We start from the raw sequence: 47686 nt of genomic DNA on the forward strand, positions 1-47686 counted from the left end.
TGGCCGACGACTACCCCGGCGGGCAGCTCTACCTCGACCTCCGCGGATTCACCCCCGGGGAGGAACCACTGGCCGCAGAGGCGGCGTTGGGGGCACTGCTGCGGGCCCTGGGGGTGAACGGCGAGTCCGTGGGCGACGACCCGTTCAGCCGCGTCGCGCTGTGGCGGGACACGACCGCCCGCCGACGACTCCTTCTGATCCTTGACAACGTTGCCGACTCCGCGCAGGTACGACAGCTGCTCCCGACCTTCGCGGGCAGTCTGGTGATCATCACGAGCAGGGCCCGGCTGCCCGAACTCGAGGGATCCGCAGGGCTGTCGCTCGGCTTGCTGTCCGACGCGGACAGCACCGAGCTGATGAGCAGGATCCTCGGCGGCGACCGCGTCGCCACCGAGCCGCAGGCAGCCGCCGACCTCGTGCGGCTGTGCGGTCATCTGCCCCTGGCCCTGCGCATTTCGGGCGCGCGGTTGCGCAAGCGACCGCACTGGACGCTGGGCTATCTGGTCGAGCGGCTGCGCGACAGCTCACGCATCCTGGGAGAACTGGAGTCCGGCGACCGCAGCGTCGCGAGCGTCCTGCGCGTCTCCTACGAAGCCATGCAGCCGGACCGCCGAGACGATTTCCGGCTGCTCAGCCTGTACACCGGAGCCGATTTCGACGTCGCGGCCGCGGCCGCGCTCCTGGGCACCGAGCCGCACCGGGCGGAGGAAACGCTGGAGCACCTGCTGGACGTACACCTGGTCCAGCAGTGCGAACTCGGCCGGTACTCCTTCCACGACCTGGTCCGCTGGTTCGCCCGGGCCCTGCCGGTCGTTGACCCCGCAACTGAGACCGCCGCGGTGCTGCGCCTGGCCACGCACACCCGGGTCGCCGTGGAGCGGGCCTGCGACGCGTTGTTCCCGGGGCGGGTACGGTACTCGTCGCTGCCGTCGGCATGCGACGATTCCACGCCCCAGGTGCCGATGGACCCGGAGCGGGCACTGCAATGGTTCGACCGCGAGCACGGCAATGTGCTGGCGGTCATCCAGCTGGCCCATCAGCACGGTCTGAGCAGGCATGTGGCCTGGCTCGGCATCGGCATCGGCTTCTACCTGCACGCGCTGAATCATTTCGCCGACTTCGAGGCCGTCGCGCGGCTGGCGGTGGACGGCGCGCGCATGGACGGCGACGCGGAACTGCTCTGCGTCTCACTGGTCAACCTGGCGGTCGCCCAGTGGCGGTGCGAGCTCTACTAGGAGGGGATCGCCTCCGCCGAGGAGGCCCTGACGATGGCGACCAGCCTCGAGGATCGCAGGGCGGAAGCGGCCTGGTTCAGCCGTCTTTGTGTGCTGCACGCCCGTGCCGGGCGGCTGGAGGACGCGGGTCGGGATCTGGCTGTGCGGCGTCCGTGCACCGCGTGCTGGGTTTCACCCGCGATGAGACGCAGGCCCTCGCCGGCCTCTGCTTCGTGAGGGAGCGTCCGGGACAGTTTGCGGAGGCCGTGGACGCGGGGGGATCGGAGACGTACCTGCCTCCGGCCGCGGCGTCCGGCTGCCGGGCCTCGGCCGCCATGCCGAGCGAGGCACCGCGAGCCCTACGGCCTCGGGCCACCCAGTGCCTCGGCCGCCATGCCGAGCGAGGCACCGCGATTCCTCCTGCCTCGGGCCGCCCAGGACCGCTGTCACCACCGCGATCGCCGCCGGACGTACGATCCGCCGCATCTGTCAGTGCATTCCTGCCGCTTGCGTCGACGAGAAGCGGAGTGACCGGCATCGATGCCTGCCGTCCCGTTGCTTTCCCGCACCCCTGACCAGCGACGAGGATCGACCCCGTCAGATCGATTCCGAGGCGGTGGGTCCATGCGGCACGGACGCGTTGGCGTGCGGGCGGCAGTCGCCGTAGCGGCCTTGGAAGAAGACCAGAGGCGGGTCGGATCGCTGGACTCCCAGATCGCGCACGGCGGCGGTGACGAACCAATGGTCGCCTGCGCCCACTTCGCCCGCCATCTCGCAGTCGAACCAGGCGATGGCGTCCAGCAGTACGGGGGAGCCGGTGGCGGTCTGCCGGTGGGGGACCCTCCAGCGGCCGGGGTCGGCGGAAGCGAAGCTGCGGCAGGTCTCCTCCTGGTCCGCTGCGAGCACGTTGACGCAGAACCGGCCGGCCGCCCGGATGCGCGGCCAGGTGGTCGAGGACTTCGCGGCAAGAAAACCCACCAGGGTCGGGTGCAGCGACACGGACGTGAAGGTGCCCATGACCATGGCGGGCGGGGGCTGGTGCGGGGCCGGGCGCGGAGCGGTGAGCAGCACCACTCCGGTGGGATAGTGACCAGCCACCCGCCGGAACTGCTCGGAGGTCACCGGTGGTCGACTGCCGTGCGCCGGGTGGTTGTTCTCCACTGAGTGGGACATCTGGGGAGCTTCCTCCGGTCTTGCCGATCGGGGACGTGCCGCGGATGCAACGCGGCGCGTCCCCGCGGGGACTCAACCGACCGCCACGGAGGCGGGCTCCCCGGCGTAGGCCACGCCGGGGAACTCCCGGGCCAGATCGGCGACGTCCGCGGCGACCTTGCGGGAGTCATCGCCGCGCAGCAGGAGACGGGCGAGCAGCTCGGCGACCGCGGCCATGTCGTCCTCCTTCATGCCCCAGCGGGTCAGCTCCTGGGTACCAAGTCGCAGGCCGGAACGGGCGTTGCTGGGCAGTACCACCGTCGTGGTGCGGATGTCGGTCCGGGTGAGCAGCCGCCCCCACTCGTGCGGAGTGCCGCCTTCGGGGAGATGCACCCACACCTGGTGCGTGTCGGTGTAGCCGAACTCCTCGCCAGGCAGATCGAAGCCACGCCGGGCCAGCTCCTCGCCCAGCCTGCGGGCGTTGGCGATGGTCTGGCGCGCGTAGTCCACCCGGTGGGGCAGGAGCTCCTCGAGCGTGATCGCCAGGCTGGCCACCGTCGCCGAGTGGGAGCTGGACGCGGTGAAGGGGATCCGCGCAGCCACCTTCTCCGCAATGGCGTCGCTGTTGGTGATCAGCAGGCCCTTCTGCGGGCCGGGCAGCGTCTTGTGCGTGCTGCCGGAGATGCTGTCGAAGCCGCCGTCGAGGACCAGGGTCCGTGACGCGACGGGCAGAAGGCCGAGCAGGTGCGAGGCGTCCAGGCAGATGGTCGCGTCGGGGGCGGCGGCCCGCAGCGCCTGGGCGTCGGGGAAGCGCAGGGCCGTGGAGGCGTCCAGGTAGATGACGTCGACCGGGTGCTCGGCGATGTGCGCGGCGAGCGCGTCGTGGTCGATCTGCAGGCTCTTGCGGTCGAAGGGCAGGAAACCGACCTGGTAGCCGAAGCCCTCGCAGATGGTCACGGTGGCGTAGTGGCCGCCGTCTTCGGGCGCCAGCACCATGACCCGGCCGCCGCGGGGCGTGACGGCGGTGAGCACGGTGTGCATGGTGTGCAGTCCGGAGAGGAACTGCACGAAGGCGTGTCGGGCGCCGTAGAACTGCTTGGTGAGGTCGACGCAGTAGTCGTAGACGTCGTTGAGGCCCGTGACGTCGCCGTAGACGGCCACCGGCGTCTCGGAGTACGGGTAGCGGTTGACCGCGTCGGTGGCGAGAGCGGCGGCGGCCCTCGGCGAGAGCCGGTTCTCGATCGGGAAGAGGTTGAGGCTGGGCCTGCGCTGCAGAGCGGCCAGGACGTCCATCAGTGCTCCTTTGCTGGGGGGTTGGCGTGGTGGTCGGGATCCGGACGCGGCGTCACAGCCACGGGTAGCGGGCGACGTCCTTGCCCGCGTAGTCGGGGTCCAGGTAGATGAAGGCCCGCTGGATGAGGAAGTCACGTACCTCGAAGACCCCGCACCAGCGTCCGGCACCCCACTCGGGCACGCCCACGCGCCAGGAGCCGTCCCGGTGTTCGCCGTGCGTGGTGCCCTCGACCGCGAGCAGATCGGTTCCGGTGAGGATCCAGTTGAACGACGCGAAATGGTGCTCGACCGACTTGACGGTGTCGCCGAGATTTCCGAACATCCGGCCGATCTCGGCTTTCCCGTGCGCCAGTCCCCACTTGGGGAAGAAGAAGTCGGCGTCCTCGGCGAAGAAGTCGAGGAGGGGGGTCCCGTCGTGGCCGGCCCCGCCGTTGTCGAAGGCCTTGAGGTACGCGATGACGACTGCTTTTCGTTGCTCGTCCGTCATAGGGGCTACTGCCGCGGGCATGAACGACCTCCAAAACTGGCAGGATTCCTCGGAAGGCACACCGCTCAGGAACCGGTGGCGTTTTCGCGGCCGTCCGGCGGCCGTCAGCCACGATCGCAGCAAGGGCTTGGCGTGGCCTTGACGCCGTTCTGCTGCCCGGCTTGCAATGCGCTCAGTTGCCGGTCATGGCGAGCATCGCGGGCGCATAGCGTTCTCCGTGGACCGGGACGGTCGCCGCCTGCGTCACCGCGGCCAGATCGTCCTCGTGCAAGCGGACCGTGACGGCGGCCAGGTTCTCCGCCAGATGGTCCGGATCGCTGGTTCCCGGGATGGGGACGACGTCGGATCCCTGATGGTGGAGCCAGGCCAGGCAGAGTTGGGCCAGGGTCAGGCCGAGCCGGTCGGCGACGGGGCGCAGCCGGTGCACCAGCACCTGGTTGTGCGCCAGGGCGGTGGGGCCGAACCGGGGCTGGCCGCGACGGAAGTCCTCGGCGGCGAGGTCGTCGGTGGTGCGGATCCGGCCCGTCAGGAAGCCGCGGCCCAGCGGGGCGTATGCGACGACGCCGATCCCCAGGGCCCGGCACGCGGGTACCACCTCGTCCTCGATGTCCCGCGTCCACAGGCTCCACTCGCTCTGCACCGCGGTCACCGGGTGCTCTGCGTCCGCCCTGCGCAACGTGCCCGCGGAGGGCTCGCAGAGCCCGAAGTGGCGGACCTTGCCCTCCTTGACCAGTTCGGCCACCGCGCCGGCGGTTTCCGCCACGGGAACGGCCGGGTCGATCCAGTGCTGGTAGTACAGGTCGATGTGGTCCACGCCCAGGCGCCGCAGCGAGCGCTCGCAGGCCGTGCGCACATAGGCGGGTTCGCCGCACAGCCCCTGGAAGCTGCCGTCGGGGGCGCGCACCATGCCGAACTTGCTGGCGATCACCACCTCGTCCCGGCGTCCGGCGACCGCCCTGCCGAGCAGTTCCTCGCCCTCGCCCTGGCCCTGGACGTCGGCGGTGTCCAGCAGGGTGACGCCGGCGTCCAGAGCGGCGCGAATGGTGGAGACCGAACGAGCCGGGTCCGGCCGGCCGTAGAAGGCCGTGGTCGGCAGGCAGCCCAATCCCTGGGCGCCGACCCGTAGACCGCGCAGCTCGCGCACCGGCGGATCGTTGGACGGGAGCATGAGGGAACCTCCGATACCGGCGTATGCCGGGAGTAAGGGGAAAGTGAATCGGCCGGCCTTGAATGCGGCAACCCCACAGCGGAATTGGCCGCGACGTCCGGACCGCAGCACGGTAACCGCCCGCACCCAAGCCCACAACGCCGAGCAGGTGTGCGCGTTTGACGAGACGCTGGAACACCGCAAGGGAATTACCGCGGCCTTGGGGGATTTTCTGCAAGTGAAACGTCCACATGCGTGCAAGGCACGCTCAGCACAGTGGGTCTGCGCGCCGGGCGGGCCGGTTCCGACGGCACGCCGCGGCCGAGGGCGACAGGTCCGCCCGACACCGACACAGCCACATTCGTACGCCTGAGGAGTTTCCATGTCGCGCGTGTCCAGCACCCCGAGCAGCAATCCGACGACCGCCCACACCCTGCTTCAGCGCCTGCGGGACCACGGAGTCGAGACGGTCTTCGGCGTGGTCGGCCGCGAGGCCGCCTCCATCCTCTTCGACGAGGTGGAGGGCATCGACTTCGTACTGACCCGGCACGAGTTCACGGCCGGCGTCGCAGCCGACGTGCTGGCCCGGATCAGCGGCCGACCGCAGGCCTGCTGGGCCACGCTGGGCCCCGGCATGACGAACCTGTCCACCGGTGTCGCCACCTCGGTCCTGGACCGCTCGCCGGTCATCGCGCTGGCCGCACAGTCCGAATCGCACGACATCTTTCCCAACGACACCCATCAGTGCGTGGACGCCGTCGGAGTGATGCGCCCGCTGACCAAGTACGCCGTGGAGCTTCAGCGTCCCGACGACATCACCGACCTCGTGGACTCCGCGGTCGCGGCGGCCATGACCGAGCCGGTCGGCCCCAGCTTCATCTCGCTCCCGGTCGACCTGCTCGGCAGCGAGACCGACACCACAAGGGTTCACCCGCGCGCCGTCACGCCCCGAAAGCCCATCGGCGCGGTCCAGGACGGCTGGCAGGCCGGGGCCGAAGAGGCCGCCGAACTGCTCACCGGGGCCCAGCATCCGGTGCTGGTGGTCGGCGCCGCGGCGATCCGATCCGGTGCGGTACCCGCCATCCGCGCTCTGGCCGAGCGGCTGAACATCCCGGTCATCACCACCTACATCGCCAAGGGCGTGCTGCCGCACGGCCACCCGCTCAACTACGGCGCCGTCACCGGCTACATGGACGGCATCCTCTCCTTCCCTGCGCTGGAGACCCTCTTCGGGCCCGCGGACGTCATCCTCACTCTCGGCTACGACTACGCCGAGGACCTGCGGCCGTCGATGTGGCAGCGCGGCGGTGCGAAGCGGACGGTGCGTGTGTCCCCCACGGTCAACCCGATTCCGCGGGTGTACCAGCCCGACGTGGACGTGGTCACCGACGTGCGCGCCTTCGTCGAGTACCTGGACGGCCAGACGGCCCGGCTCGCGCCGAAGACCCCGCACGACATCACCCCGCTGCGCGAGCGGGTCGCCGAGTTCCTCGCCGACCCCGAGCACTACGCGGACGGTATGCGGGTCCACCAGGTGATCGACTGCATGAACACCGTGATGACCGAGACCGCCGAGTCGGGGGAGGGCACCATCGTGTCCGACATCGGCTTCTTCCGGCACTACGGAGTGCTCTTCGCCCGCGCCGACCAGCCGTTCGGCTTCCTGACCTCGGCCGGCTGCTCCAGCTTCGGCTACGGCATACCCGCCGCAATGGGCGCGCAGATGGCCCGGCCGGGACAGCCCACCTTCCTCATCGCGGGCGACGGCGGCTTCCACTCCAACAGCGCCGATCTGGAGACCATCGCACGGCTCAACCTGCCCATCGTCACCGTGGTGGTCAACAACGACACCAACGGGCTGATCGAGCTGTACCAGAACCTCGGTCACCGACGCTCCTACGACCCGGCGGTGAAGTTCACCGGCGTCGACTTCACCAAACTGGCCCAGGCCAACGGCGTGGAGGCGGTGCGGGCCGCCACCCGCGAGGAACTGCTCGCCGCACTGCGCAAGGGCGCCGCTCTCGGCCGGCCGTTCCTCGTCGAGGTGCCGGTGAACTACGACTTCCAGGCCGGTGGTTTCGGCGCGCTGAGCATCTGAGATGGCGCTGCCCGCCGCCACCGGCTTCCTGACCGCCGTCCAGCAGGGTGAGGGCCCGATCCCGCAGGGGGCCTTCGCATCGTCCGGACTCCGCGCCGAGGCGCGAGAGGAACCGGGCGGTCACACCCTGTACACCAGTCTGCTCCACTCCGGGGCTCCGGAAGACGCCCAGGCGCGGGGACCGGGCTCGGTGCTGGTGTTCGCCGGTGAGCTCTACAACCAGAGTGAGCTACGGACGCTGCTGCCCCGCGGCACCGATCCGGCCGGCGACGCCGGGCTCGTCCTCGCGCTCTTCGACCACTACGACCTGCACACGTTCCGGCTGCTCAACGGGCGCTTCGCGGTCCTGGTGCACACCGCGGGCCGGGTGGTGCTCGCCACCGACCACGCGGGCTCGGTGCCGCTCTATCTGACCGCCGCGCCGGGCCGGGTGCTGGCCGCCACCGAGGCCAAGGCGTTGCGCACCGTCCCCATGGGACGGCCGCTGCCCGCTGCCCGCCCGGTCCGCCGGCTCCCCGGGGTGCACCAGGTCCCGGCCGGGACCGTGCTGGAGGTCGCAACGGGCAGCGGTACCTGCACGGCCCACCGCACCTGGGCACCGCCGCTCTCCCGCCGGATCCTGGCGGAGGGAGAGGCGGTGGAAGCCGTGCGCCGGAGCCTGGAGCGCGCGGTCCGCGCCCGCACGGGCTCGGAGACACCGCTGGTGGTCCTGTCGGGCGGTATCGACTCCTCCAGCGTGGCCGCCCTGGCCGCCCACGGAGCGGGTGACCCGATCGAGACCGTCTCGATGGGCACCGACGACGCCGACGAGTTCCCGCAGGCCCGTATCGTCGCCGACCACCTGGGCACCGCGCACAGCGAGATCACCATCACCACCGCCGACCTGCTGCGCCGCCTGCCGCACGCGGTCTGGGCGGCGGAATCCCTCGACCCGGACATCATCGAGTACCTGCTCCCGCTCACCGCCCTCTATCTGCGGCTGGAAGGTGCCGGCCGGCGCATCCTGACCGGCTACGGCGCCGACATCCCGCTGGGCGGCATGCACCGCGAGGACCGGCTACCGGCCCTGGACACCGCTCTCGCCCACGACATGGCGACCTTCGACGGCCTCAACGAGATGTCGCCCGTGCTCTCCGGCATCGGCGGCCACTGGTCCACCCACCCCTACTGGGACCGCGAGGTTCTCGACCTCCTGGTCTCCCTGGAGTCGGGGCTCAAGCGCCGCTACGGGCAGGACAAGTGGGTGCTGCGAGCCGCCATGGGTGACCTGCTGCCGTCCCAGACCGTCATCCGCCCCAAGCTCGGCGTGCACGAGGGCTCCGGCACCACCTCGTCGTTCAGCCGGCTGCTCACCGATGCGGGCGTTGCCCCGGCCCAAGTCCACCACGCCAAGCGTCTGGTCGTACAGGAACTGTTCGACGACGTGGTGGTGGCCGGACGGCACCCGGAGGAGGTGGAGACCGCGCAGACCGTGCAGCTGGTCGCCGACCGACTGGGGCGCGTCGCACGGACCGCCTCGTGACGGGCCCGTCACGAGGCCGACCCCCAAGGAGCCACGACGGCGTGGAACGCATCGACATCAACGTCTCCCCCCGCTACGCACAGATCCCCACCTTCATGCGCCTGCCCCACGACCCGGCCCCCAGCGGCCTGGACGTCGTGGTGATCGGCGCCCCGTACGACGGCGGCACCAGCTACCGGCCAGGCGCACGCTTCGGCCCCCGCGCGATCCGCAACGAGTCCGGGCTCATCCACGGCGTGGGCATCGACCGCGGACCCGGCACCTTCGACCTGATCCGCTGCGCCGACGCCGGCGACATCGATCTGACCCCGTTCAACATGCACATCGCGATGGACACCGCCCAGCGACGGCTGACCGAACTGCTCACCGACAACGCGGCGTTCCTCATGCTCGGCGGAGACCATTCGCTGACGCTCGCCGCGTTGCGGGCCGTCTCAGCCAAGCACGGGCCGCTGGCCGTGCTCCACCTCGACGCGCACAGCGACACCAATCCCGCCTTCTACGGCGGCGAGTACCACCATGGCACCCCGTTCCGCCACGCCATCGACGAGAAGCTCGTGGATCCGCAGCGGATGGTGCAGATCGGCATACGCGGACACAACCCACGGCCCGACTCACTCAACTACGCCCGCGAGCACGGTGTACGCATCGTCACCGCCGACGAGTTCTCCACGCTCGACAGCGACGCCGGTGCGCGACTGGTGCGCGGGATCGTCGGCGACGCACCGGTCTACGTCTCGGTGGACGTCGACGTCGTGGACCCGGCCTTCGCCCCGGGTACCGGCACACCGGCCCCCGGCGGCCCCACCTCCCGCGAGGTGCTGGCCCTGCTGCGTGGTGTGGGGGACCTGCGTCCGGTCGGGTTCGACGTCATGGAGGTCTCGCCGCTCTACGACCACGGCGGCATCACTTCCATCCTCGCCACCGAAATCGGCGCGGAGCTCCTTCACCAGTACGCCCGCGCCCACGCCCACGAAAGGAATTCCCTGTGACAGTCGTGGACTGCACCGCATACGCCGGGGAACTGCGCGCCCTCACCGAGCGGCTGCCCCGGATCCCCCGCGCCGACCTGTACGCCTTCCTCGACTCCGCGCAGGCGGCCGCCACCGACCTGCCCGCCGCTCTGGCGAGCACGCTGGACTCCTTCAACGCCCAGGGGAACGAGGACGGCTACCTGCTGCTGCGCGGTCTGCCCGTGGAGGAGGACGACGCCCTGCCGCCCACCCCGAGCACCACCCCGGCCCCGGTGGACCGTCCGCTGCTGGGCATGGAGGCCATGCTCGGCATCATCGGCCGCCGCCTGGGCGTGCACACCGGCTACCAGGAGCTGCGCTCGGGCACCGTCTACCACGACGTGTATCCCTCCCCGAACGCACATCACCTGTCCTCGGAGACTTCCGAGACACTGCTGGAGTTCCACACGGAGATGGCCTACCACGTCCTGCAGCCCAACTACGTGATGCTGGCCTGTTCCCGGGCCGACCACGAGCGCAGGGCGGCCACCCTCGTCGCCTCGGTCCGCAAGGCACTGCCGCGGCTTTCCTCCGAGGTCCGTGAATGGCTGTACGACCGGAAGATGCCGTGTTGCGTGGACGTCGCCTTCCGCGGCGGCGTACCGGACCCGGGGGCGATCGCGCGGGTGAAGCCGCTGTACGGGGATCCGGAGGACCCCTTCCTCGGCTACGACCGTGAACTGCTCAACCCGACCGAACTCGAGGACGCGAAGGCGGTCGACGCGCTGTCGAAGGCGCTCGACGAGGTCACCGAGGCGGTCCACCTCACCCCCGGTGACGTACTGATCGTCGACAACTTCCGTACCACGCATGCCCGTACGCCCTTCACCCCGCGTTGGGACGGCCGGGACCGCTGGCTGCACCGGGTCTACATCCGTACCGACCGCAACGGGCAGCTGTCCGGCGCGGAGCGCGCGGGCGACGTGGTGGCCTTCACCCCGCGCGGCTGACCGCGGCACCACCTCGGGGGCCGGGCGGCACAGGAGCGAGAACTCCCCTGCCGCCCGGCTCCCCGCGCGTACGCCCGCACCGAAGCGTGACTGGGATCGCATTGGTATGCATCGCATGGTATGGATCATTAGTACGCAGCCCGTGCGCCTGCTCCGGGAGAGGAATGAGCATGACAGACAACGACGGCTACGCACCGAGGGGTTTCGCGGTGCACACCGCCCCGGTCGGTCTGCTGGACGATGGACGCGACGACTTCACCGTCCTGATGTCCACCGTGCAGTCCACGGTGAGCGCGGTCTTCACCCGATCCCGTTTCGCGGGCCCCAGCGTGGTGATCAGCCGTGCCGCCTGCGCGGACCGAAGCGCCCGCGGGGTGGTGGTGCTGGCCCGCAACGCAAACGTCGCCACTGGGGCGGAGGGGGAGCGCAACGCCCGCGAGGTGCGCTCCTTGACGGCCCGGGCGGCCGGGGTCCCCGAGGACGAACTGCTGATCGCCTCCACGGGTGTGATCGGCCGTCAGTATCCGATGCCCGCCATCCGCGACCACCTGAAGAGGCTGGCCGCGCCGCTGCCCGAGGGCGGTTTCGACCGGGCCGCCCGAGCCATCATGACCACCGACACCCGGCCCAAGCTGGTCCGCCGGCGTATCGGTGACGCGGTCCTGGTCGGCATCGCCAAAGGGGTCGGGATGATGGAACCCGACATGGCCACCCTGCTCACCTTCTTCGCCACCGACGCCCGGCTGGACCCCGAGGAGCAGGACCGCATCTTCCGCCGGGTGATGGACCGGACCTTCAACGCCGTCAGCATCGACACCGACACCTCCACCAGCGATACGGCTGCCCTCTTCGCCAACGGCCTGGCGGGCGACGTGAGCTCGGCCGCCTTCGAAGAAGCGCTGTACGAAGTGGCGTTGACGCTGGTGAAGGACATCGCCCGGGACGGCGAGGGAGCGGGCAAGCTGATCGAGGTGCGGGTGGGCGGGGCCCGGGACGACTCCCAGGCCAAGCGCGTGGCCAAGGCGGTGGTCAACTCCCCGCTGGTCAAGACCGCGGTGCACGGCGGCGATCCCAACTGGGGCCGGGTCGCCATGGCGATCGGCAAGTGCTCCGACGACACCGACATCGAACAGGACCGGGTGGTCATCCGCTTCGGTGACGTGGCGGTCTATCCGCCCGGACCGTCCGACGCGTGCGACGAGGACGAGGTACGGGCCGCCGTCGCCGCCGAACTGGCGGGCAGCGAGGTCGTCATCGGCATCGAACTCGGCATCGGACACGGGGCGTTCACCGTGTACGGCTGCGACCTGACCGAGGGCTACGTGCGGTTGAACGCCGACTATTCGACGTGACGGCTCGCCCTCGAAAAGGAAGCGGACGGTGCCCTGGGCACCGTCCGCTTCTCCGTGTGGCGCAGACCGTCACGTGCCGGGCACAGCGGCGGTCGTCGTCCGGTGGGCCAGCAGCCGGCGCAGCACACCGCCGACGAAGTCCCGGTCGGCGGGATTCGCTCCGGCTCCGGCCAGGTGTCCCCACACCCCGGGGATCACCTCGACGGTCGCGTGCGGCAGCAGCCCCGCGGCCCACTCCTCGTCCGCGACCGCGAAGCACTGGTCCAGGGCGCCGGGCAGCAGCACGGCCTCCGCCGTGACCGAGGACAGCGCCGCCTCGGCACTGCCGTCGAAGCCGGGGGTCGCGCCCACATCTGCGTGTTCCCAGGTGCGCACCATGGCCAGGAGGTCCGCGGGGGCCGGTCCGGCCACGAAGAACGGCTCCCAGAACCCGGTGAGGTAGTCCTCCCTGCCGGCGAAGCCCAGTTCCCGGTAGGCATGCCGGGCCCAGAAGGGGTGTGAGGCCGCCCATCCGGCGAAGACCCGGCCCGCGGCCCGTTGTCCCCGCTCCGCGCCGCCGTCGGCGGCCAGTGCGGCGGCCAGACCGGACAGGAAGACCTGGTTGTGCTCGCTGGTCACCGCGGAACCGCAGACCGGCGCGATCCGGCGTACCATCTCCGGGTGGGAGACCGCCCACTGGTAGGTGTGCGCCGCGCCCATCGACCATCCGGTGACCAGGGCCAGTTCCCGGACGCCCAGATGCTCGGTCAGGAGCCGGTGCTGTGCGGTGACGTTGTCCTGCGGGGTGATCAGCGGGAAGCCCGCCCCCGACGCGTGGTTGCTGGGAGAGCTGGAGACCCCGTTGCCGAACAGGCCCGTGGTGATGACACAGTACCGGCGGGTGTCCAGCGGCCGGCCCGCTCCGATCAGCCAGTCGTAGCCGGTGTGGTCGCCGCCGAAGAAGGACGGGCACAGCACGGCGTTGGTGCCGTCCGGGCGCAGACTCCCGTGCACGGCATAGCCGATCCGCGCGTCGCTCAGGGTCCGGCCGCTGAGCAGTGGCAGATCGCCGAGTTCGAAGATGTCGTTGTCGGCCACCGTACTCCTGCTCACAGCCAGTTCGGCGCGATCTCGGTGGCCCACAGCTCCAGGCTGCGCATCTGCACGTCGTGCGGGACCAGGCCCGAGTACTGGCACTGGAGCAGGTACTCCGGGTTGTGCTTCTCCACCAGCTTTTCGATCTTGCGATTGATGTCGTCCGGGGTGCCGACCCACTCCAGGCCCCGCTCGACCAGCGTCCCGTAGTCCGCGCCGATCGGCCCCGTCTCACCGACGTTGCGCAGTGCCTCGGTGAAGCCCATGGGGCCGAACCAGTTCTCGAAGATGAAGCCACCCCCGCGCGCCGCCCAGTGGTGGGCCTCGTCGGCGTCCCGGGACACCAGGACGTCCTTCATCACGCCCACCCTCTCACCGCGCCGCAAGCTGCCGTGCCCTGCCGCCTCGGCCTCCTCCTGGTACAGGTCCATCAGGCGCCGCACGACCTGGTCGTCGGTGTTCATGAGGATGGGCACCACGCCCTCACGGGCGCAGAACCGGAAGGTGTCCTCGCTGAAGCTGAACGGCTGGAACACCGGGGGATGGGGCCGCTGGTACGGCTTGGGAGCGATGCCGACCTCCTGGACGATCCCGTTCTCGTCGACTCCGCTGCCGTACCGGCGCACCGCGTCGTAGGGGAATTCCAGGTCCTTGACCGGGATCGTCCACTGGGCGCCGGAGTGCGAGAAGGTCTCTGTGGTCCACGCCTTCTTGAGGATCTCCCAGTGCTCTTCGAAGAGTGCGCGGTTGCGCAGGTCGTTCTCGCCGGCGTCCGAGAGTGTTCCGCCGACCCCGTACACCTGGCCCATGATCTCGGCCCAGCGCTTCTGGAAGCCCCGGGCGATACCGACGAAGGTGCGGCCGCGCGTCATGTGGTCCAGCATCGCCAGATCCTCGGCGAGCCGCAGAGGGTTGTGGAAGGGCAGGATGTTGGCCATCTGGCCGACCCGGATGTGCTTGGTCTGCATGCCCAGGTACAGGCCCAGCATGATCGGGTTGTTGGATACCTCGAAACCCTCGATGTGGAAGTGGTGCTCGGTGAAGGACAGCCCCCAGTAGCCGAGTTCGTCGGCGGCCTGTGCCTGGCGGGTGAGCTGCCACAGCATGTTCTGGTAGTTCCGCGGGTTGACGCCCGACATGCCGCGCAGGATCTGATCGTGGCTGCCGACTGTGGGCAGGTAGAAGAGTATGGACTTCACCGTGGTCCTTTCGGGTCGCAGCGCCGACGCGTGAAGGTGCGAGAAGGCGGCTCCACCGTTCCACCGAACTCTTGGTATCCGTTTGACGCGGCGCCTGCCGGCCGGCACGAACGCGGCTTGTCCCCGGCTGGAGGTGGCCCGCAAGTGCGCAGCGGGACGTCCAGCGTCCGGCAAGCGGCCGCGGTGAGGGTGGGAACGAGCCCCAGCCGTTCCGAAGGAGCCCCTCGTGACCTCTGCAACCTCCGCCGTGCCCGGTGCGCTCGATGCCGGGCTCGCCGCCACGGACCGTGCCACGCTCATCCACCCCACGCTGCCCGCGCACCGCGCCGACCGGACCGTGTTGGTCTCCGGCTCCGGCAGCCGGGTCCGTGACGCCGCCGGGCGGGAGTACCTGGACGCCTCGGCCGTGCTCGGGGTGTGCCAGGTGGGCCACGGTCGCCCGGAACTCGCGCGGGCCGCGGCCGAGCAGATGATCCGGCTCGAGTACTTCCACACCTGGGGAACCGTCAGCAACGACCGCGCCGTCGAACTGGCCGCGCGGCTGACCGAGCTGAGCCCGCGAGAGCTGAGCCGGGTGTACTTCACCAGCGGCGGAGCCGAGGGCAACGAGATCGCGCTGCGGATGGCGCGTCTCTACCACCACCGGCGCGGCGAGACACAACGGACCTGGGTCCTGTCCCGGCGGATGGCCTACCACGGCATTGGCTACGGCAGCGGCGGAGTCTCCGGATTCCCGGTCTACCACGACGGATTCGGCCCCTCACTGCCGGACGTCCACTTCCTGACGCCGCCGCACCCCTACCGCCGGGAACTGTTCGACGGCGCCGACGTGACCGACTTCTGCGTCGCCGAACTGCGCGCGGCCATCGAGCGGATCGGCCCGGAGCGGATCGCCGCGATGATCGGCGAGCCGGTCATGGGCGGCGGCGGCGCAATTGTCCCGCCCGCCGACTACTGGCCGCGGATCGCCGAACTCCTGCGCTCGTACGGCATCCTGCTGATCTCCGACGAAGTGGTCACGGGATACGGGCGCACCGGGCACTGGTTCGCCGCGGAGCACTTCGGCGTGACGCCCGACATCATGGTCACGGCCAAGGGGATCACCTCCGGATACCTGCCGCACGGCGCCGTCCTGACGACCGAGGAGGTCGCGGCCGAGGTGACCGGCGACCACGGCTTCCCCGTCGGCTACACCTACACCGGCCACCCGACGGCCTGCGCGGTGGCGCTGGCCAACATCGACATCATCGAACGCGAGGGGCTGCCGGCCAATGCCACGGCGATCGGCGACCACCTGGGCCGGCGGCTCGCGGAGCTCACCGGGTTGCCGGTCGTGGCCGAGGTCCGCAGGCTGGGCCTGATGCTTGCGGTGGAACTGACGTCCGACCAGGAACAGCGCCGGCCGCTGCCGCACGGCACTCTCGAGGTGGCGGACGCACTGCGCGAGCAGGCCGGCATCATCCTGCGCACCAACCCCTACGCCCTGGTGATCAACCCTCCGCTGGTCTTCACCCGCGAGGACGCGGACGAACTGGCCGAAGGGCTGCGGTCGGTGCTCAGCCGGACCGATCCGGACGGCCGCGTCCACTGACCGCTCCACCGGAACCCCCACGTCAAACGGTCTGCAAGCCGACGCCAAGACCGCCGGAACAACCTGGGCCCGGGCCGTACGGGCAGGCGCGCCGTGCCCCAGGCCCCGCCCACGCAGCCGAACCCTCGGAGAACCGTCATGCCACAGCGTCCCAAACTCGTCCTCGTCGGTCAGTTGTCCACCCTCCCGTGGGTCTTCGATGCCGCCGAGCGCGCCGGGATCGACCTGATCCTCGTTCCACGGGGGGACGACTCGGCGGAGTCGGCCGGGCGGGCCAACGCGGTGGTCGAAGTGCTGCCGCTGGACATCGACGCAGACCCGGAAGGGGCACTGTCCGCACTCGCCGGCCGCTGCCGGCAGCAACCCTTCGAGGGAATCATGGCGGGCAACGAGAAGGTCGTGCCGTTCGTGGCGCGAGCCGCACGAGTACTGGGTCTCACCGGCCTGTCCGAGGAGGCGGCCGCGGTGGTCCGTGACAAACGCAGCATGCGGCAGCGGCTGCGGGGTGCCGGCCTCGGGGCGCCCGGCTTCACGGTCATAGACGACCCGGACGGCTGGACCGACGCGCTGACCCTGCGGTTTCCCGTCGTGGTCAAACCGGCGAACGGCTATTCCAGCCTCGGCGTGATCCGCGTCGACGACAAGGACAGCCTGAAGCAGGCCGTCGCCCGCACCTGGGAACTCGTCGAGACCCACCTGGGCCGGGCCGGCGGACCGGCCGAGGAGGCCGGTGTGCTGGTCGAGGAATACCTGGACGGGCCGGAGATCTCCGCCGAATCGCTCGTTCACCACGGTCAGGTGCGGGTCTGCGCCATCAGCTGGAAGGGAGAACTGACCGGCCCCTACTTTGAGGAGACCACGCTGCGGGCTCCCGCCCAGCTGCCTGCCGAGGTGCTGGCCGCGATCGAGACGGAGGTGGTCGACGCGCACCACGCCTTCGGCGTCACGGAGGGCACCACGCACACCGAACTGCGGCTGGTCGGAGGGGTGCGGCCGGTGTTGCTGGAGATGGGCGCGCGCATCGGAGGCGGCGGCTTCATGCACCACCTCGTCCACGTCAGCAGCGGGATCGACCTGGCGGCCGAGGCGCTGCGCATCCACCTCGGCCGGGAACCCGTCTGCTGGCGCGAGGAGCCGGTGCCGGCCGGCCACGTCGCGGCCTACCTGGTACCGGTCGGCAGCGGCGGGCGGATCAAGCGGGTGCGCGGCCTGGATGCCGTGCGTACCGACCCGCAGGTGGACCATGTGGTGCAGACCGTCGGCCCCGGCGCGGTGCTCCGGCCCTACCCGGACTGGTCCGGGTATCCGGCGATCGTGCTCTCCCGGCACGAGTCGGACGCGGCGGCGGTGAAGTTCCGTGACCACCTCGCCCGGACGCTGCACGTCGAGTACGAGGAGCAGAGTTGAGCACACGCCACGGCGCGGCGCACCGTGGCGCGGCACGGCTCGTGAACTTGCTCCGGACCATGGCGGGCGGACTGCCGCGCACCTACTGGTGGCTCTGGGGCGGCATGCTCATCACCTCCGCCGGCGGATTCGTGGTGCCGTTCCTGGCGATCTACCTGACCGGCGCGCGCGGCTACTCAGCCTCCTTCACCGGCCTCACCCTCGCCGTGTTCGGCGTCGGCAGCGGAATCGCCTCACTGCTGGGCGGAGTCCTCGCGGACCGTCTCGGCCGCCGGGCGGTGCTGCTGGCGAGCGAGGCGATGGCCGTCGCCGGCATGGTGGTGCTCGGCACGGCGCGCTCCGAGGCCCTGGTGCTGACGGGCACCCTGGTGGTGGGCGTGGGACTCAACGCCACCCGTCCCGCCCGGGCCGCTGCCGTGGCCGACCTGGTGGACCAGGCCGATCGGCCGCGCGCCTATGCGTTGCTCTACTGGGCCACCAACCTGGGGTTCTCCGTCGCCGCCGTGGCCGCGGGAACGGCCGCCGAGCACGGCTTCGTGACGCTGTTCGTGGTCAACGCGCTGGCCAACGTGGCTGCCGGGGCCATGGTCTACCGATGGGTGCCGGAGACCCGTCCCGAGACGGCCGTGCCGAGTGGTGAGACCACCACTCGGGCGGCCCGGGGCGTCCACCGCGACCGGCCGTTCCTGGTGCTGCTGGGCTCGGTTCTGCTGCTTGGTCTTCTCTTCCAGCAGCCGCTGGTGGCGCTGCCGCTGACCATGACGGCAGACCGGCTCTCCCCGGCGGACTACGGCCTGGCCATGATGATGAACGGCCTGGTCATCGCGGTGTTGCAGCTGCCCTTGACCCGGTTGGCGGGGCGGGTGCGCCCCGAGGCGGCGCTGGCCGCGGCCACCGTCACCACCGGGATCGGCCTGGGGCTGACCGCCGTCGTCCACTCCGTGCCGGGATACGCGGCAACCGTCGCGCTGTGGAGCCTGGGGGAGATCGTGGTCTGGCCGACCTGTATGGCGCTGGTCGCCGCCCTGGCACCGCCGGACGGTCAAGGCACCTACCAGGGCTGGTTCCTGTCCGTGTGGAGCGTCTCCGTGGCCCTGGCGCCACTGCTCAGCGGGCAGCTGATCCAGGCGGTCGGTACGGGCGCCGTCTGGGCGTCCTGCCTGGTCCTGGCGCTGCTGGCCGCCACGGCACACCTGCTGCTGGCCCGGCTGCGCCGGCCCGTGCAGAGCCCGGCGGCATCCGCGAGCACGGACGTGTCAGCGTCCTGACCGGGCAGCGGGACCGCACGTCGAGGGAGCCCGTATCCACCGCTCGTGGAGCCGTGGATACGGGCCCCGCATCGGGCCGTCTACCGGAGCGTCAGTGTCGCGTGGGCGGACGGTACTCCGGCGGGGTTTTCCCTCAGGAGGGAAGCGAACGGCCACTGGGGCCGTAAGTAGACGTGCTCGCCCCGCTCCTCGATCTCCCGCGCGGCGCGAGCGATGACCTGCCGTGCCGCGTCGTCGGCGCCCGTGTGCCGCAGCGCGTCGGCGAGCAGCCCGAGATGCAGCGTACGGCGCAGCAGGGTCCGGTGCCCGGCAGCATCGCGCACCGCGCTCCGTATCCGCGCCAGGCCCCTCTCGGTCCTGCCCTCGTACACCTCGGCCCAGCCCAGCGGAACGGCGAGCATGCGGTGCCAGTAGGTGAGCTGGCACCGGGCGGTGAGGTCCACCCCGGCCCTGCCGGCCCGCCAGGCGCCCTGTACGTCTCCCTCCGCGACGGCGAGCAGTGCGTCCACGTACCGGGCGAAGGCGCGGTCCCACGGCCGGTCGTAGCGGTCGGACTGGGTCAGCTGAAGGAGTTCCGAACGGTAGTGCTGGGCCCTTGTCCGGTCACCGCTGAGCCAGTGGGTGAGTGCCAGGTAGGCCCGGTAGTCGATTCGCTGATCGTTCAGGAGAGCGCTCAGGCCTACCTGCCCGCCGGACTCGTTCAGGAGACGGTCGATGATGTCGACCCCCTGGCCGAGCGCGGCGAGTGCCTCGTCCAGGCGGCCGCTCACATGCAGCGTGACCCCATCCGCGTAGCAGGCCGCCGACCTGGCCTCCTCGCCACCGCCGTGTTCGGCCAGCTCGTGTAGCAGACCGGCGGTCTCCGCGGCCGCGCTGTACCGGCCCTCGGCGATCGCAGCGATCGCCTGGGTGTGCAGCAGTTCCGTGGGCTGCGTGATGTCGAAGGTCTGCTCCAGCTGCCGGGCCTGCCCGAAGGCCTGCGTCACCCGTGGGGAGCCGTAGCCCTCCAGCAAGGCGTGCAGCCACATCATCTGCTTGCGCAGACGCAGTTCGACGGCGGAGGTCGGCTCGTCCCTGGGCAACGCCGCGATGACGGATGCCACGTCCACCAGGTAGCGCAGAGACTCGGCATGGAAGAAGCGCTGCTGGGCCTGATCCGCCAGGTTCAGCAGGGGACGCAGGCCCTCGTCGGCACCGAGGACCCGGGAGGCCTGCAGACAGTGGTGGCGGATCTCGGCGGTGGCGTTCCCGGGCTGGAACCGCGCGGCCAGGACGGCGGCGACATCGTGGTGCCACCGGGCACGGATGAGGGGCTGAGCGTCCTGCACCAGGAGGTCGCGCACCAGTCCGTGGGTGAAGGTGAGCTGGCCCTCGTCGGCGGGATCGGGGCGCAGCAGACCGGTCTGCAGCACGTCGTCGACGAGGTTCTGCGGCAGCCCGCGCAAGGACAGCACGCCGGCGAGGAGCGGACGCCGGACGCGGGTACCGATCACGGCGCACAGGGTGAGTACGTCGAACGCGTCGGCGGAGCAATTGCTCAGCCGCTCGTACAGCACCTCACGCGCCTCGAAGGGAACCGGATGTCCCTCCGGCCCCTCGCCCGTCGTCGGCGTGGCGAGCAGGCTGTGGAGCAGGAACGGGTTGCCGCCGGAGGCGCGATGCAGGCGGCGCACCTCGTCCTGCGGGGGCATCGTCCCCCGGACCGCGGCGATCAGCTCGCGGCTCTGCCCCTCGGTGAGCCCCCTCAACCGGACCGTGCCGCTGTTGCCCTCCTGGAGAATCCGCCCCACGGCGCGGCGCAGGGCCCGGTCCTTGGCGAGTTCGTGGTCGCGCATGGTGGCCAGCACCATCACCGGGGCGTGGCTGATATGCCTGACCAGCAGATGGAGCAGCTCCAGCACGCGCACGTCGGCGAAATGCAGGTCCTCCAGAAGCAGGATCAGCGGACCGCGTTCCGCGGCCAAGAGCACGGCCTGACAGGTCTGCATCTGGTAGGCGAAGTGCTGCTCGGGTGTCCGCTGGGCCTGGAGCGGCGGCTGGTCCGCTCCGCGGTCGGTGTCCTCCCGTCCCAGTTGCAGAACGGCCTGTTCCCAGACCCAGTAGACCGGGGACGACGGGACCGCGCTGCAGGACGAGCGCACCACGCACACCCCGGCCCCGGCGAGTTGCGCCATCTCGTGCACCAGCCGCGTCTTTCCCATGCCCTGTTCACCGAGGACCAGCAGGAGGCGGCCTCTTCCGCGACGGACGCCTTCCAGCAGGACCTGCAGTCGTTCCACCTCGCCCTGGCGGCCCACGAGTCGGTCGCCCGAGGGCGGAGGAGACACAGCCGCCCTGGGCGCCGTCGGCTCAGGAGCCTGGGCGGTGCGTGGCGGGAGAACGGTCCGGGAGGGCGGGCCGGCCACCGCCGAGTCCGTGAGTTCCTGACGGAGGATCTCTCCGTGCAGGTCCTGCAACTCCCGGCTGAGATCGACGCCCAGCTCCTCCGCCACGGCAGTGCGTATCCGTTCGTAGGTCAGCAGCGCTTCCGCGGGCTGACCGGAGTGGTACTGGGCCGTCATCAACTGGCCGCCCAGCCGCTCCAGTGAGGGATTGCGGCGCAGTTCCTCACCGAGCTGGACGGCCACCTCCTCGTAAGCGCCCATGCGGAGGCATGCCTGCGCCCACACATCCAGGGCTCGCAGCCGGACCTGTTCGAGGCGGTCCGCCTCCAGCACCGCGAACTCGTAGTCGCACAGTTCCCCAAGAGGCTTGCCCTTCCACAGCTCCAGGGCTGACCAGGCCGCCGAGCTCGCACCCTCCAGATCGCCCGCCTTGAGCAGCCTCCGGCAGTCCTTCACCTTCGCCTCGAAGACCACGGCATCGACCAGCCGGGCGTCGGCGTCCAGCAGATAACCATGAAGGTGGTGGGTGAGCTGCACGGATCGGTCATGGTGCCTGAGCACCTTCCTCAACCGTGAGACATACGCCTGGAGTGTCCCTGTGACCTGACGCGGTGGGTTGTGCCCCCAAATCGCCTTGATGATCGAGGTGAGGGGGACCACACGGCCGACGTGGGTCAAGAGGACGGCGAGCAGTGCGCGCTGCCGGGGTGGGCCGAGGTCGATGCGCTTCCCGCCGGAAAGCATGCCCAACGGGCCGAGGATTTCGAATCGAAGGTTGGAAGCAAGGACGTCATCGGTCATCGTGTCACCCCGGTTCAAACGAATTGGCTTGCTCTGCTCTCGGCCATGGCACTGCCGGCCTCGGAGCCAGGCCCCGAGGTCTGCCTCCCGACACGGATGAATGTGCGGCACAAGAGTTCCGGCGCGGTACCTGTTTGCTACCGGGCGCAGGTCAAAAGGTGCTTCGGACATACCCGGGGTTCCGACGGAGCCGCCACACCACGGCGATGCCCTTGCGCGCTCCGCGTTCGCCGGCGCCGGACTTGTCGCCGACCGGCCTTGCCCTCTGCCCTGTGTCTGGGCCTGCACGTGTACGTGTACGTGCTCTGGGCGGGCCCCTACCTCACCGGCCACCGGGGGGCCTACCGCAATCCGGTCTCGGATACGTGAGACGGCGCCGCAGTACCCGTCTGTGAAGTGGACCGAAAGCGATGTACGCAGGGGTTTGAGACATGCGATTGCGTGAAGGGGCACTGTATGGCCCCATCGATCCGAGAAACGGAACGCAAGTACGCGGCGCCCGCGGCCGAGGACATCTCATGGCTTCCCGACCTGACGGGTGTGGACCCGGTGGCCTCGATCGCAAGGCGGAAGGTGCAGGAGCTGGACGCCGTCTACTACGACACCGATGACCTGCGGCTTACCCGTACCGGTGCGTCCCTGCGGTGCAGGACGGGCGGCACGGACGACGGCTGGCACCTGAAACTGCCCTTGCCGGGTGACAATCGCGAGGAGATCCGGGGCCCGCTGCCGTCGCACGACGTCCCCGAGGAACTGCGCGAGCTCGTCCTCTCCCGCACCCGCGGGGCAGGTCTTCGCCCAGTGATGCGGATCCGAACCACCCGCTCCTTGCGTCACCTCCGCAACATCGAGGGAAACGTCCTGGCCAAGCTGAGCATGGACATGGTGGATGCCAGCTCGCTGCTCGAGGACGGTGGGCACGCGACGTGGACGGCGATGGAGATCGAACTTGCCGACGCCGGCGGCCCCGTGCTCTTGGACGCGATCGAGAAGGCGCTGCGCAAGAACGGTGTCGACCGCGCGCAGAGCCCCTCCAAGGTGGTGCGCGCCCTGGCGGGAACCACGCCCCTGCTGGAGCAGACGCCAGAGGCGGTCTCCGCGGTCACTGCGGGGTCGGCTGCCGACCACGTGCTCGCCTACGTGAACCGGCTGGTCGACGCCCTCGTAGACCTTGACCCGGCCGTCCGTCGCGACCTGCCCGACGCCGTGCACCGGATGCGCACCACAGCCCGCCGTCTGCGCGGCTGCCTTCGCTCCTACCGCTCCGTCCTCGACCGTGACGTCACCGACCCGATTCGGCGGGATCTGAGGTGGCTCGCCAGTGAGCTCGGCACCGAACGCGACCACGAGGTTCTCCGGGAGCGGCTGACCTCCGGTGTGCGGGAACTTCCCGGGGAGCTGGTCCTCGGCCCCGTCACCGCACGGCTGCAGACCTGGGACGCCGCGCAGCTGGCCGAAGGCCGTCGACGCACCCTCGATGCACTCGCCGAACCCCGCTACCTGGACCTGCTGGAGAGGCTGAGCGCCCTCACCGATCAGCCGCCGCTGCGCCCCAAGGCGGCCGGCAAACCCGAGAAAGTCCTGACCAAGGCGCTCCTGAAGGAGTACGGCCGGCTCGCCCAGCGCATGGACCGTGCGCTCGACATCCCCACAGGAGCCGAGCGGGACGCCGCGATCCACCATGCCCGCAAGGCTGCCAAGAGGCTCCGCTACGCCGCGGAAGCGGCCCGCCCAGCGCTCGGCAAGCCCGCGCGACGTCTCGGGAAGCGCGTCAAGGCGGTGCAGCAGGCAAGCGGTGCCCAGCACGACGGCGTCGTGGCTCGCGACGCCCTGCGCCGTCTGGCGCTCTCCGCACACGCGGCGGGCGAGCCCGGCTTCACCTGGGGCGTGCTGCACGGTCAGGAAGGGGCGGCGGCCGAAGCCCGTGAGCGGCAGCTTCCCGAGGCATGGGCCCGCACCCGCGCGGCAGCACAGCGCAAGGCCTTCCGACGCTGACGGATCGCCCGCTTGCAGCAGTCAACCGGGGCCCTCTGCATCGATCTGCCGCTCGGCCTGGCCGCCCTGGTGTGGTCGTGGCCGACGCTGCACATGCCCGCCCGGCGCATCGAACCAAGGATCGACCGGGCCGGGACAATCCTGCTCACCATCTCCACCAGCGCCATCGTGACGGCCGCCACCTGGCCGGGCACCCCCTACGCCGTGTGGGGGGCGTCTTCGCGAGTGCCAGCGGACGCGGCCAGCCGCGCCCTGGCCTGTACGAGCAGTGGGACGGTCCCGGCGCAGTTGCTGGGGGCGCACGCAGCTGCTGCCGCCCAGGGCGCTACCAGATCAGGCACCAGTAGTTGCCGGCCTGTCCGGTACCCACCGACGTGAGGCCCCTCGGGAGCAGCGCCGGATCCGGCCTGCCGACGGCTGCCAGCGAGCAGGCAGGGTCGCCGGCCACCCCGGCGGCGGCCATTCGCTGAGCGGCAGCCGTTGCCACCGTGCTCGTGTACCACCGGGTCGACGCAGGTGACGGCCGCGACGGGGGTGACGCCGATGACGTGGGCGACGATGCCGGCGCGCGTGGCTGAGGTGACGCAGGGGACAGGGACGACCCCGGTGGGGACTCCGGTGCCGTCCTCGTCGACGGCGTAGGTGCCGGGGGTGGGGTCGATGTCAGCTTCGGCTTCGGTGCGGGCGGCGGGGCCGCCGGCGTCCGGCGGGGAGCCGATCGGGGCGGGCTGCTTGACGGCGCTGGTTGCAGGGGGCGGGCCGTCGCCGTCGGCTTGGGCTGCGGTGTGCGTGTTGATGTGGGCTGTGCCGTGCCCGACGTCGTCTGCGGCTGGGGCGCCAAGGACGGCAGCGGGCTCACCGTCGGCAAGGACAGGCCGCCCGAGGCCGACGGCCTCGGGTGGGGCGTGCCGTGGTCCGGCGCCACCAACGTCCACAGGCCGATGCCGCCGAGGACGAGCACGGCGGCCCCGCCCGCGATCCACGCGGCTCGCCGGGGTGGGCGTCGGTGACGGTTCACGCTTCTTACTCTCCGGAAGTGCCGGCGGTACCGCCACTCGGGTGACTGGCTGCGTGTGGTGCTGTGACCGCACGGGTTCGCCGGGGTGATGGCCGTGGCGGTCGGATGTGTGCTGACGGGCGATCCGACCGCTGGAGGCGCGGCGGCGGACCTCGGCATCACCGCCGAGTCGCTGCGGACGTCGGTCCGCAAGGAAGACGAGCCCCAGGCACCGCCCGAGCGCCGCAAGGCCGACGGAGACGGAGACTTGCGTCCCACCTGGAGATCCCGCCTCCCTGGAAGATCAAGATCCATTGTCGGGGTGTCCACTCCGAAGGATCAGCCTCAGGCCCGCAAGTGCCCGTTCGGGCACGTCAACTGAGCATCGTTCTGGGCGTGTTACAGGTCTGTGACATGGGCCGGACAATTCGGAGATCACGGGCGGACAGGCTTTCCCCATCGGACAGAGCAGCAGGCAGCCGAGTGGCCTGGAGTGGCCCGGGGGACGGCGAGCGGCTCTGGCGTTGATGCACTGACCACCTGTCGACGTCCCTGGGGGATCCATCCATGTCCGCTCGCACACGTAACACCGCCGCTGCCATCGCCCTGGCCGCTGCCGTAACCGGCACCGCGCTGCTCGGTGCCTCCGGCTCCGCCAGTGCCACCGCAACGGCCAAGAGCGGTTCGCACGGTGTTCTGACGATCAGTAACGGGACCAAGTACGTTCTGATCAACGGCCGCTGGGTGAACTTCGGCGTGCCCGTCAGGGACCTCGCCTGGTCGCCGGACGGCGCCAGGGCCGCCTTCGTCGACGGCGCGGGAAACCTGGACGTCGCCAACGCCGACGGCAGCAAGCGCGTCGTCGTCGCCAAGAACCCCGGTGACCAGAACTGGTCCCACCCCACCTGGCAGGTGGCCGCGGCCGACAAGCGGGACGGCATCCCCGCCAAGAACAACATCATCTTCGCGGCCCGCGCCAAGGGCGTCTCCCGGTTGAAGTACGTCCCTGCCACGGCCGTCCACGGCACGCCCAGGACGCTGCCCTTGTCGGGCGAGCCGGGCCCGGGTACGCCGAACCTGCCGCAGACCGGCAACGTCTGGCCGAACGCGGCCGGCCACTACGGCACCTCCGTCTACGCGAACGTCAACACCGGGGACGTCTACATCCGCGACGACTACCTCCGCCAGCAGGGCGGCAAGGTCGCCAAGGGCTCGCAGCCCGCGCTGTCGCCCAACGATGAGGAGATCGTCTTCGTCCGCTCCGTCGCCGGGCACGACCACATCCTCATGGACGACCTGACCACAGACACCGTCAAGGACCTCACCCCGCACGCCACCACCGACTACACCGAGCCGGCCTGGTCTCCCGACGGCACCACGCTCGCGGTGCGGACGCCGGGCGGCACCGTGACCGTGCCGGCCAAGGGCCCGGGGCACCCGACCAAGGTCACCTCGGTCGTCGGGCTGGCCGCCTACCGCCCCTGATCCCGCACGGCGCAACGGGACTGGGCTCGTGGCCGGGCTCGTCCGTGCCGCGGAGTCACTCCGCCGCCCGGGCGAGCTCGGCCCTCAGTTCGTCCAAGTGAGCGTCGGTCGTGTCGTGCGGGAGGAACTCGACCACGTCGAGGAAGCGGAACAGGACCTGGCTGCCGGTGATCGCGTACTCGTACTCCGCGAACCCCACCACCGCGCCCTTCGCGCCCCGTACGGCGCCCCGGACGACATGCGTGGTCATCTCGTCCGGCTCATCGGCCGTCAGCCCACGCCTCGCATTCGGACGCGCCAGGTACGGGCAGACCATCGAGGCGTACAGCATGCACGCGCGGTGCCCGGGCCCCTCCAGGGTCGGCGCGAGATTGCGGTAGGGACGCCCGGCAGCCAGCGCCTCGGCGATCGCGGTACTCTCCGCGGCGCCGACCACGCGCCACACCGGTCCCTTCGGCATGAACGCGTCGCAGACCGAGCACAGCCGTTTCCGGGCGCATTCCGCGCTGCGGTCGTGGTCGGTGAGCGCGAACTGTGGCTCTTCCCCCTCCCAGGGGGTGATCGCCGGAACGGGATATCCGCGCTTGTCGCGGGGCCTGACCTCAACGGTCGGCGGCATGGGAACGGTCTCGAAGCGCACGACCCATGCCTACCAGGTACTTGGGCGGACGCACCACCATGGGACGCCGCCCCCGGAACTTCCGCCGGCCGGTGGCTGCTCATTGTCGCTGGGACGAGACAACTCAGCCGGGCATCACGGCGGGACGCGAAGACCTCCGGGCGGTGCGTTCCCAGACAGCTCCACCACACCGGAGGTCTTCGCCATGATCAAGCCCGGCCAGCGTCAACAGTGCTCGTGATCGATACGCAAGTGAGCACTCCCTGAATTACTGGCGCACCAAACTGTTTCAGTCGACGTCCACCGGGCCATCGTTCGACTTCTTCTCCCTGCTCGCGTGCAACTGGGGCAGGCCGTTGCCCTTGCTCTCCTCGGGGCGGCGGCCGTCGGAGTCCTCGCCATTCAGGTTCTGACGAACCGAGTCCAGGATGGTCAGTCCCTGGGAAACCAGGCCGGCGGCGATCTCACCGAGACCGTCCGCGCCGTTCAGGACGTTGACGTTGGCGCCGGCCAGACCGCCGGCGGCCTCCTTCACGATCTGCGGGAGCTGGTCGATCAGCATCCGGTCGAGCGCGACCCGGTCGTAGGAGGCCGCAGCCTCGGCCTGGATCTTCATCCGCTGCGCCTCGGCGGCGGCGAGGATCCTGACCCGCTCGGCCTCGGCCTCGGCTGGCTTCACGACCTCGGCCACCAGCTGCTGCTGGCGCAGCTTGGCCTGGCGCTGGGCCAGCTCCGTCTGGGCGGCGAGCACCTCCTGCTGGGCGTGCGCCTGCGCAAGCGGTCCGGCCTGCGCGGCCTGCGCCTGGGCGCGGTCCACCTCGGCCGAGTACTCGGCCTTGACGACGGCGGTCTGCCGGGCGTACTCGGCCTGCTTGCGGGCCGCCTCCTGCTCCGCCTCGGCGGCGGCCTGGGTGGCCTGCGCCTGGGCGATCTGCGCCTGTCGTTGAATGGCCGCCTTGTGCGGCGCGGACATCGCGTCGATGTAGCCGGTGTCGCCGTCGTCGATCGACTGGATCTGCAGCGAGTCCACGATCAGGCCGATCTTCGCCATTTCCGTCTTCGAGGTATCCAGGACCTCCGCGGCGAGCTTCTGCCGCTCGGTGACGATCTCCTCGACGGTCATGGAGCCGATGATGGCCCGCAGGTGGCCGGCGAAGATCCGGCCGGTCAGCACCGCCATCTGGTCCTGGTCGGAGAGGAACCGCTGGCCCGCGTTGATGATGCTCTCGTGGTCGTTGCCGACCTTGAAGGCGATGACCGCGCGGACGTGCAACGCGATGCCCTGCCTGGTCACACACGTCTCGGTGACCTCGGACTCGCACATCGACAGGGTGAGGAATCGGGTCTTTCGAAAGATCGGGAGCACGAACTTGCCATGCCCCGTCACCACTCGGAACGGCGCGCCCCCCAGTCCCCGCCGACCCCCCGAGATCAACATCGCCTCGTCGGGGGCGGGAACGCGGTATCCGAACATGCTTGTGCTCTCCTCAGCCGGCGCCAGCGGCATCGCCGCCGAGCGCGTCCAATGGATCCACCCACTCGATGACGCCGACCTCGCGGCATCCACGTGATTCGATCACGAGCACCGTTGCCCCCGTGGGCAGGGGGTCCTCCGACCAGGCGAGGAAGGTCTCGGAGCCGCCCCTGACCCGCACCAGGACCTCGCCGGGGCCCGCGGATCCGCGAGTTCCGATGAGTACCTTGCCCGTGCAGCCGATCACGGCCTCGTCCTGCGGCATCACCGGCCGTCCTCCTCGTGCTGGCCCCAGGGTTCCGACGATAGACCCAGTCGGGCCGGGGACCCAACGGGCAGGAGGACTCGGCCCACGCCGCCGGGACGGACGGACCCGGGACTCGGCCGTGTCCCCTTGCCGGGCTGTGGCACTTGCTGGGATGTGTCTGTCAGTTGGTGATCAGTCATGCCGTGTGGGACCGGATCGAGCCGTTGATGCCGGGCCGGCGCCCGTAGCGCCGGACCGGCACCAGGCGAGTGCCCGGATCAACCACCGACCGGTGAAGGCATGCTCGGTCTGCGGTCAGCCCTTCGCAGCACCCCCACCATTGACACGGGCCGCGGCCGTCGCCGGGTGGACCTGTGCCGCGACCACACCATCTGCCGTGCCGAGGCCGTCCCCCACCATGCCGCGACAGTGGAGGGGATCCTCGCCGCTGGCGCGATGAGCCCCGTCGATGATCAGGAGCGTTACCACCTCACGCTGATCGTCGGCGGGCGATCGACGAGTGGCATGCTCCTCGAGGCTCGCTTGCCCGGGTGTTCGCCGGACGCTGGAGCGGCCTTCGCCCATTTCGGAAAAGGGCGTTCGGGCGGGCTCTACGTATGTCGCCCGGATGCATCGTTGCGCCCGCGATGCATTACCGCCGTGTGTGGTCCTGTTGATCAGCGTGGGGTTGGCAGGTGAGGCAGAGTTCGTGGCCTCCGTAGTAGGAGATCACGCTGCCCCAGCCGTTGCAGTCGTCGCAGCCGGCCGCCAAGGCGGCATTGGCGCGGGGGTTTGCGGCGGGAGCGGTGGTTGCCATGGGGCTCTCCTGGTCTTGGCGCTTGTCCAGGTGGTGTGCAGCGTGTTCATTTTATGCCGATTATGTCTGTTTGTGTACCTTGATGTTCGTTTTTTACCGAGGCGTGGAAGTTCGGCGACCGCGGGCATCCGCGGTGGCCTGGCCGCTCCTCCTGGTGTGACTGCGTCGGACTGGGCCATTCGCCTGGGGCAGGTGCCCAGCCAGGGCAAGGGGGGCGGCGATCAGGCGCGACGGCGATGAGATCGGCGTCACTCTCGGATGAGCGACGTGGAAGCCGTGCTCGCGAACGGGTCCGAGTGCGTCGTCGACGGCCGCCTGGCCCTGCGTGGCCAGCAGCCTGGAGGTGACCTTCCCCGTGGTGACGGACCGGCCTGTCGCGTCGCCCGCTACGCAGGGGGGAGGGGTGGCTGCTGTGCCCGGCTCATGTGCCCGAGCCCTGATGCTTGATCTTGATCCAGTCGCGGGAGCGGCGTCCTGGCAGGTAGGGGCTGGTGAGCCGTTTGGCGACCACGCCGTCGAAGCCTTCCCGGCGGGATTGCTCAAGGGCCTGGGAGGCGAGTGCGGGCCAGGCGGCGGGCACAGCGATGCCGGGTCGGGCCAGGGCGAGGTCGTCCAGAAGGTCCCGGCGCGAGGTGTAGGGCAGCTGCACTGTCGACTCCCCGAGATAGAGGATGTCGAAGATCATCAGGCGGGCGGGCAGATCCTCTACCGCGTGGGCGACCGCGTCCGGGTGGTGCAGGCTCATCCGTTGCTGCAGCCTCTCCACCGAAGGGCGCCCCTCGCCGTCCAGCGTAATGATCTCGCCGTCGAGCACCGCCTCCGGCGCGGCCAGCGCAGAAGCCAGCGACTGGAACTCCGAGTACTGGGCGGTGACGTCCAGCCCGGTCGCCGAGATCAGGCGAAGGGTGCCGTCGCCGGGCAGGTGGGCGAGGACCCGGGCGCCGTTCCACAGCGTCTCGTAGGCGTACTCGGCTTCGGTCTGAGGTGTGGGCTGCGGGCCGATCACCGCGAGCATCGGCGACAGGAGAGGCAGCGCACCAGGCGAGACTGACGGCGGGTGCACGCTCATGGTTTCCAGCCTGACTCCTGTAACGGGTATCGGCCACCTGTCAAAGTGCCGGCCGGGGTGCCGGCTCCTTGCCTCATCCAGACCGCACCGGAACAGACACCGTGCGCGCCTTCATGGAGTTCTTCAGCGGCAGCAACCAAGAGATCACTCAAAACCACGGCAAGACGACAGCGATCAAGAAGGACGGCGGCCAGGAGGCCCTGGCGCAGCAGAGGAACGCCGGAGACGGTACCGCCCGGCACCTGCACCTCTCGTATCGGAGTCCGACGCCGAGGGGGACGGAATGGTATGAATCCGATGAACACGGTATATGGGATGTGCGGAGGGAAACCGGGATGGGTCATTGGTGACGCACGGAGTGGAGTTTCGACATGAGTCAAGTCAGAACTGGTTTGTCGGATCTTCCCCAGCCGTTGCGGGCCGTCACCTCGGCACTGCGCCACCTGCCCGGAGCGCCGCTGCTGGGCAAGGCGGTCGGCGGTGCCCTGGACCGGATCGGATCCATCTCGCCACGCGGCCGCCGGATGGCGATCTACACCGGAGCCGGGGTGCTCGGTGTGGCCGGGGTGGTGGAGTGGCCGGTGGCGCTCACCGGCGCGGCCGTTGCCTGGCTGACCCAGGCGCACCCCGGACAGAGCGTGCAGGAGGAGATGCCGCAGGACAGCCCACGGCTTGCCGCGGCCGGACCCGGCCCTGCCATTGCCCCAGCCGGAGCCCAGGGGGGTAGGGAAGTCAGGCCCGCCGACGCCGAGTGGGAGCGCTATGGTGCCGGCGATAGGCTGGAGCCCTCCCACTTTCGCCATGAACCTCCCCGACACCACGTGCACGAGCAGCCCGCCAAGGTCGGTGACCCCGCCACATCATCGGCGCTCAAGCAGGTCGCGGAAGCCTCCGCACACCACGACGAACCGGGCCCATCTTCCGAGCACCCGAGCGGGGGCCGTGCCCACCAACACGAACACCACCGTCGGCCCACCGACGGCCACCGGCACAGCGGGTGACCCGGGCCACGACAAATGCAGAACCGCAGACGCTCGGGTTCTTCCACGAACCGCCCGTGCGCATGAGCCAGCTCGTCCGTCGGGAACTACCGGCACGCGGCGGAACATGGACCCGGGCCGAGGGGAGCGGCAGTGGGGAGCCGGCAGTGTTCTATTACGTGCTCAAGTACCTCCTTCTGGGGCCATTGCTGCGGCTGCTGTTCCGGCCACGGGCGGAGGGACTCGAGCACGTTCCGGCGGAGGGCGCGGCGATCGTCGCCGGGAATCACCTGTCGTTCGCAGACCCCCTCCTCATGCCCACGGTCCTGAAACGGCGCATCACGTTCCTGGCCAAGGCGGAGTACTTCACGGCGCCGGGCCTCACGGGCCGGCTGACCGCGCTCGTTCTCCGCGGTGCCGGGCAGATTTCGGTGGACAGGTCGGGCAGGGCCGCGGGCCAGCCGGCGATCCGGGAGGGGCTGGGGGTGCTGGCGAAGGGAGAGCTGCTCGCGATCTACCCGGAGGGCACGCGTTCCCCCGACGGTCGGCTTTACAAGGGCAAGGTCGGGGTCGCGGTGATGGCGCTTGCCGCGCAGGCTCCGGTGATTCCGTGCGCGATGGTCGGGACATTCGAGATCTGGCCCCCGGGACGGGTCCTGCCGAGGCTCCGCCCGGTCGCGATCCGATTCGGGGAACCGCTGGAATTCTCGCGCCTGGCGGGGATGGAGCGCCACGAGACGGCACTGCGAGCCGTCACCGACGAGATCACGTACGCGATCCTGCGGCTGTCGGGCCAGGAGTACGTGGATCAGTACGCGGCCGACGTGAAGGCCGGACGGGGGGAGGGGCGGCGGGGCTGATGTTCCGCCACCGCTGATGATCAGCCCACCTCTCCTGGCGCAGCCCGGGTGGGAGATGACGATGGCGCCGGCGGTGCGCTCCGAGACGAACGGTCACGGCAGCCCCGGCCTCGGGCGCTGTCACGGCCGGATCACCGGCTCGGCCCCGCCGGACCTGCGCAGGCCGACGGACGGCCCGGGTACCGGACCCGGACCGTCCGTCGGCCAACCTTCGGGGAAAGCAGGAGCTGTTGCGTCAGCAGCGTGGTGCGTCAGTCGTGATGGCTCGCCCTGGCGAGGGCCGGTACGAAGCGGAGGGCGTCCACGGTGCCCACGCCGGTGGCCATGTCGAAGCCGTTGACGGCCTTGTAGCCAGTGACGCCGGCGTAGCTGTTGTCGGTGCCGTCGTTGACGTCGACGATGCCGGTGTTCTTGTCGTGTTGCGCGGCGGGCCTGGAGAGGTTGTACAGCGCCTCGTTGATGTTGCCCACCCGATGGCCGGCCGCCTGGTCGGCGAGGGCGACGATGCCGGAGAAGAGCGGGGAGGCCTCGCTGGTGCCGCCGGAGACCTCCCAGCCGATGGCGGTCGGATCGAAGCTGGAGTAGACCCAGGCGCCGCCGTTGACCGCGGCGGCCATCGACACGTCCGGGGTGGCACGGCGGGCGCCGACGACCTTCTTCACCCGGTTCTGGAAGGCCGGGCGGGAGAAGACGTGGGACTGGCCCCCGCCGCCCGCGCCGTTGTCGTTGTAGACGCTGTCCGGCTTGACGCGCTCGCCCTTGTCGTTGAGGTGGAGCTGGGTGCCTCCGACGGAGGTGACCAACGGGTCCGAGGAGGGCCAGGAGTTGACGCGCTCCTTGTAGTAGGTCTTGCCGTCCTCCTTGAGGTCCGTGGCGCCGCCGTCGCCCGAGGAGGCGAGGACGGTCACGTGCTTGCGGTACGCGTCCTGGAAGGCGTAGCGCAGGTTCCTGATGCTGGAGAAGTCGCCCTTGCCGAAACCGGGGAACGTATTCTCCGTGGCGCCGAAGCTCTGGCTGATGACGTCGCCGACCCCGTGGTCGATCAGGTACTTCTCGGCGTCCATCATCTCCGGCAGACCGGTGGTGCCCTCGGTCTCCGAGACCGCCGTCTCCACCAGGACGATCTTGGCGTCGGGCGCCACGGCGTGGGCCATCTCGACGTCAAGGCTGGTCTCGCCCGCCCAGCCGGTCATGTCCGGGTTCTTGGGGTCGAACACGGGGACCTTGCCCCACTTGACCACGTTCACCTTGGTGCTGGGCAGGCCGAACTGCTTGCTGTAGACATCGAGGTCGTGCTGGACCGTCGGGGAGCCGAAGGAGTCGACGATGACGATGGTGCGCCCCTTGCCCGTGATGCCCTTGCGGTACAGCGGGTTGAGGTTGTACGCGGTGCGGTACTGCAGCGGGTTGTAGCAGGCGATCTTCCACTTGGCCCGGCACTGCTCGATGGAGAGCGGGCTGGCCACGCCGTGGACCAGGTTGTGCCCGGCGACGGTCGGGACCGCCTTGGGGTGCGGCACGGTGGTTGGCGCGGCGGTGGTGACGCCGGCCAGCGGAGCGGCCGCCAGGGCGGCGACGGCGAGGGCGGCAGTGGCGGCGGGGTGAGCCGCGGCGCGCCGCTCGGTACGGGCTATGTGCATGAATCCCCCTGAGTGGTTCGGAGTCTCACGAAGTGGTCACCACGCATCCCATCCAGTGAGTCATGCACAGGACAAGACCATTGAACGGTCGATGTCGAATCCTTTACCGAAACAGCACCTTGCGGCGGTCCGAGCCGCGTCATGACGGTGCAACTCCCGGATTCCGTCCGGACGCCCTGCGACGCCTCCGCTGTACGCGCTCGACCTGAGTGCGACGCAGCGCGAGGTCCTGTCGTGGCTGAAGGAGCACGGCCCCTTCTTGTGCGCCGTCGATCTGCGGCCCCGGGAAGAGTGAGTACGTCGTCTCCCGCGGTCGTACCTGTGCGGTAGTAGCCGTGGCAGCCGCCGAACGCCGCGCGCTGTGGCTCTTTGAGGATCCTCGCTCCGGCCGCACGGGCCCGCTGCACGGCAGTGCCCACTTTCGGCGGGAGGGGAGGGATTCTGCGCAAGGGTGAACGGTGTGCCGAACGCTGCCTGATGCGGCTTCGCCGGAGGTAATTGATGCGGCGTGCTGCGTCGGCAGCTGAGAGCATGACTGCTCTCACGTGCACCGAAGGGAAGCTGCTGTGGTCCGTGCCATCACCCTGATCCGTTCCAACTCGCTGTCCGACGTCGCCGAGTACGCGTATGCGGCCACCGCGCCGGCCGAATCACGTTTGATCTTCCTCGCCGGGGCATGCCCGTTGAACGAAGATGGGTCAACGGCAGCCATCGGGGACTACGCGGGGCAGGCAGCGAAAGCCGTTGAGAACATGCGGATCGCACTGACGGAGGCTGGTGCATCGGTCGAGGACGTCATCAGCACCCGGGTGCTCGTCGCGTCAACGAGCCGGGCAGATCTGGTGGCCGCCTGGGAGGTGGTCCGGGACGCGTTCGGTGCCCACGACGTCCCCAGCACCCTGATCGGAGTCACCGTGCTTGGCTACGACGACCAGCTCGTAGAGATCGAAGCCGTCGCCGCCGTGCTCGACCAGCCATGACTCGGCATGCTTCAGGCAACGTTCGCCCCCGGCAGGCATCCGGCCAGGCTGGGGCGCCCCCGAAGCGTGTGGCCTGATAACGGGGGCACGGCTAACGTCGCGGCCGTGGACATCAGTTTTCTTCGACAGCCTCAAGGGCAAGCGGCAGGGCTGAAAGGGTCCGTGCACGACGCGGGATGGTCCGCGGAGACGCCAAACGCCTCGTGGAGCGCCGGTAAGACCAGGACGAACGTCCCGGCACGGCGCGTTGAAGAAGGAATCCCGGAAGAGCCGGACGACCCAGGCCAGAACCCCTGGACTTCAGGCCGGGGAGCACGTCAACCCGTGCGCCCGCGCCGCAGAATGCGGTGGGAATGACCTCATCGCCCCCAACTCGGCAGGCAGGGTCGCAGAGCCTTTCATCCTGTTCCTTATCCACTCGCAGTGCAGGCGGGGCCTTTCTACCCTCGCAGTCATGGATATTCGTGAAGAGCGGGCCGGTGACAGGGAAGCGGTGCGCAGTCTTCATCTGGAGGCGTTCGGTGATCACGGTTGTGTCGTGGCGGAGCTGGCGGATGGCTTGCGCGACACCTTGACCGCTTCCTGCGGGCTGTCGCTGGTCGCTGAGCAGGCCGGGCGGGTGGTGGGACATGTCATGTTCACCCGCAGCCTGCTCGATGCCCCACGGCGCCTGGTGGACGTGCAGGTGCTCAGCCCGCTGGCCGTGATGCCCGGTCACCAGCGACGAGGCGTGGGCTCAGCGTTGGTCCGCGGTGGTCTTGAGATCGTCGCCCGGCGGGCGGTTCCGCTCGTCTTCCTTGAAGGCGACCCGGCCTACTACGCGCGCTTCGGGTTCGTGCCCGGCGCAGAACGGGGCTTCCGTAAGCCGTCCCTGCGCATTCCCGATGCGGCCTTCCAGGTGCTCAGCCTGCCGGCGCACGAGTCGTGGATGACGGGGACGCTGGTGTACTCGGAGCTGTTTTGGCAGCACGACGCGGTCGGACTCCGGGACGCCAGCGCCTGACCGCCGACTCGAAGGGCACCTTGGCCTCGCCATCAGGGTCCGTGCTCTGCCGGACCTTGTAGACGACGGGATTGACCGCGACGGCCCTGACGGCCCTGACCTTCACCGGCAGGTCCTGGGTCGCGGTTCGGGGACGCGGAGCTTCAGGTCGACCAGGCTCTGAGCGTTGCTGATCGGGAGTCTCTTGCGGTGGCCGACGGCGTGCATCGTGGTGTCGCCCATGGGGGGAACTCCGATTTCCGTATCGATGGTTGAGCAGTAAAGGCCGTATGTGCCGATGTGTCGTATGTGTCGTCGCGGCGCCGGTCAGGAGGGCAGCGCAAGGCCGGAGTCGGCGAGGTAACGGTCGGCGGCCTGCAAGGGGGTGAGGCGGTCCACGTTGATCAGGGCGTCGATCTCCTCGACGCCTTCGTTGCTCAGGCGTAGCTGGTCCAACCTGGCAACTGCGTGGGGGTGGATGCGGTCCAGGGCGGCGAGGCTGATGATCGGGCTGGCGTTGTCCACCGTTCCCAGCAGGCCTTTGGGGTCCACCAAGGGGCGCAGGCCGTAGAGGCGGTTGAGGTAGTGCGGGCGCCACAGCGGTATGACGAACCATTCGCCCGTCGCGAGACCGCGCTCCACGCGGGAGATGAAGCCGGACTCGGTGCCGGGGTTGAAGGTGTAACCCACCCGGGCCAGCCCGTATTCGTCCACCATTCGGGCCGAGAAGCGGCTGATGCCGGCTCCCGGGTTGATGCCGTCGATGGCCGTCGTCGTCCTTTCGGCCACCTCGGGGCGTGCCAGGTCGGCGACCTCCCGCACGTTCTCGACGGGCATGCAGGGCGGCACCGCCCACACGCAGTACGGCTGGTAATGAGGTGTCAGCACACGCACCCGGTCCCGGTAACGGGAGAGATACGTGTCGTGGCTCGAAGGCAGCCACGCTGATACCAGTACGTCGATGTCGCCGTCTTCCTGGAGCCGGAACAGCTGCTCGTGCGGGGCCTCGACGCTGTTCACCCGGTGACCGTGGGCCTCCAGGACGCGACGTGTGACCGCTGCCACGGCCCGGTGGAAGGACAGGGCGATGTTGCCCACGGTGATGGTCGGCTGGAAGGAGGGGCGCGACATGATGGCTCCTTGGCTGTGGCTGTGAGCTGCGGTTCTCCGGCACGTTTCGCCGAGCGCCCGGACCGTCCGACCCCTTCGGGCCGTCAGTTCCTCGGCATGTCCTCACGATGCGCCTTTCACGCACCATAAGTACAATGAATCCTCAGCATCCTTTCCATATGCTGAGTGCATGGCGACACTGCGACAGCTGGAGTATCTGGTGGCCATCGTGGACGAGGGGTCGTTCACTCGGGCCGCCGAAAGTCTCAACGTCACCCAGCCCGGGCTTTCCCATCAGTTCCAGGCCCTGGAACGCGAGGTCGGCGGGCCGCTGCTGGAGCGGCTGCCGCGCGGAGTGCGGCCCACGCCGGCCGGGCGCTCGATGCTGCCGCACGCCCGGGCCGCCCTGGCCGAGGCCGGCCGGGCCACCGCCGCCGCCCGCCGGGCCGCCGGCGTGTCCACCGGCGAACTGCACCTGGCGACGCTCTACTCGGTCAGTTCGGGTGTGCTGCCCACGGTCCTGGGCCTGTGGCGGCACACGCATCCCGGGGTACGAATCCGGCTGTTCGAGCACCGTCGGGGCGACGAGTTGGCGCAGGCCATGGCCGCCGGTCGGGCCGACGTCGCCGTGGGCCCGCTGCCGGACAACTGGGAGGGCACCGCCCGCCACATCGGCACCGAGGAGTTTCTCGTCGTCACCCACGCGGATGACCCCGTGGCGGCCTCGGACCATGCCCCGGACGTTCGGCTCTCCGACCTCGCGGAGCGGGAATGGGTGCACTTCACGCCCGACAGCGGACTCTCCGACATCCTCGAACAGGCGTGCGTGACGGCCGGGTTCCGGCCCCGTGTTGCGGTGCGCACCGAACAGGCCCCCTCGGCCATCGGGTACGCCGCCGCCGGGCTGGGCCCCACGCTCGTGCCGGCCAACACCATCCCGCTGCACTTCGGCGGGGCGTTCCTGCGCCCCGACCCACCTCTGCGCCGACAACTGACCGGGTACACCCGTACCAGCCCGGACCCGGTGACCGCCTCGTTCCTGGAGATTCTCGGCGACCACGCGCCCCTGATGCCCGCACATGTCGGCAGGCGCCTGCGCACCACCGACCGGACGGCCCGGCGCCCGCCGCAGGAACGACGGTGACCAGGTCCCCGCGTGGTCAGGCCGTCAGGGGAACTCCAGCCAGGCAGGGCGCAGTCACGGGAAGTCGGCGGATGCTCTGCCGGTCTGCGGCATGCCGGCATGCCGTCTCCCTCCGGGCTCACGGAGTACGGAGGGAGACGGCGCGGGTCAGGTGCGGGTTATGAGGGCGCATCTCGCCCAGACGGTTTTGCCGGTCGGGCGGCGATATGTTCCCCAGGCCTCGACGAGGGAGTTGACGAGAGCGAGGCCGTATCCGCCGTGCGCGCCACGTCGGTTGGGCGCGAGGACAGCGGGCGACGCGCTGCTGGTGTCGTCGACTTCCACTGTGAGCGTACGGCCGTCCCAGATGAGACGCATTTCGAGGGCACCGCCGGCGTGTCGCCAGGCGTTGGTGACGAGTTCGGTGGCGATGAGGGCTGCGGTGTCCGTGTTGTCGTGGTCGTCGGAACCAGCGGATGCGGAGACGCCGAGACAGTGGGTCATCTGGTGGACAGCGGTGCGAGCGCGGCGGCCGGGGACCGGGTGGCCCCTCAGGTGGATGCGCCGTGAGAGTGGCGGAAGCGCACCCGGATGGCAGGGTTCTCGGGGCGGCGGTGTCGGAGTCATGGGGGTCACCGTTGGGGTGGGAGGGCGGGAGTTCCGGTGACTGGTGCCCTGCCCGTTCACGTCGCGGGGAGGGCACCAGCCGGCGGACGCGGGTCAGGCCGGACGGGTCTCGGCCGTGAGGGTTTCGACGGTCTCCAAGCCCGTTCTCCGGTCGTACAGCCATATGGCGGTGAAGGCCACGACGCAGAGAGCGGGGAGGATGCTGACGGTGGCAAAGGCGTACGCCGCGCCGCGAGTGTCGATCATGTGTCCCATCCAGGGGAGGGCGATCGCGGTGGCGAGCATGCCTCCGGATCCCATGAGGGCCAGGACGAAGGAGCCTCCCTTGGGGCAGCGTTCAGCCACGGCGCCGAGCATGGTGGGCCAGTACCGGCTGATGCCGAGCGCGAAGATGGCTGCAGCCGCGTACGAGGCCAGAGCGCTGTGGGCGTGGGCGAGCAGTTGGAGTCCGGCGGCGGCGAGTACCGAGGATGCGGCCAGGACGGCAATCGGGCCGGCGTTGCCCAGCAAGCGGCTGCCGAGGATACGGGCGGCGAACATGATGCCGTTGACGAACGTGAGGACGAGAATCCCGGAGGCGCCCGCGAGTTGCCCGAGCGTGTCGGGCATCCACTGGTTGGGGGCCAGTTCGGTGGATGCGGTGAGGAACATGCAGGCCAGCAGTACCAGGAAGATGGGCCGGGCCGCGGTGCGGAACATCTCCCGGCTGCTTACCGCGGCAGCAACCCGTTCGCTGGGAGGGAAGCGGAGAGGAAGCAGGACCACGCCGTAGACGAGGACCGAGAGGATGATTGCGGCGAGTTTCATGCGCCAGTCCAGGCCCGCAAGGGTGAATCCGTAGCCGACGAATCCGCCCACGATCAGACCGCCGGCGAACCACGCGTGGAAGGCGTTGAGGCGCCGTGTCTTCTCCCGTGGGTAGAGGGAGGCGACGAGGGGGTTGGCTGCGGCTTCGATCAGTCCGTTACCCAGGCCGACCACGAGTGTTCCGGCGAACAGCATGTTGAAGCCGGGGGCGGTGATGGTGAGGACCAGTCCGGCAAGCTGAGCGATGAAGGCGAGAGTGAGGATCTTCCTGGCACCCAAGGCGTCCACCAGGAGGCCGCCGCCCAGGATGGCGCCGACGTAGCCGTAGAAAGCCGCACCGGCGATGAGGCCGAGCTGGTAGTGGTTGAGGGAGAAGTGCTGCCCCAGCGCGCCCATGATGTCGCCGCGTACGGAGAACGTCATGCCAGTAGCGGCGAGGGCAATGCAGCTTCCGACGAACAGCCGTCGAACATCGAATGGAACGGCCGTGGTGGCCGCGGATCTGGGGGAGCGACTGAGCGCGGTCATGGCGGGCTCCGTGTCGGGGATGGAGGGGTGAACGGAGGATGTGGGGGATCCGCCGGGGCGCGGAGGGGAGGCCGGCTGCCCCGGCGGACGTGGCGGGAGCCGGTTCAGGCGCCTGCGCCCACCTGGATGAGGTGATGGCGCAGGACGTCGGCCGACTGGGCGGTGTAGGCCTCGTAGAGATCTTCGGGAAGCACGCCGGAGGCGTGGTCGCGCAGCCACTTGATCATGCCCTGGCTGAGGGATCCATCGGCGGCGTCGGTGATCTGCCTCTGGGATAGAGGCGTGCGGTCGAGGGCGGGCATGAATTCAACGGACAGGTGGCCGTCGTAGCCCGCCGCGAGCAGTTCGCGCAGCAGTGCCGTCCAGTCGATCGCTCCGGATCCGGGCGGTAGCCGGTTGTTCTCGGCGACATGGAAGTTCACCAGCCGGCCGGCGCAGCTGCGGATGGCGGCTCTCCAGTCGGCTTCCTCGATGTTCATGTGGAAGATGTCCAGACAGATGCCGCACGTCTCGCTCACCTCGTCGGCCAGGCGCAATGCCTGGTCGGCCCGGTTGATGAGATAGGTCTCGTACCGGGTCAGCGGCTCGATGGCGAGCCGGATGCCGTGGCCGTCGGCATGTTTCTGCGCCTCCCGCAGGGCGGAGACGTACCAGTCCCACTCCAGCTGCGCGTCGGCCATCGGCACCAGCTTGCCGACCGTGCAGGGCACGGTGACGAAGGTGCCGCCGAGCGCTGCGACGAAGTCGATGGTCTCGATCAGGTAGGTGAAGCCGGCCTGCCGAATGAACGAGTCTTCGTGGACCAGGTCGCGGCCGCCCATGAACAGCGCGAGGCCGCCTGCGCAGGAGATCCGGTGCTCTTCGAGCAGTCGTGCGGTCGCCGCGAGATCGGTGCCGCGGGGGTCGGCGGAGATCTCGATGGCGTCGTAGCCGCAACGGGCGAGCCGGGGGACGGTGACCTCCAGCGGTTCCGGGCGCATCCAGTTGTGCATGGACAGGCGCATGGTCATGACGCACCCCCTGGCGAGGTAGTGGTTGAGGCGGGCTGTGCCGCGGGGCCGAGCAGCTCGACGGTGACGAAGCGGAGCGTGGTGTCGCCGTCGTTGTACAGGTCGTGTATGACCGGCGACCCATCGCCGTAGGCGAAGAACTGTGTGTCACCGACGCAGTAGGAGCGGCGCTGCCGCCGCCATCCACTCCCGGTGAGCTGCCACTGCAGGGCTATTCCGGGCTCGGTGCAGGTCCAGAAGTAATTCAGGGCGTGGCAGTGCAGCGGCGCCCGGGCGCCGGGCTCGAGGTGGACCTCCCAGACGCGGACAGCGCTGTTCTCGAACAGGAGGCCGGTGCCGACCTGCCGGTTGAGATGCGCGTGCGCGACCTCGCCGTCGGAAGGCCTGTCGTGCGCGACGTCGCAGGCCGCGCTTTCAGTGCTGTGATGGTTGCCCATGTCCCGAGAATGGCCCGTTCGGCACCGTAAGTCTAAGACTTCCTTCCTAAGGATTTACATAGGCAATATCTATATGTAACGTCGAGGTATGAGCCTGAGGCAATTTGAGTACTTCGTGGCGGTGGCCGAGGAGGGCTCTCTCAGCCGGGCGGCAGCGCGGCTCTCCGTTGCCCAGCCGTCCCTGTCCCAGCAGCTCAAGGCGCTTGAGCGGCGGGTGGGGGGTGCCTTGTTCGAAAGGCTGCCGCGGGGTATGCAGCTCACACCGGCCGGTCGCGCCTTCCTGCCGGAAGCGCTCGCCACGCTGCGCGGTGCGGAGCGCGCCTACCGTTCTGCGCGGGCGGCGGTCAGTGGCGAATCAGCGGAGCTGCACATCGCCACCGTCTCCTCGGTCGCGGCCGGTGTTCTGCCGGACGTCATCCGGACCTGGCACGACCAGCACGCACAGTGCCCGATCCGGCTCGAGGAGTTCAGCCATCGCGATCTGATGGAGGAACAGGTGCGCAACGGCCTGGGCGACCTGGCCGTCGGCCCGCGGCCCCGGGCGTGGGACGGCCCAATCCTGTCGCTGGGATACGAGGAGTTCGTGGTGGTCCTCCCCAACAGCCACCCCCTGTTGAGCGAAAGCCCAGGGACACGGGCCAGTTCCATCGAGCTGCGCACCTTGGCGGACCAGGGCTGGGTCCTCTTCGGACAGGGGCACGGCCTCAACGACCTGATCGGCGGCTACTGCTCGAGCGAGGGGTTCCGGCCGACGCCGGCGGTACGCACCTGGCAAGTCGACGCGGCAGCGCGGCTGGCCGCGGCCGGGGTAGGGCCCGCCCTCCTTCCGGACAACGCGGTGCCCGCGGGCCTGGATGCCGCCATTCTGCCGTGCCGGCCCAGGCGCTTTCGCGAACTGACCTGCTATCTGCGCAGCGAACCGCACGGTCTCGTGCACCGCTTCCTCACACTGTTGCAGGACTTCGCCCAGCTGACACAGCCGACGGACGAGACCGGTGTAGACGGCCCACACCACTGACAGCCGCGCCCCGTTCGCTGTTTGGGCGCGTCACGGACGCGTACGCGGCGTGACAGTCACGGTCACCCCCGAAGCGCACGGATCCGAGGCCGGTGAAGCTGCTGCAGGACCAGGACACGTCCGGGCCGCTGGTGTCTCCGCCTCCCGGGAACCGCGGGCCGTACGCTGCGTCACATGAACGTACTCTTCATCGCGAGTACGGCGGTCGTCGCCGCTGACCCGCCGCAGAGCCGCAAACTGTTCATTGACGCCCTCGGCCTCCCGCTGGAGGGCGAAGACGACGGCTACTACTCCAGCGAGAGCATTCCGGGCAGCAAGCACTTCGGTATGTGGCCGCTCTCGCAGGCAGCCGAAGCGTGCTTCGGCACGCCGACGTGGCCGGCCGACCGGGTTGTCCCCCAGGCATCGATCGAGTTCGAGGTGGAGGATGCAGACGCTGTCGCAGCGGCCGGCGGCGAGCTTGAGCGCGCGGGCTTCGAACTGCTGCACCCGGCGCGTACCGAGCCGTGGGGACAGACGGTGACCCGGCTTCTCACGGACGATGGCTTGATCGTCGGCGTCTCCTACGCCCCCTCGCTTCACGACGCAGAACGTGCCTGAGCACCGACACCGGTCGGCCGCTCGGCGACGCCAAGGCCGCCCTGCCGGCCCCGGCCGGGAACGTGGTCGGCACAGCGCTCACCGGCCCCGACGGCGCCTACGGGTTCACCGACCTCGACGGGACGGCGAGCACACCGTCATCGCCAGCGGCCACGCCCCGTCGCCGCACCGGTGCGCCTGGACGGCAGCGGCATCGCCGACTCCGACTTCGAGCTGTCCCATGAGGGCGCGTCCCGATGGCACACACCGGCTCGCGCACCGGCGGAGGACCAGCCCCGCCTTCACGACGCCGGGCAGACGGCGGCACCGCCGACGAGCGTCACCCGGTTCAGCTTGGAGGGACTGAGGGGGGACATGGCACGGAGATAGGCGATGAACTCCTCGTGGTCCCGCCCGTTGCGGAAGGGGTTGGTGAAGCCCGCGAGGGCGGGGTAGCCGTCGGCGCCGATCAGGGTGTAGCCGAGCCCGGCGACGCGGTAGGTCTTCGCCGGATCCAGGGGTGCGCCGTTGATGAGGAAGGCGTCGGGGTTCACGCGTCGACCGACCGGCTTGCCCACGTCGAAGGCTGCCTTCACATTCGCCGAGAAGGACAGGGGCGCCATGGCGCCGTCCGCGTCCTGCCACTGCTGTTCCAGGGCCTGGCGGATCTGCTCGCCGGTCAGGGAGACGGTCAGGACGGGGTTCTCGTAGCCGAGGTTGGCATACGCCTCTCCGTAGAGGAGCACGCCGTCCGCGTCGGCCGGGTTGTCGCCCTTCGCGTAGCGCAAGGTGCCGTCGAAGGCGTTCGAGCCCGTACGCGGTGACGCGGTGACCAGACCGAAGTCCGCGGCCCCGCCGGGGTGCCGGTTCGCGGACCAGAGCATCAGGTCCGCGCCAAGGTTGCCCAGGGTCGACTCGCCGGCGGCGTCGGGGGTGCGGGTGAAGTCGCCGGTCACCTTGCCGGCGACGGTCGCGTAGCGCTTCTTTCCCTGCTCGGTCCAGTAGTCGACGATGCGCTGGACGGCCGGGTCGGGGGTCACGTCCAGGGTGACGGCGTGGTTCGTCGACGTGGTGAGTTCGCGCACGACCTTGCCCGTCGCCGGGTCGATGTGGAGGTTGATCTCGTTGATGATCTGCCCGGCGTGGCCCGCTTCGACGAAGGGACGCGGCACGCCCTTGGGGTCGGGAACCATGGCGTTGAACCACCAGTGCCAGTGCCCGGTGATGACGGCACAGATGTCGGGGTCCGCCTTCTTCGCGAGGTCGAGCGCGGGACCGTCCACCGCCGTCCCACTGTTGATGGGTGCCGTGGCATTGTTCTGCTGCATCGCCCCGTCGTGGATGCACAGCACCAGTGCGTTGACGCCCTGGTCCTTCAGCGTCTTGGCGTACTTGTTGGCCGTCTCGACGACGTCCAGGCCGACGAGGTCCGGGTTGTAGGAACTGGACCCGGTGGGCGTGTGCTGGAGCGTGAGGTGGATGAAGCCGATGGGATACGAGGTGCCGTCCGGGCCGGTCACATGCTCGACGTTGTACGGCGGCAGGATCGTGGCGCCGGTGTCCTTGCGGACCATGTTGGCGGAGTAGTACGGGACCTTCAGGCCCCCGTACGGGTTGCCCGTCGAGTCGGTGAACGACGAGTCGCGGCCCGGGGTCCCGGCAGGCTTTCCCTGCACCATGTGGGAGAGGAAGTAGTCGGTGCCGTAGTCGAGTTCGTGATTGCCGAGGGTGGAGAACCTCAGGCCGAGGTTGTTGAGGACTTCGGCGGGGCCCTCGTCGGAGAGCATCTTGTTGTCGGTCGGCTCGCTGCCACAGAAGTTGTCGCCGATCGAGAAGAATATGGAGTTCTTCTGCCCGGACCTCAGCCGGGCCGCGTGACCCGCCACGTAGGCGGCACCGCCCACGCGCACCGTCTTGTTGCCGTCGTCGTCCGGCAGCAGGCCGTCGTCGTTGGTTGGGGTGCGCAGATTGCCGTGCAGGTCGGTGATGCTGAGGAGTTGGACCTCGATGTAGTTGTCCGGAGAGGTGGAGCCGCGCCCCGAGGCGTCCTTCATCGAGGCGTAGGCGGGAATGCCGAGGGCGAGGGTCGCCGTGACGGCTCCGCCCAGGAGGAGCGCGCGGCGGGAGATGCCCGGTCCGGTGTGCCGGCAGTCGTGCACGGCAGGTCCTGCCTTTCCAGTGAGTCCGATCTGGTCATTCGAAAGATCCGGGGCCCGGGGGCGCTCCCTGTGTCACGAGGAGACCCCCCTGGGTGGCGGGACCCCCGCCGCGCACCGGACCAGGTCGCGGGGCGGGCGGCGGGGGCGCCGGGCACCACCGGCCGTCAGGCGAGCTTGACGTTGTCGCCCCACCACTGGTTGGGGCCGACGTTCCAGGACTTGACCGGGGCGCCGAAGTCGGCCTTGGTGTCGGTGGGGAAGGTGAACATCGAGGCGCTGCCGTCGCTGTAGCCGTAGAAGGCGGCGATGCTGTCCCGTCCGCTTGCGTCGAACTTGCCGCCGGCGAACTGGGCGTGGTCGGTGTACCACTGGCCGGTGGGGACGTTCCAGGACTTGATGGGGTCCTTGAAGTTGCCCTGTGTGTCGCTCGCGAAGGTGAACAGGGCTACCTTGCCGTCGGCGTAGCTGTAGACGGCGGCGACGTCGTCGTGGCCGTCGCCGTCGAAGTCGCCAGCCGTCACCTGCACATTGCCCCTCCACCACTGGTTGGGCCCGACGTTCCAGGACTTGACGGGGGCCTTGAAGCCGCCGTCGCCGTCGGCCTTGAAGGTGAACATGGCGGCGCGTCCGTCGGCGTAGCCGTAGAAGGCGGCCAGGTCGGTGGTGCCGTCGCCGTCGAAGTCACCGGACACCAGCTGCGAGCTGCTTCCCCACCACTGGTTGGCGCCCACCGACCAGGACTTGACCGGGGCCTGGAAGGTGCCCTTGGGGTCGGTTTTGAAGGTGAAGGTCGCGGCGCTGCCGTCGGAGTAGCCGTACAGGGCCGCTACCGAGTCGCGGCCGCTGTTGTCGAACTTGCCGGAGGCGAGCTGGACATGGTTGAAGACCCACTGGCCGGGACCCGCCGTCCAGGACTTCACCGGTGCGGAGAATCCGCCGTCCGGGTTGGCCAGGAAGGTGAACATGGCGGACGAGCCGTCGGCGTAGCCGTAGAAGGCGGCGAGGTCGCTGCGGCCGTCGCCATTGAAGTCACCCGCGACGAACTTCGCATTCCTGAAGGTCCACTGGCCCGAGGGGACGTTCCAGGACTTCTCGGGTGCCGAGAAGCCGCCCCTTCCGTCGCCCTTGAAGGTGAAAAGGGCCGTGCTGCCGTCGTGGTAGCCGTAGAACGCGGCGACATCGTCGTGACCGTCGCCGTTGAAATCGCCGTGGACGCGCGTCGCCACGTCGTTGCGGAAGACCGTCGGCTGCTCGGTCGGATACGGGTCCGCGTGGTCGTCGCCGAGCCCGGCGCGCGGACCGCACACCGGCCACGCGCCCTCACCCTGGCCGGCGAGGACGCGCTCACCGACGAGTATCTGCTCCTTCTCGGTCGCCTGGTTCGGGTAGGACGCGAACTCGTCGCCCCCGTAGGCCTTCCAGGTCGACAGGGAGAACTGCAGGCCACCGTAGTATCCGTTGCCGGTGCTGATGCTCCAGTTCCCGCCGCTCTCGCAGGCGGCCACCTTCTCCCAGGTGCTCACGGATGCGGCCGCTGCCGGCTGTTGTGCGGCGGTCAGGGAGGCGGCGGCGCCGAGCAGGGAGGTGGCCACCAGCGCGGCGAGTCTCGCTCGCCGCCTCCTGGCAGCGTACGGAGCGTGGCCGGACAGGCCGTTCTCGGCCCGTGACGCGGGCATGGAATGTCCTTTCATGGTGATCACCGGTCAGGCGAGCTTGACGTTGTCGCCCCACCACTGGTTGAGGCCGACGTTCCAGGACTTGACCGGGGCGCCGAAGTCGGCCTTGGTGTCGGTGGGGAAGGTGAACATCGCGGCGCTGCCGTCGCTGTAGCCGTAGAAGGCGGCGATGCTGTCCCGTCCGCTTGCGTCGAACTTGCCGCCGGCGAACTGGGCGTGGTCGGTGTACCACTGGCCGGTGGGGACGTTCCAGGACTTGATGGGGTCCTTGAAGTTGCCCTGTGTGTCGCTCGCGAAGGTGAACAGGGCTACCTTGCCGTCGGCGTAGCTGTAGACGGCGGCGACGTCGTCGTGGCCGTCGCCGTTGAAGTCACCGGAGGTCACCTGGACGTTGTCGCCCCACCAGTTGTTGGCGGGGACGTTCCAGGACTTGACGGGGGCCTTGAAGCCGCCGTCGCCGTCGGCCTTGAAGGTGAACATGGCGGCGCGTCCGTCGGCGTAGCCGTAGAAGGCGG

At 69.7% G+C, this 47686-nt stretch carries 40 protein-coding genes and 1 pseudogene (1 of these 41 only partly in view); 20 read left to right on the top strand and 21 right to left on the bottom strand.

All coding sequences use genetic code 11. The features are described 5' to 3' along the window. Window positions 1-1235, top strand: the 3' portion of a protein-coding gene (locus tag ACH4UM_RS31585) for a BTAD domain-containing putative transcriptional regulator (RefSeq protein WP_398186729.1). The gene continues 1000 nt to the left of window position 1, outside the view; 1235 of the gene's 2235 nt are visible here — the last part of the coding sequence; the start codon falls outside the window, past its left edge; it ends in the stop codon at window positions 1233-1235. Between the two features lie 576 nt (window positions 1236-1811). On the opposite strand, the gene ACH4UM_RS31590 is transcribed toward ACH4UM_RS31585, so the two are convergent. The 4 genes from ACH4UM_RS31590 to ACH4UM_RS31605 all read right to left on the bottom strand — a co-directional run bounded on the left by ACH4UM_RS31590 (window position 1812) and on the right by ACH4UM_RS31605 (window position 5314). Next, window positions 1812-2387, bottom strand: coding sequence for a flavin reductase family protein (locus tag ACH4UM_RS31590; protein WP_398186732.1), 576 nt, complete (start codon window positions 2385-2387; stop codon window positions 1812-1814). 72 nt (window positions 2388-2459) lie between these two features. Further along, complete coding sequence (locus tag ACH4UM_RS31595) at window positions 2460-3659, bottom strand: serine hydroxymethyltransferase (protein WP_398186735.1); 1200 nt, start codon at window positions 3657-3659, stop codon at window positions 2460-2462. Window positions 3660-3711: 52 nt separating this feature from the next. After that, a complete protein-coding gene (locus ACH4UM_RS31600; RefSeq protein ID WP_398186738.1) occupies window positions 3712-4167 on the bottom strand; it encodes a nuclear transport factor 2 family protein in 456 nt (151 codons plus the stop codon). A 151-nt stretch (window positions 4168-4318) separates the two neighbouring features. Further along, window positions 4319-5314, bottom strand: coding sequence for an aldo/keto reductase (locus ACH4UM_RS31605; protein WP_398186741.1), 996 nt, complete (start codon window positions 5312-5314; stop codon window positions 4319-4321). A gap of 361 nt (window positions 5315-5675) precedes the next feature. Here ACH4UM_RS31605 and ACH4UM_RS31610 point away from each other — a divergent pair, with 361 nt between their 5' ends. The 5 genes from ACH4UM_RS31610 (at window position 5676) to argJ (ending at window position 12228) form a co-directional block, all read left to right on the top strand. After that, window positions 5676-7391 carry a thiamine pyrophosphate-binding protein gene (locus tag ACH4UM_RS31610; RefSeq protein WP_398186744.1) on the top strand — a complete coding sequence of 572 codons (1716 nt, stop codon included), beginning with the start codon at window positions 5676-5678 and terminating at the stop codon, window positions 7389-7391. A gap of 1 nt (window position 7392) precedes the next feature. Further along, window positions 7393-8913 carry an asparagine synthetase B family protein gene (locus ACH4UM_RS31615; RefSeq protein WP_398186747.1) on the top strand — a complete coding sequence of 507 codons (1521 nt, stop codon included), beginning with the start codon at window positions 7393-7395 and terminating at the stop codon, window positions 8911-8913. 41 nt (window positions 8914-8954) lie between these two features. Next, entirely contained in the window at window positions 8955-9905 is a 951-nt protein-coding gene (gene speB / locus ACH4UM_RS31620; RefSeq protein ID WP_398186750.1) for an agmatinase, read from the top strand. After that, window positions 9902-10876: a clavaminate synthase Cs1 gene (cs1, locus tag ACH4UM_RS31625; protein WP_398186753.1), complete on the top strand. Its 975-nt coding sequence runs from the start codon at window positions 9902-9904 to the stop codon at window positions 10874-10876. Before speB ends, cs1 begins: the two co-directional genes overlap by 4 nt. Before the next feature lie 170 nt (window positions 10877-11046). After that, window positions 11047-12228 (top strand): bifunctional glutamate N-acetyltransferase/amino-acid acetyltransferase ArgJ, encoded by a 1182-nt coding sequence (gene argJ, locus ACH4UM_RS31630; RefSeq protein ID WP_398186756.1) that lies wholly within the window; start codon window positions 11047-11049, stop codon window positions 12226-12228. Window positions 12229-12297: 69 nt separating this feature from the next. On the opposite strand, the gene ACH4UM_RS31635 is transcribed toward argJ, so the two are convergent. Both ACH4UM_RS31635 and ACH4UM_RS31640 read right to left on the bottom strand, forming a co-directional pair. After that, complete coding sequence (locus tag ACH4UM_RS31635) at window positions 12298-13305, bottom strand: alpha/beta fold hydrolase (RefSeq protein WP_398186758.1); 1008 nt, start codon at window positions 13303-13305, stop codon at window positions 12298-12300. Between the two features lie 11 nt (window positions 13306-13316). Beyond that, complete coding sequence (locus tag ACH4UM_RS31640; protein ID WP_398186762.1) at window positions 13317-14501, bottom strand: LLM class flavin-dependent oxidoreductase; 1185 nt, start codon at window positions 14499-14501, stop codon at window positions 13317-13319. Window positions 14502-14727: 226 nt separating this feature from the next. On the opposite strand from ACH4UM_RS31640, the gene ACH4UM_RS31645 reads away from it, so the two are divergent. The 3 genes from ACH4UM_RS31645 (at window position 14728) to ACH4UM_RS31655 (ending at window position 18767) form a co-directional block, all read left to right on the top strand. Beyond that, complete coding sequence (locus tag ACH4UM_RS31645; protein ID WP_398186765.1) at window positions 14728-16092, top strand: aspartate aminotransferase family protein; 1365 nt, start codon at window positions 14728-14730, stop codon at window positions 16090-16092. A gap of 138 nt (window positions 16093-16230) precedes the next feature. Next, a complete protein-coding gene (locus tag ACH4UM_RS31650) occupies window positions 16231-17499 on the top strand; it encodes an ATP-grasp domain-containing protein (RefSeq protein WP_398186768.1) in 1269 nt (422 codons plus the stop codon). Next, on the top strand, window positions 17496-18767 hold the full coding sequence (locus tag ACH4UM_RS31655; RefSeq protein WP_398186769.1) for an MDR family MFS transporter: 1272 nt from the start codon (window positions 17496-17498) through the stop codon (window positions 18765-18767). The genes ACH4UM_RS31650 and ACH4UM_RS31655 overlap by 4 nt, the downstream gene beginning before the upstream one ends. Before the next feature lie 80 nt (window positions 18768-18847). Here the strand turns inward: ACH4UM_RS31655 and ACH4UM_RS31660 are convergent, their stop codons facing one another. Then, window positions 18848-21952, bottom strand: coding sequence for a BTAD domain-containing putative transcriptional regulator (locus ACH4UM_RS31660; protein ID WP_398186772.1), 3105 nt, complete (start codon window positions 21950-21952; stop codon window positions 18848-18850). Between the two features lie 456 nt (window positions 21953-22408). Here ACH4UM_RS31660 and ACH4UM_RS31665 point away from each other — a divergent pair, with 456 nt between their 5' ends. From ACH4UM_RS31665 to ACH4UM_RS31675, 3 genes are all read left to right on the top strand, one after another. Further along, entirely contained in the window at window positions 22409-23947 is a 1539-nt protein-coding gene (locus tag ACH4UM_RS31665; protein ID WP_398186775.1) for a CHAD domain-containing protein, read from the top strand. Between the two features lie 809 nt (window positions 23948-24756). Next, window positions 24757-24957, top strand: coding sequence for a hypothetical protein (locus ACH4UM_RS31670; RefSeq protein WP_398186777.1), 201 nt, complete (start codon window positions 24757-24759; stop codon window positions 24955-24957). A gap of 554 nt (window positions 24958-25511) precedes the next feature. Further along, window positions 25512-26429 carry a hypothetical protein gene (locus ACH4UM_RS31675; RefSeq protein WP_398186780.1) on the top strand — a complete coding sequence of 306 codons (918 nt, stop codon included), beginning with the start codon at window positions 25512-25514 and terminating at the stop codon, window positions 26427-26429. A 55-nt stretch (window positions 26430-26484) separates the two neighbouring features. On the opposite strand, the gene ACH4UM_RS31680 is transcribed toward ACH4UM_RS31675, so the two are convergent. The 5 genes from ACH4UM_RS31680 to ACH4UM_RS31700 all read right to left on the bottom strand — a co-directional run bounded on the left by ACH4UM_RS31680 (window position 26485) and on the right by ACH4UM_RS31700 (window position 30655). Next, window positions 26485-27069 carry a hypothetical protein gene (locus ACH4UM_RS31680; RefSeq protein ID WP_398186781.1) on the bottom strand — a complete coding sequence of 195 codons (585 nt, stop codon included), beginning with the start codon at window positions 27067-27069 and terminating at the stop codon, window positions 26485-26487. A gap of 268 nt (window positions 27070-27337) precedes the next feature. Further along, window positions 27338-28522 (bottom strand): SPFH domain-containing protein, encoded by a 1185-nt coding sequence (locus ACH4UM_RS31685; RefSeq protein WP_398186784.1) that lies wholly within the window; start codon window positions 28520-28522, stop codon window positions 27338-27340. Window positions 28523-28535: 13 nt separating this feature from the next. Then, a complete protein-coding gene (locus ACH4UM_RS31690; RefSeq protein WP_398186787.1) occupies window positions 28536-28787 on the bottom strand; it encodes a hypothetical protein in 252 nt (83 codons plus the stop codon). Window positions 28788-29421: 634 nt separating this feature from the next. Next, entirely contained in the window at window positions 29422-29586 is a 165-nt protein-coding gene (locus ACH4UM_RS31695; RefSeq protein WP_398186789.1) for a hypothetical protein, read from the bottom strand. Between the two features lie 421 nt (window positions 29587-30007). Further along, on the bottom strand, window positions 30008-30655 hold the full coding sequence (locus ACH4UM_RS31700) for a hypothetical protein (protein ID WP_398186791.1): 648 nt from the start codon (window positions 30653-30655) through the stop codon (window positions 30008-30010). Window positions 30656-30768: 113 nt separating this feature from the next. Here ACH4UM_RS31700 and ACH4UM_RS31705 point away from each other — a divergent pair, with 113 nt between their 5' ends. The 3 genes from ACH4UM_RS31705 to ACH4UM_RS31715 all read left to right on the top strand — a co-directional run bounded on the left by ACH4UM_RS31705 (window position 30769) and on the right by ACH4UM_RS31715 (window position 32495). Continuing rightward, the gene (locus tag ACH4UM_RS31705) at window positions 30769-31005 is read left to right on the top strand and encodes a hypothetical protein (RefSeq protein ID WP_398186794.1); all 237 of its coding nucleotides are present in this window, start codon (window positions 30769-30771) and stop codon (window positions 31003-31005) included. A gap of 21 nt (window positions 31006-31026) precedes the next feature. After that, the gene (locus ACH4UM_RS31710) at window positions 31027-31656 is read left to right on the top strand and encodes a hypothetical protein (protein ID WP_398186797.1); all 630 of its coding nucleotides are present in this window, start codon (window positions 31027-31029) and stop codon (window positions 31654-31656) included. A 146-nt stretch (window positions 31657-31802) separates the two neighbouring features. Then, the gene (locus ACH4UM_RS31715) at window positions 31803-32495 is read left to right on the top strand and encodes a lysophospholipid acyltransferase family protein (protein ID WP_398186800.1); all 693 of its coding nucleotides are present in this window, start codon (window positions 31803-31805) and stop codon (window positions 32493-32495) included. Between the two features lie 251 nt (window positions 32496-32746). Here the strand turns inward: ACH4UM_RS31715 and ACH4UM_RS31720 are convergent, their stop codons facing one another. Beyond that, window positions 32747-34135, bottom strand: a complete 1389-nt coding sequence (locus ACH4UM_RS31720; protein WP_398186803.1) for a S8 family serine peptidase — start codon at window positions 34133-34135, stop codon at window positions 32747-32749. Between the two features lie 566 nt (window positions 34136-34701). Between ACH4UM_RS31720 and ACH4UM_RS31725 the strand changes: the two genes are divergently transcribed. Both ACH4UM_RS31725 and ACH4UM_RS31730 read left to right on the top strand, forming a co-directional pair. Further along, on the top strand, window positions 34702-35115 hold the full coding sequence (locus ACH4UM_RS31725; RefSeq protein WP_398186805.1) for a RidA family protein: 414 nt from the start codon (window positions 34702-34704) through the stop codon (window positions 35113-35115). A gap of 454 nt (window positions 35116-35569) precedes the next feature. Next, window positions 35570-36118, top strand: coding sequence for a GNAT family N-acetyltransferase (locus tag ACH4UM_RS31730; protein ID WP_398186808.1), 549 nt, complete (start codon window positions 35570-35572; stop codon window positions 36116-36118). Between the two features lie 306 nt (window positions 36119-36424). On the opposite strand, the gene ACH4UM_RS31735 is transcribed toward ACH4UM_RS31730, so the two are convergent. Then, window positions 36425-37228 (bottom strand): glycine betaine ABC transporter substrate-binding protein, encoded by an 804-nt coding sequence (locus ACH4UM_RS31735; protein ID WP_398186811.1) that lies wholly within the window; start codon window positions 37226-37228, stop codon window positions 36425-36427. Window positions 37229-37397: 169 nt separating this feature from the next. On the opposite strand from ACH4UM_RS31735, the gene ACH4UM_RS31740 reads away from it, so the two are divergent. Further along, window positions 37398-38351 carry a LysR family transcriptional regulator gene (locus ACH4UM_RS31740; protein WP_398186814.1) on the top strand — a complete coding sequence of 318 codons (954 nt, stop codon included), beginning with the start codon at window positions 37398-37400 and terminating at the stop codon, window positions 38349-38351. A gap of 147 nt (window positions 38352-38498) precedes the next feature. Here the strand turns inward: ACH4UM_RS31740 and ACH4UM_RS31745 are convergent, their stop codons facing one another. The 4 genes from ACH4UM_RS31745 to ACH4UM_RS31760 form a co-directional block, all read right to left on the bottom strand. Further along, window positions 38499-38834 (bottom strand): ATP-binding protein, encoded by a 336-nt coding sequence (locus ACH4UM_RS31745; protein WP_398186817.1) that lies wholly within the window; start codon window positions 38832-38834, stop codon window positions 38499-38501. Window positions 38835-39050: 216 nt separating this feature from the next. Further along, a complete protein-coding gene (locus tag ACH4UM_RS31750) occupies window positions 39051-40292 on the bottom strand; it encodes an MFS transporter (RefSeq protein ID WP_398186820.1) in 1242 nt (413 codons plus the stop codon). A gap of 104 nt (window positions 40293-40396) precedes the next feature. Further along, window positions 40397-41302, bottom strand: a complete 906-nt coding sequence (locus ACH4UM_RS31755; RefSeq protein ID WP_398186822.1) for a sugar phosphate isomerase/epimerase family protein — start codon at window positions 41300-41302, stop codon at window positions 40397-40399. Continuing rightward, complete coding sequence (locus ACH4UM_RS31760; protein WP_398186825.1) at window positions 41299-41739, bottom strand: hypothetical protein; 441 nt, start codon at window positions 41737-41739, stop codon at window positions 41299-41301. The genes ACH4UM_RS31755 and ACH4UM_RS31760 overlap by 4 nt, the downstream gene beginning before the upstream one ends. Before the next feature lie 88 nt (window positions 41740-41827). Here ACH4UM_RS31760 and ACH4UM_RS31765 point away from each other — a divergent pair, with 88 nt between their 5' ends. Together ACH4UM_RS31765 and ACH4UM_RS31770 are read left to right on the top strand one after the other, a co-directional pair. After that, entirely contained in the window at window positions 41828-42757 is a 930-nt protein-coding gene (locus tag ACH4UM_RS31765) for a LysR substrate-binding domain-containing protein (RefSeq protein WP_398186828.1), read from the top strand. A gap of 174 nt (window positions 42758-42931) precedes the next feature. Then, on the top strand, window positions 42932-43357 hold the full coding sequence (locus ACH4UM_RS31770) for a VOC family protein (RefSeq protein ID WP_398186830.1): 426 nt from the start codon (window positions 42932-42934) through the stop codon (window positions 43355-43357). 281 nt (window positions 43358-43638) lie between these two features. On the opposite strand, the gene ACH4UM_RS31775 is transcribed toward ACH4UM_RS31770, so the two are convergent. The 3 genes and pseudogenes from ACH4UM_RS31775 to ACH4UM_RS31785 all read right to left on the bottom strand — a co-directional run. Continuing rightward, window positions 43639-45495, bottom strand: a complete 1857-nt coding sequence (locus ACH4UM_RS31775; protein ID WP_398186833.1) for a bifunctional metallophosphatase/5'-nucleotidase — start codon at window positions 45493-45495, stop codon at window positions 43639-43641. A gap of 164 nt (window positions 45496-45659) precedes the next feature. Then, complete coding sequence (locus ACH4UM_RS31780; RefSeq protein ID WP_398186835.1) at window positions 45660-47171, bottom strand: transglycosylase family protein; 1512 nt, start codon at window positions 47169-47171, stop codon at window positions 45660-45662. 27 nt (window positions 47172-47198) lie between these two features. Then, window positions 47199-47686: pseudogene (locus ACH4UM_RS31785) on the bottom strand (VCBS repeat-containing protein); the annotation flags it as partial.

This window comes from Streptomyces sp. NPDC020801, from assembly GCF_044334385.1.
Taxonomy (GTDB): Bacteria; Actinomycetota; Actinomycetes; order Streptomycetales; family Streptomycetaceae; genus Streptomyces.

What these genes read in the sequence shown, in the direction of transcription:
- ACH4UM_RS31665 (WP_398186775.1), top strand. Translation starts at nt 22,409, where the DNA reads ATGGCCCCATCGATCCGAGAAACGGAACGCAAGTACGCGGCGCCCGCG.
- argJ (WP_398186756.1), top strand. Translation starts at nt 11,047, where the DNA reads ATGACAGACAACGACGGCTACGCACCGAGGGGTTTCGCGGTGCACACC.
- ACH4UM_RS31690 (WP_398186787.1), bottom strand. Translation starts at nt 28,787, where the DNA reads ATGCCGCAGGACGAGGCCGTGATCGGCTGCACGGGCAAGGTACTCATC.
- ACH4UM_RS31660 (WP_398186772.1), bottom strand. Translation starts at nt 21,952, where the DNA reads ATGACCGATGACGTCCTTGCTTCCAACCTTCGATTCGAAATCCTCGGC.
- ACH4UM_RS31780 (WP_398186835.1), bottom strand. Translation starts at nt 47,171, where the DNA reads ATGCCCGCGTCACGGGCCGAGAACGGCCTGTCCGGCCACGCTCCGTAC.
- ACH4UM_RS31700 (WP_398186791.1), bottom strand. Translation starts at nt 30,655, where the DNA reads ATGAGCGTGCACCCGCCGTCAGTCTCGCCTGGTGCGCTGCCTCTCCTG.
- ACH4UM_RS31740 (WP_398186814.1), top strand. Translation starts at nt 37,398, where the DNA reads ATGGCGACACTGCGACAGCTGGAGTATCTGGTGGCCATCGTGGACGAG.
- ACH4UM_RS31735 (WP_398186811.1), bottom strand. Translation starts at nt 37,228, where the DNA reads ATGTCGCGCCCCTCCTTCCAGCCGACCATCACCGTGGGCAACATCGCC.
- ACH4UM_RS31650 (WP_398186768.1), top strand. Translation starts at nt 16,231, where the DNA reads ATGCCACAGCGTCCCAAACTCGTCCTCGTCGGTCAGTTGTCCACCCTC.
- ACH4UM_RS31605 (WP_398186741.1), bottom strand. Translation starts at nt 5,314, where the DNA reads ATGCTCCCGTCCAACGATCCGCCGGTGCGCGAGCTGCGCGGTCTACGG.
- ACH4UM_RS31600 (WP_398186738.1), bottom strand. Translation starts at nt 4,167, where the DNA reads ATGCCCGCGGCAGTAGCCCCTATGACGGACGAGCAACGAAAAGCAGTC.
- ACH4UM_RS31595 (WP_398186735.1), bottom strand. Translation starts at nt 3,659, where the DNA reads ATGGACGTCCTGGCCGCTCTGCAGCGCAGGCCCAGCCTCAACCTCTTC.
- ACH4UM_RS31705 (WP_398186794.1), top strand. Translation starts at nt 30,769, where the DNA reads ATGGAGTTCTTCAGCGGCAGCAACCAAGAGATCACTCAAAACCACGGC.
- ACH4UM_RS31750 (WP_398186820.1), bottom strand. Translation starts at nt 40,292, where the DNA reads ATGACCGCGCTCAGTCGCTCCCCCAGATCCGCGGCCACCACGGCCGTT.
- ACH4UM_RS31760 (WP_398186825.1), bottom strand. Translation starts at nt 41,739, where the DNA reads ATGGGCAACCATCACAGCACTGAAAGCGCGGCCTGCGACGTCGCGCAC.
- ACH4UM_RS31610 (WP_398186744.1), top strand. Translation starts at nt 5,676, where the DNA reads ATGTCGCGCGTGTCCAGCACCCCGAGCAGCAATCCGACGACCGCCCAC.
- ACH4UM_RS31765 (WP_398186828.1), top strand. Translation starts at nt 41,828, where the DNA reads ATGAGCCTGAGGCAATTTGAGTACTTCGTGGCGGTGGCCGAGGAGGGC.
- ACH4UM_RS31730 (WP_398186808.1), top strand. Translation starts at nt 35,570, where the DNA reads ATGGATATTCGTGAAGAGCGGGCCGGTGACAGGGAAGCGGTGCGCAGT.
- ACH4UM_RS31720 (WP_398186803.1), bottom strand. Translation starts at nt 34,135, where the DNA reads ATGCACATAGCCCGTACCGAGCGGCGCGCCGCGGCTCACCCCGCCGCC.
- ACH4UM_RS31770 (WP_398186830.1), top strand. Translation starts at nt 42,932, where the DNA reads ATGAACGTACTCTTCATCGCGAGTACGGCGGTCGTCGCCGCTGACCCG.
- ACH4UM_RS31745 (WP_398186817.1), bottom strand. Translation starts at nt 38,834, where the DNA reads ATGACCCACTGTCTCGGCGTCTCCGCATCCGCTGGTTCCGACGACCAC.
- ACH4UM_RS31755 (WP_398186822.1), bottom strand. Translation starts at nt 41,302, where the DNA reads ATGACCATGCGCCTGTCCATGCACAACTGGATGCGCCCGGAACCGCTG.
- ACH4UM_RS31710 (WP_398186797.1), top strand. Translation starts at nt 31,027, where the DNA reads ATGAGTCAAGTCAGAACTGGTTTGTCGGATCTTCCCCAGCCGTTGCGG.
- ACH4UM_RS31615 (WP_398186747.1), top strand. Translation starts at nt 7,393, where the DNA reads ATGGCGCTGCCCGCCGCCACCGGCTTCCTGACCGCCGTCCAGCAGGGT.
- ACH4UM_RS31590 (WP_398186732.1), bottom strand. Translation starts at nt 2,387, where the DNA reads ATGTCCCACTCAGTGGAGAACAACCACCCGGCGCACGGCAGTCGACCA.
- ACH4UM_RS31695 (WP_398186789.1), bottom strand. Translation starts at nt 29,586, where the DNA reads ATGGCAACCACCGCTCCCGCCGCAAACCCCCGCGCCAATGCCGCCTTG.
- ACH4UM_RS31675 (WP_398186780.1), top strand. Translation starts at nt 25,512, where the DNA reads ATGTCCGCTCGCACACGTAACACCGCCGCTGCCATCGCCCTGGCCGCT.
- ACH4UM_RS31685 (WP_398186784.1), bottom strand. Translation starts at nt 28,522, where the DNA reads ATGTTCGGATACCGCGTTCCCGCCCCCGACGAGGCGATGTTGATCTCG.